This is a genomic window from Bradyrhizobium barranii subsp. barranii (assembly GCF_017565645.3).
Lineage (GTDB): Bacteria > Pseudomonadota > Alphaproteobacteria > Rhizobiales > Xanthobacteraceae > Bradyrhizobium > Bradyrhizobium barranii.
Genome location: NZ_CP086136.1, coordinates 5,707,960 through 5,763,477 on the forward strand (window position 1 = coordinate 5,707,960; position 55,518 = coordinate 5,763,477).

General features: G+C 65.1%; 54 protein-coding genes, 1 tRNA gene and 2 pseudogenes (2 of these 57 cut by a window edge). 31 read left to right on the forward strand and 26 right to left on the reverse strand.

Annotated elements, in window-relative coordinates:
- Positions 1-426 carry the 5' portion of a ribonuclease activity regulator RraA gene (locus J4G43_RS27385; RefSeq protein ID WP_071913810.1) on the reverse strand. It extends 273 nt beyond the left edge of the window, so 426 of the gene's 699 nt are visible here — the first part of the coding sequence; it begins with the start codon at positions 424-426; the stop codon falls past the left edge of the window.
- 269 nt (positions 427-695) lie between these two features.
- Between J4G43_RS27385 and pxpB the strand changes: the two genes are divergently transcribed.
- Genes pxpB through J4G43_RS27400 form a run of 3 tightly spaced genes read left to right on the forward strand, consistent with a single transcriptional unit; the run spans position 696 to position 3,264 of the window.
- Positions 696-1,427 (forward strand): 5-oxoprolinase subunit PxpB, encoded by a 732-nt coding sequence (gene pxpB, locus J4G43_RS27390; protein WP_063983234.1) that lies wholly within the window; start codon positions 696-698, stop codon positions 1,425-1,427.
- Complete coding sequence (locus tag J4G43_RS27395; RefSeq protein WP_208086877.1) at positions 1,424-2,461, forward strand: 5-oxoprolinase subunit C family protein; 1,038 nt, start codon at positions 1,424-1,426, stop codon at positions 2,459-2,461. Before pxpB ends, J4G43_RS27395 begins: the two co-directional genes overlap by 4 nt.
- A gap of 32 nt (positions 2,462-2,493) precedes the next feature.
- Positions 2,494-3,264: a LamB/YcsF family protein gene (locus tag J4G43_RS27400; RefSeq protein ID WP_135213662.1), complete on the forward strand. Its 771-nt coding sequence runs from the start codon at positions 2,494-2,496 to the stop codon at positions 3,262-3,264.
- Positions 3,265-3,422: 158 nt separating this feature from the next.
- On the opposite strand, the gene J4G43_RS27405 is transcribed toward J4G43_RS27400, so the two are convergent.
- From J4G43_RS27405 to J4G43_RS27425, 5 genes are all read right to left on the reverse strand, one after another.
- Positions 3,423-3,575 carry a hypothetical protein gene (locus tag J4G43_RS27405; RefSeq protein ID WP_014495196.1) on the reverse strand — a complete coding sequence of 51 codons (153 nt, stop codon included), beginning with the start codon at positions 3,573-3,575 and terminating at the stop codon, positions 3,423-3,425.
- Positions 3,576-3,906: 331 nt separating this feature from the next.
- Entirely contained in the window at positions 3,907-5,514 is a 1,608-nt protein-coding gene (locus J4G43_RS27410; protein WP_208086878.1) for a sulfite reductase subunit alpha, read from the reverse strand.
- Positions 5,511-7,292 (reverse strand): NirA family protein, encoded by a 1,782-nt coding sequence (locus tag J4G43_RS27415; protein WP_208086879.1) that lies wholly within the window; start codon positions 7,290-7,292, stop codon positions 5,511-5,513. Before J4G43_RS27415 ends, J4G43_RS27410 begins: the two co-directional genes overlap by 4 nt.
- Before the next feature lie 333 nt (positions 7,293-7,625).
- Entirely contained in the window at positions 7,626-8,789 is a 1,164-nt protein-coding gene (locus tag J4G43_RS27420; RefSeq protein WP_208086880.1) for a CmpA/NrtA family ABC transporter substrate-binding protein, read from the reverse strand.
- Positions 8,786-9,376: an ANTAR domain-containing response regulator gene (locus J4G43_RS27425; RefSeq protein WP_027559205.1), complete on the reverse strand. Its 591-nt coding sequence runs from the start codon at positions 9,374-9,376 to the stop codon at positions 8,786-8,788. The genes J4G43_RS27420 and J4G43_RS27425 overlap by 4 nt, the downstream gene beginning before the upstream one ends.
- A gap of 112 nt (positions 9,377-9,488) precedes the next feature.
- Here J4G43_RS27425 and rimO point away from each other — a divergent pair.
- Positions 9,489-10,815 (forward strand): annotated as a pseudogene (rimO, locus tag J4G43_RS27430) (30S ribosomal protein S12 methylthiotransferase RimO).
- 206 nt (positions 10,816-11,021) lie between these two features.
- Here the strand turns inward: rimO and J4G43_RS55370 are convergent.
- The 5 genes from J4G43_RS55370 to J4G43_RS27450 form a co-directional block, all read right to left on the reverse strand.
- Complete coding sequence (locus tag J4G43_RS55370) at positions 11,022-11,147, reverse strand: hypothetical protein (RefSeq protein ID WP_256461295.1); 126 nt, start codon at positions 11,145-11,147, stop codon at positions 11,022-11,024.
- Positions 11,144-11,563 carry a carboxymuconolactone decarboxylase family protein gene (locus J4G43_RS27435; protein ID WP_014495189.1) on the reverse strand — a complete coding sequence of 140 codons (420 nt, stop codon included), beginning with the start codon at positions 11,561-11,563 and terminating at the stop codon, positions 11,144-11,146. The genes J4G43_RS55370 and J4G43_RS27435 overlap by 4 nt, the downstream gene beginning before the upstream one ends.
- The gene (locus J4G43_RS27440; protein WP_208086881.1) at positions 11,496-11,927 is read right to left on the reverse strand and encodes a MerR family transcriptional regulator; all 432 of its coding nucleotides are present in this window, start codon (positions 11,925-11,927) and stop codon (positions 11,496-11,498) included. The genes J4G43_RS27435 and J4G43_RS27440 overlap by 68 nt, the downstream gene beginning before the upstream one ends.
- A gap of 141 nt (positions 11,928-12,068) precedes the next feature.
- A complete protein-coding gene (locus J4G43_RS27445) occupies positions 12,069-12,836 on the reverse strand; it encodes an SH3 domain-containing protein (RefSeq protein ID WP_208086882.1) in 768 nt (255 codons plus the stop codon).
- A 42-nt stretch (positions 12,837-12,878) separates the two neighbouring features.
- Positions 12,879-13,820, reverse strand: coding sequence for a hypothetical protein (locus tag J4G43_RS27450; RefSeq protein ID WP_063986364.1), 942 nt, complete (start codon positions 13,818-13,820; stop codon positions 12,879-12,881).
- A 124-nt stretch (positions 13,821-13,944) separates the two neighbouring features.
- On the opposite strand from J4G43_RS27450, the gene J4G43_RS27455 reads away from it, so the two are divergent.
- Both J4G43_RS27455 and J4G43_RS27460 read left to right on the forward strand, forming a co-directional pair.
- Positions 13,945-15,108 carry a tetratricopeptide repeat protein gene (locus J4G43_RS27455; protein ID WP_225005162.1) on the forward strand — a complete coding sequence of 388 codons (1,164 nt, stop codon included), beginning with the start codon at positions 13,945-13,947 and terminating at the stop codon, positions 15,106-15,108.
- Between the two features lie 286 nt (positions 15,109-15,394).
- Entirely contained in the window at positions 15,395-16,585 is a 1,191-nt protein-coding gene (locus J4G43_RS27460; protein WP_208086884.1) for an acetylornithine transaminase, read from the forward strand.
- A 149-nt stretch (positions 16,586-16,734) separates the two neighbouring features.
- On the opposite strand, the gene J4G43_RS27465 is transcribed toward J4G43_RS27460, so the two are convergent.
- From J4G43_RS27465 to pcsA, 3 genes are all read right to left on the reverse strand, one after another.
- Complete coding sequence (locus tag J4G43_RS27465; RefSeq protein ID WP_014495182.1) at positions 16,735-17,709, reverse strand: quinone oxidoreductase family protein; 975 nt, start codon at positions 17,707-17,709, stop codon at positions 16,735-16,737.
- Between the two features lie 81 nt (positions 17,710-17,790).
- On the reverse strand, positions 17,791-18,525 hold the full coding sequence (locus tag J4G43_RS27470; RefSeq protein ID WP_063983222.1) for a TerC family protein: 735 nt from the start codon (positions 18,523-18,525) through the stop codon (positions 17,791-17,793).
- Positions 18,522-19,289, reverse strand: coding sequence for a phosphatidylcholine synthase (pcsA, locus tag J4G43_RS27475; RefSeq protein ID WP_208089427.1), 768 nt, complete (start codon positions 19,287-19,289; stop codon positions 18,522-18,524). The genes J4G43_RS27470 and pcsA overlap by 4 nt, the downstream gene beginning before the upstream one ends.
- 87 nt (positions 19,290-19,376) lie before the next feature.
- On the opposite strand from pcsA, the gene J4G43_RS27480 reads away from it, so the two are divergent.
- The gene (locus J4G43_RS27480; protein ID WP_208086885.1) at positions 19,377-20,561 is read left to right on the forward strand and encodes a UbiH/UbiF family hydroxylase; all 1,185 of its coding nucleotides are present in this window, start codon (positions 19,377-19,379) and stop codon (positions 20,559-20,561) included.
- Positions 20,562-20,567: 6 nt separating this feature from the next.
- On the opposite strand, the gene J4G43_RS27485 is transcribed toward J4G43_RS27480, so the two are convergent.
- The gene (locus J4G43_RS27485) at positions 20,568-21,521 is read right to left on the reverse strand and encodes an AEC family transporter (protein ID WP_028147872.1); all 954 of its coding nucleotides are present in this window, start codon (positions 21,519-21,521) and stop codon (positions 20,568-20,570) included.
- A gap of 106 nt (positions 21,522-21,627) precedes the next feature.
- On the opposite strand from J4G43_RS27485, the gene hspQ reads away from it, so the two are divergent.
- On the forward strand, positions 21,628-21,960 hold the full coding sequence (gene hspQ, locus J4G43_RS27490) for a heat shock protein HspQ (protein WP_014495177.1): 333 nt from the start codon (positions 21,628-21,630) through the stop codon (positions 21,958-21,960).
- 97 nt (positions 21,961-22,057) lie between these two features.
- Here hspQ and J4G43_RS27495 read toward each other — a convergent pair whose 3' ends face one another.
- A complete protein-coding gene (locus J4G43_RS27495; RefSeq protein WP_063983219.1) occupies positions 22,058-22,882 on the reverse strand; it encodes an invasion associated locus B family protein in 825 nt (274 codons plus the stop codon).
- A gap of 270 nt (positions 22,883-23,152) precedes the next feature.
- Here J4G43_RS27495 and J4G43_RS27500 point away from each other — a divergent pair, with 270 nt between their 5' ends.
- The 3 genes and pseudogenes from J4G43_RS27500 to J4G43_RS27510 all read left to right on the forward strand — a co-directional run bounded on the left by J4G43_RS27500 (position 23,153) and on the right by J4G43_RS27510 (position 27,810).
- Positions 23,153-25,000, forward strand: coding sequence for an extracellular solute-binding protein (locus J4G43_RS27500; protein ID WP_208086886.1), 1,848 nt, complete (start codon positions 23,153-23,155; stop codon positions 24,998-25,000).
- Positions 25,001-25,004: 4 nt separating this feature from the next.
- Positions 25,005-26,507, forward strand: a complete 1,503-nt coding sequence (locus J4G43_RS27505; RefSeq protein WP_208086887.1) for a class I adenylate-forming enzyme family protein — start codon at positions 25,005-25,007, stop codon at positions 26,505-26,507.
- A gap of 84 nt (positions 26,508-26,591) precedes the next feature.
- Positions 26,592-27,810, forward strand: a pseudogene (locus J4G43_RS27510) (GGDEF domain-containing protein).
- Positions 27,811-27,865: 55 nt separating this feature from the next.
- On the opposite strand, the gene J4G43_RS27515 reads toward J4G43_RS27510, so the two are convergent.
- The 3 genes from J4G43_RS27515 to J4G43_RS27525 all read right to left on the reverse strand — a co-directional run bounded on the left by J4G43_RS27515 (position 27,866) and on the right by J4G43_RS27525 (position 33,098).
- A complete protein-coding gene (locus J4G43_RS27515) occupies positions 27,866-28,996 on the reverse strand; it encodes an acyl-CoA desaturase (RefSeq protein ID WP_208089428.1) in 1,131 nt (376 codons plus the stop codon).
- Between the two features lie 296 nt (positions 28,997-29,292).
- A complete protein-coding gene (gene mfd, locus J4G43_RS27520) occupies positions 29,293-32,811 on the reverse strand; it encodes a transcription-repair coupling factor (protein WP_208086888.1) in 3,519 nt (1,172 codons plus the stop codon).
- On the reverse strand, positions 32,808-33,098 hold the full coding sequence (locus tag J4G43_RS27525) for an FAD assembly factor SdhE (protein WP_028147879.1): 291 nt from the start codon (positions 33,096-33,098) through the stop codon (positions 32,808-32,810). Before J4G43_RS27525 ends, mfd begins: the two co-directional genes overlap by 4 nt.
- Before the next feature lie 186 nt (positions 33,099-33,284).
- Here J4G43_RS27525 and recG point away from each other — a divergent pair, with 186 nt between their 5' ends.
- The gene (gene recG / locus J4G43_RS27530) at positions 33,285-35,393 is read left to right on the forward strand and encodes an ATP-dependent DNA helicase RecG (protein WP_208086889.1); all 2,109 of its coding nucleotides are present in this window, start codon (positions 33,285-33,287) and stop codon (positions 35,391-35,393) included.
- On the opposite strand, the gene panE is transcribed toward recG, so the two are convergent.
- Positions 35,390-36,319 (reverse strand): 2-dehydropantoate 2-reductase, encoded by a 930-nt coding sequence (panE, locus tag J4G43_RS27535; protein ID WP_208089429.1) that lies wholly within the window; start codon positions 36,317-36,319, stop codon positions 35,390-35,392. The two genes, recG and panE, sit on opposite strands and share 4 nt — an antisense overlap.
- A gap of 216 nt (positions 36,320-36,535) precedes the next feature.
- On the opposite strand from panE, the gene J4G43_RS27540 reads away from it, so the two are divergent.
- Positions 36,536-37,057, forward strand: coding sequence for a P-loop NTPase family protein (locus tag J4G43_RS27540; protein WP_208086890.1), 522 nt, complete (start codon positions 36,536-36,538; stop codon positions 37,055-37,057).
- A 28-nt stretch (positions 37,058-37,085) separates the two neighbouring features.
- Here J4G43_RS27540 and J4G43_RS27545 read toward each other — a convergent pair whose 3' ends face one another.
- From J4G43_RS27545 to glmS, 3 genes are all read right to left on the reverse strand, one after another.
- Entirely contained in the window at positions 37,086-37,943 is an 858-nt protein-coding gene (locus tag J4G43_RS27545) for an NAD(P)-dependent oxidoreductase (RefSeq protein ID WP_038955477.1), read from the reverse strand.
- A gap of 105 nt (positions 37,944-38,048) precedes the next feature.
- Entirely contained in the window at positions 38,049-38,819 is a 771-nt protein-coding gene (locus J4G43_RS27550; protein ID WP_014495163.1) for a DUF502 domain-containing protein, read from the reverse strand.
- A gap of 89 nt (positions 38,820-38,908) precedes the next feature.
- Positions 38,909-40,735, reverse strand: coding sequence for a glutamine--fructose-6-phosphate transaminase (isomerizing) (gene glmS / locus J4G43_RS27555; RefSeq protein ID WP_063983209.1), 1,827 nt, complete (start codon positions 40,733-40,735; stop codon positions 38,909-38,911).
- Positions 40,736-40,955: 220 nt separating this feature from the next.
- On the opposite strand from glmS, the gene J4G43_RS27560 reads away from it, so the two are divergent.
- Positions 40,956-41,174 carry a hypothetical protein gene (locus J4G43_RS27560; RefSeq protein WP_071913760.1) on the forward strand — a complete coding sequence of 73 codons (219 nt, stop codon included), beginning with the start codon at positions 40,956-40,958 and terminating at the stop codon, positions 41,172-41,174.
- 8 nt (positions 41,175-41,182) lie between these two features.
- On the opposite strand, the gene J4G43_RS27565 is transcribed toward J4G43_RS27560, so the two are convergent.
- Both J4G43_RS27565 and glmU read right to left on the reverse strand, forming a co-directional pair.
- On the reverse strand, positions 41,183-41,368 hold the full coding sequence (locus J4G43_RS27565; RefSeq protein WP_208086891.1) for a hypothetical protein: 186 nt from the start codon (positions 41,366-41,368) through the stop codon (positions 41,183-41,185).
- Between the two features lie 12 nt (positions 41,369-41,380).
- Positions 41,381-42,748 carry a bifunctional UDP-N-acetylglucosamine diphosphorylase/glucosamine-1-phosphate N-acetyltransferase GlmU gene (glmU, locus tag J4G43_RS27570; RefSeq protein WP_208089430.1) on the reverse strand — a complete coding sequence of 456 codons (1,368 nt, stop codon included), beginning with the start codon at positions 42,746-42,748 and terminating at the stop codon, positions 41,381-41,383.
- A 171-nt stretch (positions 42,749-42,919) separates the two neighbouring features.
- On the opposite strand from glmU, the gene J4G43_RS27575 reads away from it, so the two are divergent.
- Both J4G43_RS27575 and J4G43_RS27580 read left to right on the forward strand, forming a co-directional pair.
- Positions 42,920-44,287, forward strand: coding sequence for a hypothetical protein (locus J4G43_RS27575; RefSeq protein WP_208086892.1), 1,368 nt, complete (start codon positions 42,920-42,922; stop codon positions 44,285-44,287).
- A gap of 146 nt (positions 44,288-44,433) precedes the next feature.
- The gene (locus tag J4G43_RS27580; RefSeq protein ID WP_028147889.1) at positions 44,434-44,814 is read left to right on the forward strand and encodes a hypothetical protein; all 381 of its coding nucleotides are present in this window, start codon (positions 44,434-44,436) and stop codon (positions 44,812-44,814) included.
- Here J4G43_RS27580 and J4G43_RS27585 read toward each other — a convergent pair.
- The gene (locus J4G43_RS27585) at positions 44,774-46,438 is read right to left on the reverse strand and encodes a glycoside hydrolase family 17 protein (protein WP_208086893.1); all 1,665 of its coding nucleotides are present in this window, start codon (positions 46,436-46,438) and stop codon (positions 44,774-44,776) included. The genes J4G43_RS27580 and J4G43_RS27585 overlap by 41 nt on opposite strands.
- 222 nt (positions 46,439-46,660) lie before the next feature.
- Between J4G43_RS27585 and J4G43_RS27590 the strand changes: the two genes are divergently transcribed.
- The 15 genes from J4G43_RS27590 to J4G43_RS27660 form a co-directional block, all read left to right on the forward strand.
- On the forward strand, positions 46,661-47,257 hold the full coding sequence (locus tag J4G43_RS27590) for a beta-1-3, beta-1-6-glucan biosynthesis protein (RefSeq protein ID WP_208086894.1): 597 nt from the start codon (positions 46,661-46,663) through the stop codon (positions 47,255-47,257).
- Positions 47,258-47,471: 214 nt separating this feature from the next.
- The gene (locus J4G43_RS27595) at positions 47,472-50,141 is read left to right on the forward strand and encodes a glycosyltransferase (protein WP_208086895.1); all 2,670 of its coding nucleotides are present in this window, start codon (positions 47,472-47,474) and stop codon (positions 50,139-50,141) included.
- Between the two features lie 327 nt (positions 50,142-50,468).
- Positions 50,469-50,544, forward strand: a tRNA-Lys gene (locus J4G43_RS27600).
- A gap of 128 nt (positions 50,545-50,672) precedes the next feature.
- Complete coding sequence (locus J4G43_RS27605) at positions 50,673-51,032, forward strand: hypothetical protein (protein WP_208086896.1); 360 nt, start codon at positions 50,673-50,675, stop codon at positions 51,030-51,032.
- Positions 51,029-51,337, forward strand: coding sequence for a hypothetical protein (locus J4G43_RS27610; protein WP_208086897.1), 309 nt, complete (start codon positions 51,029-51,031; stop codon positions 51,335-51,337). The genes J4G43_RS27605 and J4G43_RS27610 overlap by 4 nt, the downstream gene beginning before the upstream one ends.
- Positions 51,321-51,497 carry a hypothetical protein gene (locus tag J4G43_RS27615; RefSeq protein WP_208086898.1) on the forward strand — a complete coding sequence of 59 codons (177 nt, stop codon included), beginning with the start codon at positions 51,321-51,323 and terminating at the stop codon, positions 51,495-51,497. The genes J4G43_RS27610 and J4G43_RS27615 overlap by 17 nt, the downstream gene beginning before the upstream one ends.
- Positions 51,494-51,709, forward strand: coding sequence for a hypothetical protein (locus J4G43_RS27620; protein WP_208086899.1), 216 nt, complete (start codon positions 51,494-51,496; stop codon positions 51,707-51,709). Before J4G43_RS27615 ends, J4G43_RS27620 begins: the two co-directional genes overlap by 4 nt.
- Before the next feature lie 313 nt (positions 51,710-52,022).
- On the forward strand, positions 52,023-52,760 hold the full coding sequence (locus J4G43_RS27625; protein WP_208086900.1) for a hypothetical protein: 738 nt from the start codon (positions 52,023-52,025) through the stop codon (positions 52,758-52,760).
- Positions 52,757-53,155, forward strand: a complete 399-nt coding sequence (locus tag J4G43_RS27630; RefSeq protein WP_208086901.1) for a hypothetical protein — start codon at positions 52,757-52,759, stop codon at positions 53,153-53,155. The genes J4G43_RS27625 and J4G43_RS27630 overlap by 4 nt, the downstream gene beginning before the upstream one ends.
- Before the next feature lie 351 nt (positions 53,156-53,506).
- A complete protein-coding gene (locus J4G43_RS27635; RefSeq protein ID WP_208086902.1) occupies positions 53,507-53,722 on the forward strand; it encodes a hypothetical protein in 216 nt (71 codons plus the stop codon).
- Positions 53,719-53,967 (forward strand): HD domain-containing protein, encoded by a 249-nt coding sequence (locus J4G43_RS27640; protein ID WP_208086903.1) that lies wholly within the window; start codon positions 53,719-53,721, stop codon positions 53,965-53,967. Before J4G43_RS27635 ends, J4G43_RS27640 begins: the two co-directional genes overlap by 4 nt.
- Positions 53,952-54,596, forward strand: coding sequence for a hypothetical protein (locus tag J4G43_RS27645; protein ID WP_208086904.1), 645 nt, complete (start codon positions 53,952-53,954; stop codon positions 54,594-54,596). Before J4G43_RS27640 ends, J4G43_RS27645 begins: the two co-directional genes overlap by 16 nt.
- A 24-nt stretch (positions 54,597-54,620) precedes the next feature.
- A complete protein-coding gene (locus J4G43_RS27650; RefSeq protein ID WP_208086905.1) occupies positions 54,621-54,857 on the forward strand; it encodes a hypothetical protein in 237 nt (78 codons plus the stop codon).
- 10 nt (positions 54,858-54,867) lie between these two features.
- Positions 54,868-55,086 carry a hypothetical protein gene (locus J4G43_RS27655; protein ID WP_208086906.1) on the forward strand — a complete coding sequence of 73 codons (219 nt, stop codon included), beginning with the start codon at positions 54,868-54,870 and terminating at the stop codon, positions 55,084-55,086.
- A gap of 43 nt (positions 55,087-55,129) precedes the next feature.
- Positions 55,130-55,518, forward strand: partial view of a hypothetical protein gene (locus J4G43_RS27660; protein WP_208086907.1) — the 5' portion only. The gene runs 28 nt beyond the window's last position; the window shows 389 of its 417 coding nt (coding positions 1-389); the start codon lies at positions 55,130-55,132; its stop codon lies beyond the right edge, outside the window.

Consider the following 55,518-nt stretch of genomic DNA (forward strand, 5'->3'; position numbering starts at 1 on the left):
CGCGGCATAGCCGTCGCACCACACCGGAAGATTGGTGCCGAGCACGCCCTCGACGTCACGTACCACGCCGTCGGTGACGAGTGCGGTCACGCCGCGCTTCATCATGCGGGCGCAGAGGATGTCGCCGAAGATGCCGGCATCGGTGATGCCCATGGCATCGACCACGGCAATGCAGCCGTCCGGCATCGCCTCGATCGCGGTGCGGGTCGAGATCGGCGACGACCAGGATTCCGGCGTTGCCAGATCCTCGCGCGCCGGTACGAAGCGCAGCGTGAAGGCCGGCCCGACCAGGCGCGGCAGGCCCGGACGCAGCGGACGCGCGCCGCGCATCCAAACGTTGCGCAGGCCCTTCTTCAGCAGGACCGTGGTGATGGTGGCAGTGGTGATGCCGGCGAGGGTCTTGCGGGCTTCGGGGGACAGCGACATGGACGAGAACGAGCTCCGGATGGGCGGGAAAGAACGCGCGCATCTTGCGAGCCGCAGCCCTTGCGTCAAGGGCCAAAGAGCCGGCAAGAACGCAGGGCCGCTGGGCTGTTATGCGACGCGATAACAACGCTTTATCGTTTCCCCTTGCATTAATTTATTGGACTTGCGGGCGCATTTACGCGAAGCAAGGACAAGCGGAACTCAAGGCTGAGCCCGCATTTCCTGAGAAGCCCGATTTCGACAGCCCTTCGACAGCCCTTCGACAGCTCATGGCCGCGACGCTTCCCCCGCCCCGCCTTCTGCCCAGTGGCGACAGCGCCGTCACGGTCGAATTCAGCCGCACCATCGATGACGCCGCCAATGAGCGCGTGCTCGCGCTGGACAAGGCGCTCGCAGCAAGCCCCATCGACGGTATCACCGAGACCGTTCCCACCTATCGCTCGCTGCTGGTGCATTACGATCCCGGCAAGATCGGCTTCGACGCGCTCGGCGAAAAGCTGCTCGCGCTCGCCAGCCAACCGCTGCCGCCGGCCACGAAGGCGCGGCGCTGGCGCATTCCCGTCGCCTATGGCGGCGAACACGGTATCGACCTCGAGGATGTCGCCAAGGCGCTGAACACTACGCCCGACGACATCGTCGCCCGTCACATCGCCGGCGACTACCGCGTTGCCATGATCGGTTTCACCCCGGGCTGGTCCTATCTCAGCGGCCTCGACAAATCCCTGCACATGTCGCGGCGGCAGAGCCCGCGGCTGTTCACGCCCGCGGGCACGATCTCGATCGGCGGCATCCAGGCCGGAATCCAATGCCTAGCGGCCCCGAGCGGCTGGCACCTGCTCGGCCGCACGCCTGTCAGAACCTATCAACTCCACCGGAATCCGACCTTTCTCACCGAACCCGGTGATCGCGTGACGTTTTTTGCCATCGACCACAAGACCTTCGAGGAACAGGATCGCGCCGCCGAGGCCGGCGAGATCATCGCCGAGCAGGTGGTCGCATGAGCCGGCTCGTGATCGCCAGCATCGGTCCCGCAAGCTCCGTCCAGGACGGCGGCCGCCACGGCGCGCAGCGCTACGGCCTGACGGTCAGCGGGGCGATGGACCGTCTGTCGCTGGCGGCCGCGAACACGCTGGTCGGCAACGAGCCGTTCGCGGCCGTGGTCGAGATCGGCCCGTTCGGCGCCACGTTCACCGCCAAAGACGGCGCCGTGCGCGTCGCGATATCAGGCGCGCCGCGCAATGCGGACGTCGCCGGCAAGCCGGTGGCCATGGACGCGTCAGTGACGCTCAAGGACGGCGAGACGCTGACGCTGGGCTTTGCCCGCGGCGGCGCGTTCACTTATCTGGCGATCGAAGGCGGGATCAAAGGCGAACTGGTGTTCGGCAGCCTTGCGGTGAACGCCCGCGCGGGCCTCGGCAGCCCCTACCCGCGCCCGCTGCAGGCCGGCGATGAATTCACAGTTGATGCCGCAAGCGGCGCGCCCGAGCTGCGCATCGAGCTGCCGAAGGCTGCAACAGGCCCGATCCGCGTCCTGCTGGGCCCGCAGGACGACGAGTTCGACGACGCCAACAAGGCGCTGTTCCTTGATAGCGAGTGGAAGATCTCGGCGACCTCCGACCGCATGGGCTACCGGCTCGAGGGCCCGGCGATCAAGCATCTGCATGGCCACAACATCGTCTCCGACGGCACCGTCAACGGCAGCATTCAGGTGCCCGGCAACGGCTCGCCGATCGCGCTGATGATGGATCGCGGCACGTCCGGCGGTTATCCGAAGATCGCAACCGTGATCACGGCCGATGTCGGCCGCCTCGCGCAGACCTCGGCGGGAACCGCGTTCCGCTTCCTCGAGGTCACCATGGCCGAGGCGCAGGAGGAGGCGCGCAAGTTCGCGCAACTCATCCGCAACCTGCCCGATCGCCTGCGCTCTTCCGATACCGTCGAGCTGAACATCGAGGCGCTCAGCGATGCTAATGTCGCGGGCTATGCGGTGAGCGCCATGGATGCCGGGACCTGGCAGGTCACGGCGGAGCCGTAAGCGACAAGACGACCAGAGGCGGAGAGCCCCCCATGAAGACGATCGATCTCAATTGCGACCTCGGCGAAGGTTTTGGCGCGTGGGAGATGGGCAACGACGCCGCGATGATCGACCTTGCCAGCTCGGTCAACGTCGCCTGCGGCTTCCATGCCGGCGACCCCGACATCATGCGCCGGACGGTCGAGCTCGCCAAGGCGCGCGGCGTCTCGGTCGGCGCCCATCCCGGCTACCGCGATCTGCACGGTTTCGGCCGCCATCCGATCGCGGGCCTGAAGGCCTCCGAGATCGAGAACCTCGTCGCCTACCAGATCGGCGCCCTGCAGGCGATCGCGACCGCGGCCGGCCACAAGGTCACGCATGTGAAGGCGCACGGCGCGCTCTCCAACGTCGCCTGCGAGGACGACATGACGGCCAAGGCGATCGCCGCCGGCATTAGGGCGGTCGACCCGAGCCTGATCTTCGTCGTGCTCGCCAATTCGAAGCTGGTGAAGGCCGGCGAAGACGCCAATCTGCCGATGGTGCACGAGGTATTTGCTGACCGCGCCTATGAGGACGACGGCAACCTCGTCTCGCGCAAGAAGCCCGGCGCGGTGCTGCACGATGCCAAGGCAATCGCCGATCGTGTGGTGCGCATGGTGCAGGACGGCGCGGTGGTTTCGGTCACTGGTAAGGTGATCAAGATGCGCACGGACACGGTCTGCATTCACGGTGACACGCACGGCGCCGTCGAGATCGCGCGCACGCTGCGTCAGGCCTTGAAGGATGCGGGGATCGAGGTCGCGCCGTTCAAGCGCGGGGCGTGAGGCAGACTCAGTGCCGTAGGGTGGGCAAAGCGACTTGTCCGCCGTAGCTCGAAGGGCGAAGGCGGAAGCGTGCCCACCAATTGCAGATCACGAGATGGAAAGAACGTGGGCACGGCGCTATGCGCCTTTGCCCACCCTACGAGAGCGGTGCAACTTCGTTAGAACGGGTGCACGGAGAGCGTGCCGAACACGATGGCCGCGATGACCGCGAAGGCGCTGTAGAGCCCAACGTGGTGCATGCTCGCCCCGGTCCGACGCGAGAGCGAGCGCGCGTAGAAGTGCAGCCTGGCTTCCGCCGATAGTTCGCGCATGGTCGATCTCCAACGCCCCATTTGCGGGAGTATGAAGGATCAACCCTGGCGGGAGGCAAGATAGCGGCGAAAATAGCGATGGAGGTTCTCTGAAGGCGCCCCGTCGCAGGCGCAAATTCTCTGCACCCGAGGGTTCCGAGAATCTTATTCGTTAAGATCCGAGCCAGCTGGAACCGGCCCGGATGACGGTGAGATGACAGTCGGGCGAAGGCATTCAGACCCCCTCCAAACAAAATTGTCGAAAACAACCCCATGCACAGTAGAAGCGGCCCAGCGGCGCGACGTCCGGCGGTTGCGCCGCCGGGACGATTTGCGCTGATCGGCTCGCGCCTTAGTAGACGTCAGCCTGGAAACGGCCCGTCTTCTTGAGCTCGGCGACAAAACTGACGGCCTCATCCGTAGAACGTGCCCCGAACTGCGCGACGATGTCGACCAGTGCGCGCTCGACGTCCTTGGCCATGCGTTTGGCATCGCCGCAGATGTAGAGATGCGCGCCTTCGGCGAGCCAGGTCCACACCTCGCGGCCGACCTCGCGCATGCGGTCCTGAACGTAGAACTTCTTCTCGCCGTCGCGCGACCAGGCCAGCGACATGCGCGTCAGCAGCCCCGAGGTCTTCATCGCGTTGAGCTCTTCCTGGTAGAAGAAATCGCAATCGCTGCGCTGATGGCCGAAGAACAGCCAGTTCTTGCCGGGCGCGCCGGTCGCCTTGCGGTCGAGCAGGAAGGCGCGGAACGGGGCGATGCCGGTGCCGGGGCCGATCATGATGACGGGCGTCTTCGGATCCTGCGGCAGGCCGAAACCATGTGCCTTCTGCACATAGACCTTGAGCTTCTCGCCCTCGGCGATGCGTTCGCCGAGGAAGGTCGAGGCCACGCCGATCCGCTTGCGCTTGCCGATGACATAACGCACGGAGTCCACCGTCAGTGACAGTTTTCCCGGCGTCGCATTGTGCGAGGACGAGATCGAATAGAGCCGCGGCTGGAGCGGCTCCAGCGCCTCGACGAAGGCCTCCGGATGCGGCCGCGTGCCCGAAAACTTCTGGAGCGCCGCCATGACGTCGAGCGTGGCGGCGTCGCCATCGGGATCCTCGCCCTGTGCCAGCGCCCGCGCCTTCTCGCGCTGCGCGCCGCCGGTGACGAAGGAGATCAGCTCGAACAGCGTGTCGGGCGCCGGCGACAGCGAGACGTCGTCGATCAGCACCTCGCGCAGCGTCTTGCCGTTGACCTTGGTGGTGTGGGAAGCGCCGAGCAGCGCGATGATCTGATCGACGAGGCCGACCTCGTTGCGTGCGAACACGCCAAAACTATCGCCGACGACATAGTCGAGCTTGCTCTCGGCGAGATCGAACTCGACGTGATAGGTCTCTTTCTCAGACTTCCCCTTGTTGAGCAGGCTCCGCGACAGGAATGTCGCCGCGATCGGATTGTCGCGCGAGCGGCCGGGCTCGGCGATCGTCACCGTCACGGCCGGCGCCGCCACCGCATCCACCTTGTCGGCCGCCTTGGCCGCCGGCGCCTTGTCCAGCTCCTCGTACAGCGACTTCAGCATCCGCGCGGTTTCCTTGCCGCCGGGGACGCAGAGATTGAGCCGTGCTTCGCTACGGGTGGCGATCGCCTCCGAATAGTCGTGGCAATTGTAGCCGCACTGCCCGCAATCCTGCTGCGCCATCGCGGCCATCATCTTGCGGCGCACGGGACGGCCTTCGGCGAGCTTCATCCGGTCCGCAATCGGCATGGTCTGGTCGTGCCACGGCGCTTCACCGTCGTCGCCGTCGCCGGCTTGCATGACGGCTGCGCCTTGCTCCGCCGACAGCGGCGTGGCCACATCAGGCGACAACAGCCCGGCGAAGAAGCCGTTGAGCCAGGAGCGCTGCGCGTCGGAGAACGGGGCGCTGGCGGGAATGATGTCGAGTTTCGGCGGAGGCGTGATCTGGTTCATGCGGACACCTGTGCATCGGCAAGCTTGCGCAGCGTTTCGCCGTCATGGCGGCGCGCAAAGGACAGGAAGGTCTCGTCGGGCGACGAGCGGTGGGCGATATAGGCCTTGAGCAGTCCCTCGACCGTCTTCGGCGCGTCCTCGGCCTTGAGGTCGTGATAGACCTCCTGCCCGACATCCGCATCGGGACCGAACCCGCCGCCGGTGAAGAGGTGATAGCCGTCCACCGTGTCTTCGTCGTTGATCGGCACGCGCGCTCCGATCAGGCCGATGTCGCTGATGTAATGCTGCGCGCAGGAATGATGGCAGCCGGTGACGTGGATGTTGACCGGCTTGTCCATGGCGACGCGCGGCTCGCACCAGTCGCCGATCTCGGCGGCATTGCGCTTGGTATTGGAAGCCGCGAAGCGGCAGCCGGCACTGCCGGTGCAGGCGATCAGGCCGGCGCGGATGTGCGAGGCCTCGACCGCGAGCCCGATCTGCTTGATCGCTGCGATGGCGAGTTCGACATTCTCGTCGCGCACGCCCGATATCAGCAGGTTCTGCCAGACGGTCAGGCGGATCTCGCCGTCGCCGAGGTCCTGCGCCACTTTGGCCAAACCCCGCATCTGATCGCAGCTGATCTTGCCGAGCGTCAGCGAGACGCCGATCCAGTTCAAGCCGTCCTGCTTCTGCTTGTGCACGCCGATATGCGCCATGCGGTCCGCGGCTGGCCGCGGCGCAAACGCCTCTTCCGGCACGCGCGTGAACGGCGTCTTCAGCCGCTCCTCGACAAGTTTAAGGAAACCGTCATGGCCCATGGCATCGAGCACGTATTTCAAACGCGCCTTGTTGCGGTTGGTGCGGTCACCGTGATCGATGAACACGCGCACGATGGCGTCGGCGACGGCGGTGGCCTCCTCCGGCTTGACGATGATGTTGGAGTACTTTGCGAAATCCTTGTGTCCGGTGATGCCGCCGAGACCAAGGCGGAACCAGATTCCGGGCTCGACGCCAAAACCGTCCTTCACCTCGAACGCGGTGAAGGCGATGTCGTTGGTTTCCTCCAGCACCGCGATCCTGCCGGCGCCGTCGAAGGCGACGTTGAACTTGCGCGGCAGGCCGTAGAGCGAGCGGTCGTTGAGGATGTGGTAGTGCCACTCACGCGCATAGGGGCGCGTATCGATCAGCTCCTGCGGATCGATGCCGGCGGTCGGCGTTCCCGTCACGTTGCGGATGTTGTCGGCGCCGGAGCCGCGCGAGCACAGGCCGAGGTCCTGGATGCCCTCGATCAGCCTGATCGCATTCTTCGGCGGGATCTCGCGGAGCTGGAGATTGGCGCGCGTCGTGACGTGGCTGTACGGGCCGCAGAGATCGTCGGCGAGATCGGCAAGGCCGGACAGCTGCCAGTGCTTCATGATGCCGTTCGGGATGCGCAGCCGGCACATGTAGGAGTCCTGCGTCGGCGCGACGTAGAAGATGCCGTAATAGCGCCAGCGGAAATTGTCCGCAGGGCTCGGCGGCGTGTTGTCGAGCGCCTGCTGCCGCAGTCGCGGATAGGCATCGAACGGATGCTCGTCGCGCTTGAACTTCTCCTGGTCGGCGAGCTTCTTGCCGGCTGCGATGACCTTGTCCTGCGCCTTGATGTGGACGGCGTCGGGGCCCGTGGGCTCGGCATTGGCCTTGCCGGCGCTGCCGCCGAGACCGCGACCGACCCGGCTGATCTGCAAACCGGTCGTGAAGCCTTCGAGATAGCGTTTCTGCTCGTCGGAGAAGTCGACTGAGAGCGTATCGATTTTCATGGTCGGTAACGAAGCTCCTGCGGCCACCGGGTGGCATCGACGGAAAATTGCGCGACCCGCGAGGAACTCGGCTGGCTCAAGAAGCCGGCTGCGCACCCAACGGTCCGGTCAGCTTCGTTGCTGCGGGACTTGGCTCAGCAGGCGTCTGTGACAAGCTGGCCGCACTGCAACATACAAGTTGCGTGCCAGCTTCGATGAAATGGAAATTGCTTTGATTTCAGATGGATACAGACAAGCCCGGAAAATCGCGGTCCGGAACTCTCATGAAATTCGAGCAGGCGGCCCAAAATTTAGCCGATGATCTCTTCCGCCCAAAAACGATGCAGGACCGAATCAGGCCTTCCAGCGTCCGACCTCGAAGGCCTCCAGATGCCCCCGGATGTTGCCGGGATCGAAGGCCGGGCCCGCAAATGCCCCGAACGCCGCGGGGGCTTCAGCGGGCGATTGCTGACCGAGGGCTGCGTCGTAGAGGTCGGGCCTGAACACGGCCATCGCGGTCTTGACGCCGTCCGGCGTCAACGCCGTTTGCCCCCAGCGCACCATCTGCGCATAGAGCCAGGCCGCCTGGACAGGGTCCGGGCGCCCTGCCCCTTCGCGTCCGACCAGGAGATAGCGGCCGCTCTCGCGGAGGGTGCCGTCGGGAGAAATCTTCAGGCGCCCGGTGAGGGTTCGCCGGATGACTTCGGCATCGACGCCGATCCGTTCCGGCTGCGCCAGGATCCGCGCCGCCTCAGACAGGTTCGCGGGGTTCTCGATGAACGCGGCGCCCTTCACGGCCGCGCGCACCAGCGCTGCCACCACATCCGGATGCTTGTCGGCCCAGACCTGGCGAACCGCCAGCACCTTCTCAGCCGCGCGCACGAGAATGTCGGAGACGAAATGCAGGATGTGGCCGATGCCGAGATCGACCGCGACCGAATTCCAGGGCGCGCCGACGCAGAACGCATCGACATGGCCATTGGCGAGGCTATCGACCATGTAGGGCGGCGGCAGCACCACGAGACGCACATCCTCGTCCGGATCGACGCCGGCCGCCGCCATCCAGAACCGCAGCTGGTAATTGTGGGTCGAGAACGGGAAGGTCATGCCGAAGGTCAGCGGATCGGCACCTAGCTTGCGCCGATTGGCGACGACCTTCGCCAGCGCTTTCGCCGTGACAAGCGGATCAAAGCGGTCGCCGTCGATCTCCTCCATCAGCGCGGCATGGAGCGCCGGCGAGACCGTGATCGCGTTACCGTTGATGCCGAGATTGAAGGGCGCCGCGATCGGCACCTTGACGTGGCCGAGCCCGAGCGAGGACGCGATCGCGACCGGCGCCAGCAGATGCGCGGCGTCGAACAGGCCGATATTGAGCTTGTCGCGCACGTTGGACCAGGAGACCTCGCGCACCAGCTCGACCTCGAGTCCTTCGGCGGCGGCAAAGCCCTTGTCGACGGCGACGATCAGGGCGGCGGCGTCGACCAGCGGGATGAACCCGATGCGGAGGGGACCGGTCATTTCAGCATCTCCGACGCGGTGATGATCGACTGCGCGATCTCGCCGATTTTCTTCTTCTCGCGCATCGCCGTGGAGCGCAGCAGCACGTAGGCCTCGTCCTCGGTGAGGCCCTTGACCTTCATCAAAATTCCCTTGGCCTTCTCGATGATCTTGCGGTCCTCGAGCTGCGACTTGGTGCGCTCCAGCTCCTCCTGGAGTTTTGCGAAGGCGTTGAACCGGGACACGCAGAGGTCGAGGATCGGCTTGATGCGTTCCTTCTTCAGCCCGTCGACGATGTAGGCGGATACTCCCGCCTCCACGGACGCCTGGATCGAGGCTGAATCGCTCTGGTCCACGAACATCGCGATCGGCCGCTTCACGGCGCGGCTGACCTGGAACATCGCCTCCAGCACGTCGCGACTGGGGTTCTCCAGATCGATCAGGATGATATCAGGATCCACCGCATAAATACGGGCGAGCAGGCTCTGCATCTCGCGGATATGGACGACTTGCGTGAATCCGGCCTCCCGCAACCCTTCCTCGAGGATCGCAGCCCGGATCGGGCTTTCGTCGACAATCACGATTTTAGGCGACTGTTCGGCGCTCATAGCTCACTCACCACCCGGCGATTCATCCATAGCATGCCGGAGGGCGATGCAAAGGGTTGTAATTATGGGCAATTGGGACTAGCTCAGGCCTGTCAATCAGGCAGATTTGGATATGGATCAGACGGCTGCGCCCAAGGTCAGCTTCGTGTCACTCGGGTGTCCCAAGGCATTGGTGGATTCCGAGCGCATCATCACGCGCCTGCGCGCCGAGGGCTACGAGCTCGCCCGCAAGCATGACGGGGCGGACATCGTCATCGTCAATACGTGCGGCTTCCTCGACAGCGCCAAGCAGGAATCGCTCTCTGCGATCGGCGAGGCCATGGCCGAGAACGGCAAGGTGATCGTGACCGGTTGCATGGGCGCGGAACCCGAGCAGATCGAGCAAGCCTATCCCGGCGTGCTCTCCATCACCGGCCCGCAGCAATATGAGAGCGTACTGGACGCCGTGCAATCGCGCGCTGCCGCCCGCCCACAATCCGCATCTCGATCTGGTGCCGCCGCAGGGCATCAAGCTGACGCCGCGCCACTACGCTTACTTGAAGATCTCCGAGGGCTGCAACAACCGCTGCACCTTCTGCATCATCCCGAAGCTGCGCGGCGATCTCGTCTCGCGTCCGGCCAATGACGTGCTGCGCGAGGCCGAGCGCCTCGTCGGCGCCGGCGTCAAGGAGCTGCTGGTGATCTCGCAGGACACCTCGGCCTACGGCGTCGATCTCAAATACGCCGAGAGCCCGTGGAAGGATCGCCAGGTCCGCGCCAAATTCCTCGACCTCGCGCGCGAGCTCGGCGAACTCGGCGCATGGGTCCGGCTGCAATATGTCTACCCCTACCCGCATGTCGACGAGGTCATCGCGCTGATGAACGAGGGCAAGGTGCTGCCCTATCTCGACATCCCGTTCCAGCATGCAAGCCCCGAGGTGCTGAAGGCGATGAAGCGCCCCGCAGCGCAGGACAAGACGCTGGCGCGGATCAAGCGCTGGCGCGAGGAATGTCCCGATCTCGCTTTGCGCTCGACCTTCATCGTCGGCTTCCCCGGCGAGACCGATGCCGATTTCGCCTATCTGCTCGACTGGCTGGATGAGGCCGAGATCGATCGCCTCGGCTGCTTCAAATACGAGCCGGTTGCCGGTGCGACGTCGAATGCGATCGAGAACCCCGTGCCCGAAGAGATCAAGCAGGAGCGCTACAACGCGCTGATGGCCCGCCAGCAGAAGATCTCCGCGCGCCGGCTGAAGCGCAAGGTCGGCACGCGCCAGCAGATCATCATCGACGAGGTCGGCCCGACGGTTTCAAAAGGCCGCTCCAAGGCCGACGCGCCGGAGATTGACGGCGCGGTCTATCTCTCCAGCCGCCGCCCGTTACGCGTCGGCGAGATCGTCACCGCGAAGATCGAGCGCGCCGACCAATACGACCTGCACGGCAGCGTCGCGGGGTTCTGACGGCGCCAACGATCGCGTCACCTCTCTTGCGGGTCGCTGCAACCGGATATGAAGAAGGTCGTCATGCCCGGGCTTGTCCCGGGCATCCACGTTCTTCGTGCCACTGGGCAATGCATGGATGGCCGGGACAAGCCCGGCCATGACGCTGTGGAAGCCTCTGTGCCTCAAGCTTGCAGGGAGCAGACCGTCGCTGGGCTACAGCTCCGTCAAACCAGCCATTTCGGCACCCAGCGCTCCGGGCGTCGGGAGCGGGCGAGATCGGCCTGGGCTTCGGTCAGCTTGGCGGGCTCGCCGTCGATGGTCGGGCGCACATCGTATTCGAAGTTCGTCACGTCGCTTCTCCCGACGCCTGCCGTCCGTCATGCGCGGAAAACACCTCCTTGGCTGCGAACAGCCCGTTCACCGCCGCCGGGAAGCCCGCATAGACGGCCATCTGCATGATGATCTCCACGATCTCGTCGCGAGACAGCCCGACGTTCAGACCCGCCTCGATATGCACTTTGAGCTGAGGCGCGGCATTTCCGAGCGCCGTCAGCGCGGCGATCGTCGCGATCTCTCGATCGCGCAGGCCGAGGTCCGGGCGGCTGTAAATGTCGCCGAAGGGAAACTCGATCACGTATCGTGCGAAATCCGGAGCGATGTCGGCGAGTGAGGCCACGACCTTTTCGCCGGCTCTGCCGTCAATGCGTGACAGGGCCCGCTGGCCGCGATCGAAGCGGCTTTCGGCTTGAGTTTGGGCGTGCGTCATTTTCCTTCGTCCTCTGTTCATCGCCGGCATAACCGGAGATCTTGGTATCAAGGACGAGCAGGCATTCCTGGAGTTCGGCAATCTGCGTGCGAACCTGTTCCCGGTGGATTTCCAGCATCTGCCGCCGGGCTGGCCCGGTGGCATCGCCTTCATCACAAAGCGCCGCATAACGCAACATGTCCCGGATCGGCATTCCCGTGGTCTTGAGCCGACCGAGGAATGCGATCCATGTGAGGATCGATGCGTCAAAGTCACGCTGGCCGGAACGATCCCGGTCTGCGTATGGCAGCAGCCCGACGCGCTCATAATAACGCAACGTGTGCGTCGACAAGCCGGTTCGTTTTGCGAGGTCGCCGATCTTCATGTGTGCCCGTTCTCGTACTGACGCACGTACAGATACCCCTTCGAGCGCACTCTAAGTCAAGGGGGATCGCAAGGGGATCGAAGGTGCCGTTCCCGCGAGGTCAAGTTGGCACGACAGCAGAAGAATACCGGTTCGACGCGACTAGTCGCCGGCAAAAAAGATTCCCTCGATGTCTTCCGCTTGCTGACCTCCGGCCAGACTGACCCAACCAGTCAGTCCGTTCTTGTCCCGAATGAGGAAATGGTAGCGCTCGGACGAGTCTTCCTCACGTCGATCGCTTGCGACGAGCACCTCAACGAACTCACCTTTCGGAATGGTGCCGACCGCATTCGTCGCAGCCTTATCGAAATAGAACGTCAGGTCATGCAGCGTCTTTGACTTGAGGCCGACGTAGTGAAACGGCTGGCTGACTTCCTTCAACCGATCGCCGTCAAGGCAGTACTTGCGTCGATGGTTGAACATCGTATTGACGTGACCGGAAGCGTAGACGCACCCGTCGCCGGGTATCTCGAATCGGAGGCCTTCGATCTGGTCTCGATAAAGATCGGCCGCACCTCCAACCAGGTTGAACACACAATTGTAGTCGGCACTACCGCCGGAGCTGCAGACAACCAGGAAGTACCTCTCCGACCGAAGGCGAAGCTTCGTTTCAAAAACGTAGGTGAGAATAACGCCGCCAGCATCGGCCTCATCGCTGTTTTTCTTTTCGTCCGGTGTGATCACGTGAGGCCGCGTGAGCGCGGGATCGGTAGCCAGCACAATCGGAAGGTCGGCAACGGCGCTTTCCACGAGCTCGGTTTGCGCGTCTGCGGCCGAGGCCGCTGACATCAGCAGGATCGCGACAATCAACCGGTGACAAAGGCCGCGCATCAGCGAACTACCCCGACGAGAAGCTAATTCAATCAGCAACCTGATTGCACGGCTCCGTGACGGGATTCTGACGGTGTTCCGTCACGCCAGCCATTTCGGCACCCACCGCTCCGGGCGCGGGGCGCGCGCGAGATCGGCCTTTGCTTCGGAGAGCTGCGCCGGCTCGCCGCCGATGATCGGACGCACATCGTATTCGAAGTTCGGCATGACGCGGCCGTCGACATAGAGGCCGAATTTCATCGCGTGCCACAGCCCGAGCTCGGGTTGTGCCTTGCGCATCTCCTCGCGCAGATCGCGCAGCAGCGATTCGATCGAGGCGGCCTCCTCGAACGGCTGCGGGCCGAGGGTCAGGACGCGGGCCTCGTACTGCTTGCCGACGATCGCGACCTCGAAGCGGGTCTTGTCCCAGGGCTTCTTGCCCTTGGGCAGATGCGCGGCGAGCCGCCAGCCGAGCTCGGCCATCAAGCGATGATTGGCCCAATAGTCTTCGCGATCCCGGCTCCATTTTTCCACGAAGCCGCGAAAGTCGGGAAGTTCCGCGGCGCCGTCGTCACATGCCGCCTTGTCGCCGATCGGCTGCCCGGCAAGCCATTTCGCGAGCTCGTCGGTCTGGCACTCGACCTCGTCATGCGGCTTGAGATCGCTCCAGGCCTTGTCAAATTGCTGCGACGTCAGCTTCGCCAGCAAGCCGTCGAGGCTCGGCGCGAGCAGTTCGTAGTCGCCCTCGGAGCCCAGCCCCACGATCGGCGGATTGTCGCGATCAAGACCCGCGCCATACCAGCCGCCGACGGCCGAGCCATCCGGCAGCCGCATGAACAGTGAAAACCTGTCGCGCAAGGGACTGCCGTCGAAGATCGGCGCCTGATCGGAGAACTGGCCTTGCAGGGAGAAACGGCCGACGCTGCCCCACGGGCGCCCGTTCAGCCAATCGGCAAAGTCGACCAGCAGGGACGGCGCCTCGATGCCCGGCGGAAACGCGCCGCGAATGCTGTCTAGGTCGATCGGGTAAGGCGTATCGGACAAGGTCTTCAAACTATCTGGTTGGTCCCGCCTTCTTGGTCTGCCCCGTGATGCATTCGGTTCGAACCAAGTCGCGTCCTTCGATCACAAACGCGCTAGAGGCGCAATGGTTTCGATGTGGAAAACAATGAAACACACTGAAACGTCAAGGATTCTCTTCAAGCTGTCTGCGATCGGCATCGCAATGGCCGTGTTCGCCCTGTCCGCCCCCGCCACCGCCACCGCGCGATCGCCGTCAGCCGCGCAGGCACGCCAATGGTGCTATAGCGACGACGACGGGGACCGCGAGGACCAGCGCATCGCCGGCTGCTCGGCCGTGCTCAAGGCCGATCCCTCGAATGTGCGGGCGCTGGCCAATCGCGGCGAGATGTTTCGGCGAAAAGGCGACACGGAGCGTGCCCTGGCGGACTTCAACCGTGCCATCGATCTCGATCCGAAAGACGCCGACCTCTGGTACAATCGCGGCATCGCCCATGACGATCTCGGCGACACCGACCACGCCATTGCCGACTACACGCGCGCGATTCGGCTGAATTCCCGCGACGCGCTCTACTACAACAACCGCGGCAATTCCCACATCCACAAGAACGACTACGAGCATGCGATGGCCGACTACGATCAGGCCATCAAGCTCGACCCTAAATTTGCGCTGGCCTATTTCAATCGCGGCACTGCCTATCGCAACCATGGCGACGACGCTCGCGCACTGGCGGATTTCGATCTCTCGATCAAGCTCGACCCGAATTACGGCCCGGCCTACGGCAACCGCGCACGAGTCTTCCGCGACCGCGGCGACCGTGCGCGTGCGCTGGCCGACTTCGCAAAATCGCTTCAGCTCAGTCCGAACAACGATCGCGATTTCTTTGCGCGCGCGAACATGTATTTCGACACCCACGACTATGCGCAGGCGCTGGAGGATTACGATCGCTCGATCAAGGCCAATGCGAGCTATCCGGGCGTGTTCAATTCGCGTTGCATGACGCGTGCGATCCTTGGCCGCCTGCAGGAGGCGCTGGCCGATTGCGAGCAGTCGCTGCGGATGGCTCCCAACGACCCCTATACGCTGGACAGCCGCGCCCTCACGTATCTGAAGCTCGGCAATCTCGACGCGGCGATTGCGGATTACGACGCGGCGCTGAGCGCAAAGCCTGAGCTCGACGGCTCCCTCTACGGCCGCGGACTGGCGAAGCGAAAGAAGGGCGACAGCGAAGGCGCTGAGCAAGACATCGCGGCCGCCAAGGCAATCAACGCCGGCATCGCGGACAGTTTTGCGCGCTACTGCGTTCAGTGACGTGCTCCCATCTCGCCGATGCACGCCGGACGGGTGTTCTTCAAAACGCCCGCTTGACAAGCCCTGCCCTTCGGCTGTAGGGACCCGCCCCATGATCAACGCTCGGACCCATCAGCGCACCGAAATGCTCCGCCGTCGCTTCCGCGACGACGAGAGGGTGCGCCATGTCCGACGACGCCGCTGAACCACTGAATTCAGCCGAGTTTTCGCAAAGGCCGCACCCGCAAGGTGCGGCCTTTCTGCTTTTTGCGCCCCTTTTTCCACCCCGTCCCCACAGGAGTTCGACATGACCACGCATCCGTTTGACGCGCTGATGGACATCACCGCACGGCCCAAGGCCGTGTTCGTCCGCGGCGCGGGCTCCTACCTCTGGGACGACAGCCGCAAGCGCTATCTCGATTTCGTGCAGGGCTGGGCCGTCAACTGCCTCGGTCACTCCCCGCCCGCGATCGCCGATGCGCTTGCCGCGCAGGCCAAGCGGCTGCTGACGCCGAGCCCGGCGTTCTACAACGAGCCGAGCCTGAAGCTTGCCGAGCGGCTTGTCGCAAGCAGCGCGTTCGACCAGGTGTTCTTTGCCAACTCCGGCGCCGAAGCCAACGAGGGCGCGATCAAGCTCGCGCGCAAATACGGCAGCCTGCACAGGAACGGCGCGTTCGAGATCATCAGCTTCGCAGGCGGCTTCCACGGCCGGACGCTGGCGACGATGTCAGCCTCGGGCAAGAAGGCGTTCGAGCCGCTGTTCGAGCCGAAGGTCGCCGGCTTCAAGAAGGCGAAGCTGAACGACATCGCCTCGGTCGAGGAGCTGATCAACGACAACACCGTCGCGGTGATGCTGGAGCCGATCCAGGGTGAATCCGGCGTATGGCCCGCGACCGATCAGTTCCTGAAGGAGCTGCGCGCGCTCACCGACGCGCACGGCCTGCTGCTCATTTTTGACGAGATCCAGACCGGCATGGGCCGGACCGGAAAACTCTTCCACTACGAGCACACAGGCATCGCGCCCGACATCATGACGCTCGGCAAAGGCATCGGCGGTGGCGTGCCGCTCGCAGCCCTACTCGCAACCGAACGTGCCTCCTGCTTCGAGCACGGCGATCAGGGCGGGACCTTCAACGCCAACCCGATCATGTGCGCGGCGGGGCTCGCGGTGCTGGAAGAGATCAGCAAGCCCGACTTCCTGAAGACGGTCACCGAGACCGGCCTGCTGCTCGAAAGCGAGTTGCAGAAGGTCTCGGCCCGGCACGGCCTCGGCGGCGTGCGGGGACGTGGCCTCCTGCTCGCGCTCGACCTCAAGCTGCCGATCGCGCCAGGCATCGTCGCGCAGGCGTTCGAGGCCGGCGTGCTCCTGAACGCGCCGCAGCTCGACACGCTGCGCTTCATGCCGGCGCTGAACGTCACGCGGGCCGAGATCGTCGAGATGATCGATTGTCTCGACGGGATTTTGACCAGGGCCGGCGCGGCAAGGCGCGTCGCGTGAGGCCAGTCTCGTGCCCCGGACGCAGCGCAGCGCCCCTTCGGCGGTGCGCTGCAGAGCCGGGGCCCAGCCGGGGAGATGGTCCCGGCCCTGCGCAGCAGCGTTTCACGCTGCGGCGCGTCCGGGACACGGGAGCCGAGGATGACGAGAGACTACGGCTTCAGGATCGACGCGCCGGTGGTCTTGCGGCTTTCGAGATCGATATGCGCCTTGGCGGCGTCCTTCAGCGCGTAGGCGTGGTTGATCGGCACGTGCAGCTTGCCGTTGATGACGGCGGCGAACAGCGTATCGGCGCCTTCCAGCAGCTCCTTGCGCGTGCCGACGTAGTCGTTCAGTTTCGGCCGCGTCGCAAACAGCGAGCCGTGATTGTTGAGCTCGGCGATCGAGAACGGCGGCACGGGCCCCGAGGCATTGCCGAACGAGACGAACATGCCGCGCGGCTTCAGGCAGGACAGCGAGCCCGGGAAGGTCGCCTTGCCGACGCCGTCATAGACGACGTCGCAGCCCTCGTTGCGGCTGATCTGCTTCACGCGCGCGACGAAATCCTCTTCGTTGTAGAGGATGACGTGGTCGCAGCCATTGGCCTCCGCAAGCTCCGCCTTCTCGCGCGAGCCGACCGTGCCGATGACATGGGCCCCGAGCGCCCTCGCCCATTGGCAGGCGAGCAAGCCGATGCCGCCGGCCGCGGCATGGATCAGCACGCGATGATGCGGCTCGACCTTGAAGGTCTTGTGCAGGAGATACCAGACCGTCAGCCCCTTCAGCATCAGCACGGCGCCCTGCTCGTGTGTGATGTGGTCGGGCAGCTTGACCAGCTTCTCCCAGGGGATGTTGCGCTCGCCGGTATAGGCACCGAGATTGTGGTAGTAGGCCACGCGGTCGCCGGGATGGAAATGCGTCACGCCGGGCCCGACGGCGATGACCTCGCCCGACGCTTCGTTGCCGGCGATGAAGGGCAGCCCCGGCGCCTTGTAGAGGCCGGTGCGATAATAGACGTCGATGAAGTTCAGCCCGACCGCATGCTGGCGGATGCGCACCTCGCCGGAAGCCGGCGCCGGGACATCGACGCTCTCATAGACCAGGGCTTCGGGGCCTCCGACCTTGTGCACACGGACGGCTTTGGTCATCACCTGACCTCCTCTCGGTCTTCTCGCCGCTGAGCGAAAGACATCGCGCCCGCCTTGTCAACTCGACCCAGATTGGAACGGCTAAACGGACGACTTGCGGACTTTCCTGCGGTTGCGCTTCGCCAGCACGTTGAAGAATTCCACCGCCGCCGAGAACGCAATTGCGAAGTAGATGTAGCCGCGCGGAATGTGGAATTGGAATCCGTCCGCGACCAGCGCGACGCCGATCAGCACCAGGAACGCCAGCGCCAGCATCTTGGTGGTCGGATGCTCCGCAACGAAGCGCGACACCGGCCCCGACGAAATGTACATGATCAGGCAGGCGATCACGACCGCCGCGATCATGATCTCGATGTCCTGCGCCATGCCGATCGCGGTGATGATCGAGTCCAGCGAGAACACGATGTCGATGACGATGATCTGGACGATCACCCAGAAGAACGCGCTGCCGCCGGACTCCCGGTCGCCCTCGCCGTCATCGGCTTCGACCTCGGCGTGGATCTCGTGCGTCGCCTTGGCGATCAGGAACAGGCCGCCGCCGATCAGGATGAGATCGCGCCAGGAGAAGCCGTAACCTGAAAATGAAAACACCGGCGCGGTCAGGCCGATCAGCCAGACCAGCAGGCTGAGCAGGATGATGCGGAAGATCAGCGCCAGCGCGAGCCCGATCTGGCGGGCGCGGTGGGCCTGCTTCTCGGGGATGCGCGAGACGATCACCGACAGGAAGATGACGTTGTCGATGCCGAGCACGATCTCGAGCGCGGTCAAGGTGAGCAGCGCGGCCCAGGCTTCAGGACTAGTGAGGAGGTGCATCATGCGAAGGATCTTGCCAGGCGGATCAAGGCGTCGCTGAAGCTGATCCAGAGTGCGATGGCGCAGAGCACGATCGTCACGCCGGTGCCGACGCGAAAATCCATCTCCAGCACATAGAGGCCGAGCACGGCCCAGATCGCGATCAGCGACATCGTCAGCCAGCGCAGCCGAACCACCCGCACCGGATGCAGCACGTGGAACGGCACGAAGGTCAGCACGACAAGCGCCGCGACCAGCAGCGTCGATACCAGCGGCGGCCAGTGCAGCAGGAACAGGTAGAACGCCGCCGCATTCCACAGCGCCGGAAAGCCGCGAAAATGATTGTCGTCCGCCTTCATGCGCAGATCGGCGAAATATAGTGCGCTGGTGACGATGATGGCGATGCCGAGCAGCGGCGCGGCCACCGGCAGCAACAGCCCGCTCGCCACGATCGCATAGGCCGGCACGAACACATAGGTGACGAAGTCGACCACGAGATCGAGCACGTCTCCCGACCAGTTCGGCTGCACATCCTTGACCTTCAGCAGGCGTGCGATCGGCCCGTCGATCGCATCGATGATCAGGGCGACGCCCAGCCACTGAAACATCGCCGCCCAATGCTCGCGCACGGCCTCCAGCATCGCCAGCAGCGCGATGGCCGCGCCGAATGCGGTGAAGATGTGCACCGAGAAGGCCACGGCGCGGATCGCCGGTCTCGGCTTCAGGGAATCCTCTTGGGTATCCATGGCTTCTGCTATCAGAATGAGACCGGTTTGCACATCCGCCATTGCGGCGCGCGGTCGCACAATTCGCCACAAAATCAAGGAAATATAGCCGGGCTTGAATTTGCCGCGCAGCATGTCAATTGTCGTTCCATGACAGATGCATCGACACTCCATGACGCGGCCGTGATCGGCGGCGGACCGGCGGGGCTGGCGGCCGCCATCGCACTGGCGCAGGCCGGCGCGCGGACCGCGCTGGTGGCGCGGCGCATGCCCTACGCCGACAACCGCACCACCGCCCTGCTCGGCGCCTCCGTCGATCTCCTGGAGAGCCTCGACGTCTGGCCGCGCTGCAAGGGCAAGGCGGCCGCGCTCGAAATCATGCGCCTCGTCGACGACACCGGCCGGCTGTTCCGGGCGCCGGAGGTCCGGTTCTCCTGCCACGAAATCGCGCTCGACGCCTTCGGCTACAACATCGACAACCGCTCGCTGATGCTGGCGATGGAAGAACGCGCGGCTGAGTTGCCCAACCTCGTCCGTTGCGATGACGAGGCCGAAAGCGTCGTCATCGAAGCCGACGACGTCGCGGTCCGCACGACGTCCGCTCAATTCCTCTCGGCCCGGCTCGTGGTCGGCGCCGACGGCCGGCACTCGCTGTGCCGGGAAGCCGCCGGCATCGCGGTGACGCGGCGCGACCTGACGCAGACCGCGCTGACCTTCAACGTCGGCCATGCGCGCCCGCATCGCAACGTCTCGACCGAGTTCCACACGCCGCATGGCCCTTGCGTGTTCGTGCCCCTGCCCGGCGACCGCTCCAGCATCGTCTGGGTCTCGGCCCCCGCCGAGGCCGAGCGGCTCCGCGGCTTGAGCGACGCGGAGCTGTCCGCCGCGATCGAGAAGCAGTCGCATTCCATTTTGGGACGCATGACGGTCGAGCCGGGCCGCAATCTGTTTCCGCTGGCGATCGAACGTCCAACATCCTTCGGGCGCGACCGCATCGCGCTGGTCGGCGAAGCCGCCCATGTGGTCCCGCCGATCGGCGCCCAGGGCCTCAACCTTGGTCTGCGCGATGCCGCTGACATCGCCAGGCTCGCGGGCGAAGCCATCGCTGCGGGCCAGGATCCCGGCGCGCCCGACGTGCTCAAGCGCTACGACCGGACGCGGCGTCCGGACATTTTGAGCCGCACGTTTGCGATCGACATCGCCAACCGCTCCCTGCTCAACGATTTCCTGCCGCTCCAGCCGGTTCGCGCGGTCGGCATGCACCTGCTCGGCGCCATCGGCCCGCTGCGGCGCTTCGCCATGCGCGAGGGCTTGACCCCGACGTGGCGGCGATAGGCTCGCTTACGGAAACGCCAGCCGGCCGGTCTGGATCGCCCACATCACGCTGGTCAGCGTGACCACCGACGCGAAGGTCCCGAGCAGCACCGCGACAGAGGCGGATTCGATCCAGGCGTCGTTCTGCCGGGCGATCACGAACACGTTGAGCGCCGGCGGCAGCGAGGCCATCAGCACGGCGGTCGCGGCCCAGGGCTGCGCGAACGGTCCGAACGCCAGCATCAGACCGAACGCGGCGAGCGGGTGGATCAACAGCTTCACCGCGATCACGCCCGGCACCTCCCACGGCACCCGGTTGAACGGGCGGAGCGCCACGGTCACGCCGAGCACGAACAGCGCGGTCGGTGCGGCTGCGTTCTGAAGGAACGTGATGGTGCGATCGAGTGCGACCGGCAGCTCGATATGAAGCGCCGCCACGGCCGCGCCGAAGCAGGCCGACATGATCAGCGGGTTGAGCACGATCTGCTTCAGCACGACGCCGAAGGCATGGACCAGCGAGGGATGGTCGCGGTCGGAGAGCTCGATCAGCAGCGGCACGATCGTGAACAGGAAGATGCTGTCGCAGCAGAAGATCAGCGCGGTCGGCGCCGAGGCCTTCGGTCCAAGCACGGCGAGCGCCAGCCCCGGCCCCATGTAGCCGATATTGCCATAGCCGCCGGAGAGGCCCGCAAGCGTCGCCTCGCGCAGCGTCAGCCGTCCCAAAACCTTGCCGACGACCAGCGCCAGGGTGAACGCCGCAACCGTGGACAGCGTGGTCGCGACCAGGAACGGCGGGTTGTTCAATTCCGCAAACGGCGTCTTCGACATGATCGCGAACAGCAGCGCCGGCAGCGACACGTAGAGCAGGAAGAAGTTCATCCAGGCGAGGCCTGATTCCGGCAGCGACTTGGCCTTGCCGCAAGCGAATCCAACAAAGATCAAGCCGAAATAAGGTAGCGCCAGATTGAGGATATCGATCATTGATGAAGTGTTTTCTGAAGATTTGGGGGCTATCCACCCCTTAGTCGAAGGTCAATTCCAGGTCAGGGCACTAGCATCGGCCACAATCCTGGTCTATCGACTGGGAATGATTAAAGCGAGGACCGCCAAATTCCAGATCGGACAGGTCGTTCGCCACCGGATCTTCTCGTTCCGGGGGGTGATTTTCGACATCGATCCGGAATTCAACAACACTGAGGAGTGGTGGCTGTCGATTCCCGAAGAGGTGCGGCCTCACAAGGACCAGCCGTTCTACCACCTGCTCGCGGAGAACGCGGAGTCGGAATACGTCGCCTATGTCTCCGAGCAGAATCTGGTGCCTGACGATTCCGGCGAGCCGATCCGCCATTCCCAGGTCGCCGAGATCTTCATCAAGGACAAAACCGGCGGCTATCGCCCGCGCAATCCGTCGCTGAACTGAGCCGACCGCGCTTGAAGTGAGTTTTGCCGCCATCAAGCGGCCAGCAAAAAAGGCGCTCGAACCGAGCGCCTTTTTCATGTCCGGGATTTTAGCCCGCTTACTTCTGACCGGTCGGAGCCGCGCCGGGCGCGCCACCGTTCTGCTCGAGCTTCTTGCGCTGCTCGTCGGCCTTCTTCTGAAGCTCTTCCTGAAGCTTCTTCTGGGTTTCCTCGAACACCTTCGGATCGGTCGGCGGACCGTCATAGGCCTTCTGGAATTCGCCAGCGAGCGGCAGCGGCAGCGTCAAGGGCGCACCGTTGGCATTGATCGCCTGGACAACGAGGTTCTGGCCCTTCTTCATGTTGCCGATGAGCTCGGGCGTAGCCTCGTAGTCGGACATGCAGCCATTCTGGAAGCAGATCACGTAGGGGCTCTGCAACGGCGCATTGTTGTCCACGATGATGCGGGTGCCGTGCACGAGCTGCATGCCCAGCGGCAGCGTCACGCGCAGGATCTTCTTGGGCTCACCTTCGGGCTCGATGATCACGGCCGCGATGACCGGCTGGCCCGACTCGATACGGCCGTCCTTGCCGGTGAAGCAGACCTGCTTGGCGTTGGCGTCCTGGCCCTTGAGGCAGAACTTGGTCCAGGGGGCGTAGATCAGCTGGATCTGCTGATCGGCCGGCTGGGCCGCGGCGCCCTGCTGCGCCGGAGCGCCCTGCGCGGGAGCCGGCTGGGCGGGAGCCTGGGCAGCCGGTGCCGGAGCCTTCGGGGCAGCCTTCGGGGCAGCTTTCGGCGCCGCCTTGGGCGCGGCAGGCGCGCCGGGGGCCGGCGCCGGGGTCTGGGCCTCAGCGGCAAACGGAACGGCCAATGCCGTCGCCGTCAACAAGGCGAGAAGTCGCCCGCGCGGCCGGACGGACGCGGCCAAGTAACGGAAATTCATTGCGGAAAACCCTTTCTGAACGGGAAGTGCCCGGACCGCTCCGAAGCGACGAACCTGGCCGCGTTGGGCGCGGCTCTCTCCCCGTCAATTGAGGCGGATAAGTGACGGGCTCGACGCTCTTGCGCGATTGCGTGCCTTCTTAACGTGGCCGACGAAAAGATCAATGCCGACAAGCGTCTTTGGCCACGCCTTGAACCGCTCTGGCCTGCGATCCGTGAAATTCCTTGTGATAGGATTCAGGCCCGCAGGTCCTCGAATCAACGTGTGCCGATGTCCATGTTCCAGCGCCTTCTCGAGGGCCTTCGTGAGGGCCTTGGCACCCGCCTCTGTCTTCTCGCCTTCGTCTTGGCCTCCGTGCTCTCCGCAAGCGGCGCGGGCGCTGGGGAAGCCCATGCCATCGCGATGCACGGCAAGCCGGCGATGCCGGCCGATTTCACCCACATGCCCTACGCCAACCCTGATGCCCCCAAGGGCGGCCGGCTGACCTGGGGCATTCTCGGCACCTTCGACAGCCTCAATCCCTTCATCGTCAGGGGATTGGCCGTGCAGCCGGTGCGGAACTACGTGGTCGAGAGCCTGCTCGCACGCGGCAATGACGAGCCGTTCACGCTCTACGGCCTGCTCGCCAGATCGGTCGAGACCGATGACGCGCGGAGCTTTGTCACGTTCCGCCTCGATCCCCGCGCCCGCTTCTCCGACGGCAAGCCGGTCCTGGCGGAGGATGTGCTGTTCTCCTGGCAGCTGCTGCGCGATCACGGCCGCCCCAACCATCGGCAATATTACGCCAAGGTCGCCAAGGCCGAGGCGCCCGACCCTCTCACCGTCCGCTTCGACCTGGCTGGCGCCAACGACCGGGAATTGCCGCTGATCCTCGGTCTGATGCCGATCCTGGCGAAGCATGCAGTGGATGTCGCGACCTTTGAGGAGACGACGCTGACCGGCCCGATCGGCTCGGGCCCGTATCGGATCATGGCGGTGAAGCCCGGCGCCAGCGTGACCTTGACCCGCAATCCCGACTATTGGGGTCGCGACCTGCCCATCAATCGCGGGCTCTACAATTTCGACGAGATCAGGCTCGACTATTTTCGCGAGGCCAACGGCCAGTTCGAAGCCTTCAAGCGCGGCCTCTATGATTTCCGCGTCGAGCACGAGCCGCTGCGCTGGCACGACGGTTACGACTTTCCAGCCGCCAAAAGCGGCGAAGTGATCCGCGACACCATCAAGCCCGGCGTGCCGCAGCCTTCCGAATTCCTGGTGTTCAACATGCGCCGTCCGATCTTCGCCGACATCCGCGTGCGCCGGGCACTGACGCTGCTGTTCGATTTCGAGCTGGTCAACCGCAACTACTTCTTCGGACTCTATTCGCGCGTCGCCGGCTATTTCGCCGGCTCCGACCTGTCGGCCTATGGCCGGCCCGCGGATGCGCGCGAACGCGAGCTGCTGAAGCCCTTCGCCGCGCAGATCCCGCCCGACGTCATGGACGGCAGCTACCGCCTGCCCGTCACCGACGGCTCGGGGCGCGACCGGACGACGCTGCGCGCCGCACTCAAGCTCCTGTCAGACGCCGGCTACGATCTCGACGGCACCGTGCTGCGCAACCGCGCGACAAAGGCCCCCTTCACCTTCGAGATGCTGGTGACGACCCGCGACCAGGAGCGCATCGCGCTCGCGTTCCAGCGCGACCTCAAGCGCGCCGGCATCGAGCCGAGCGTTCGCGCAGTCGATCCCGTGCAGTTCGACCAGCGCCGGCTCGGCTACGAGTTCGACATGATCCAGAACCGCTGGGACCAGTCGCTGTCGCCCGGCAACGAGCAGTATTTCTATTGGGGGAGCGCGGCCGCCGACAATCCGGGCACCCGCAACTACATGGGCGCCAAAGATCCCGCCGTCGATGCCATGATCGACGCTCTCCTCGAGGCCCGTGATCACACGGCCTTCGTCTCGGCGGTGCGGGCGCTCGACCGCGCCCTGATCTCCGGTTTCTATACAATCCCCCTGTTTAACGTATCCGAGCAATGGATCGCGCGCTGGAATCGGATAGAACGGCCAAAGGCCACCGCGCTGTCCGGATACCTGCCGGAGACCTGGTGGTCGAAGGGGCAGCCGCAAGCGAAGTGACGCCGTGAATCAGCCAGCCGTATCGCCGACGCTCGACACGCTGTTTCAGCGCACGCTGATGCGGCAACCGCACGCGCCCGCTCTGCTCGATCCCCTCAACAAGGCTCGCGTGACCGGCCATCAGCCGCGGCGGATGACCTACGCCGAGGCCGACACCGCCATCGAGGCCCTGTCGGCGCATTTCGTCGAATCGGGCCTGCCGGCCAATTCCGTCATCGCGATCCAGCTGCCTGCTACGGTCGAGTTCGTGCTGACAGTGCTCGCCGCGCATCGCGCCGGGCTCGTCGTCGCGGTGCTGCCGCTGCTCTGGCGCCATGCGGAACTGACCGCCGCGCTGAACCGCACCGCGGCGCGCGCCATCGTCACCATGAGCAAGGTCGACGGCGTCAGCTATTCCGACCTCGCGATGCATGCCGCCGCGGAGGCCTTCTCGATCCGTTACGTCTGCGGTTTCGGCGCCGACCTGCCCGAGGGTATGGCCTCGCTCGACGACGTGCTGGCCCGCCCGCCCGGCACCACGCGCGCCGTGATCCAGGACGGCCGCAAGGCGGCGATGATCTCCTTCGACGTCACCGCGGAAGGCTTTCGCCCGGTGCCGCGGCCGCATTTCAGCCTGATCGCCGGCGGGCTCGCGATGTCGCTGGAAGCCGACATCAAGCAGGGCGCGACCGTGATGGCGGCGTTCACGCCGATGTCGTTCGCAGGCCTCGCCTCCTCGCTCGCGGTGTGGCTGCTCTGCGGCGGCACGCTGGCACTGCATCATCCCTTCGAGAACGACGTGCTGGAACAGCAAATCAACGAGCACGAATGCGAGGTGCTGATCGCCCCGGCGCAGCTCGCGCTACGGCTCGGCGATGCCGATCTCGCGGCGCGGATGCCGAGCTTGCGCAACGTCATCGGCCTCTGGCGCGCGCCCGAGCAGGTGGCGGCGAGCGATGCCTGGATCGCGCCGCATGCACCGCTGACCGACGTCTATCTGTTCGGCGAGGCCGGGCTGTTCGGCGCCCGCCGCGGCGAGGACGGCATGCCTGTTGCGGTGATGCCCGGGCTGCACGGCGCCCCGCGCGAGCAGTCCGGTTCCTCCATCGCCGGCGAGATCCTGCTGACGCCCAGGGGCACGCTCGGCCTGCGCGGAGCGATGGTGCCGATCGCGGCCTACGCACCGCCGCAGCCGGTCGGCGACACCCTGACGGCGCAGCCGCCGCGCGACTATGTCGACACCGGCTATGCCGCGCGGCTCGACCGTCCGAGCGGCGCGATCTGCATCACCGCGCCGCCCTCCGGCATCATGGCCGTCGGCGGCTACCGCTTCCTGTCCAACGATCTCCAGGAATGGGCGCGCCGGCTCGGCCAGGGCGCCCTGCTCACCGCGCTGCCCGACCGGCTCTCGGGTCACCGGCTCGCAGGACGGGCGCAAGACAATGGCCGCGCCCGCGAAGCGCTCAATGAACTCGGGCTTAACCCCCTGATGGTCGAGGCTTTTCGCGACCGCTCCGGGCCGGTTTAAGCGCAGTTTCGACCCATCCATTGACGCTGCATTAAGGCAACCGGACTAGATTGCGCAGCATCTGTTGCGTGATCAGAGTTTGCGATGTCCCAGGCGGGCCCGATCCTGTTTGTGTCCAACGCCCAGCGGCCGCCTTTCATTGCGGCACTGGACGAGGCCCGTCTGTTTCCCGTCGTCGACGCCGACTGGGCCAGCGCGGCGCGCGCGGTCGAGCAGGTGCAGCCGGCCGCAGTTCTCGCCGCGATGCATGCCGGGCACGAGCCCTACCTTGCGCCGCTCGCCAGGAAGATCGCGGACCAATCGCCCTACCTGCCGTTCGTGGCACTCGATGCTGCGGGCACGCTGCCGCAGAACGCCCTGCCGTTCTCCTCGCGCGGCGGCAATTCCGATCGTCTCGTCGCGCGGCTCCGCGCCGCGCTACGCGTACGGACTCTCCATGCGACGGTTCTGCGCCGGCTGCCGGACGCGAAAGTCGGGTTGCCGGAGGGGGATCCGGTACGCGATGCAACGGTGCTCCTGATCGGCCGCGGCGCAGCCTATCCTGCGCTCTCCGTCGCGTTCGGCGAACGCGTCGGGGTCGTCGGCGCGCTCTCGATCGAGGCCGCGGCCAAGCATCTCAACACCCGCGATATCGATGGCGTCGTGCTCGCCGAAGGTTTTACCGCGCGCGTCACCGACGCCTTCCTCACGGTGCTCGCGGAAGACACCCGATTCCGCAGCCTGCCCGTGGCCGTCACCGCGCACCAGCTCGCGCAGACTTACGACCTGCCCAATCTCGAGCTGATCCCGGGCGAGCCGGCGAAGGTCGCCGCCAACGCGCTGCCGCTGATCCGCCAGCACGCGATGGAAGCGCAACTGAGCCGCACGCTGCGCTCGATCGATGCCGGCGGCTGGCTCGATCCGCGCAGCGGCCTGCTCACGGTGGAAGCTTTTGCCCGCGATTTCGCCGGCGGTCGAGCAGGCTCTTGCCCGCGGCGGCGGCCTCTCCGTGGCGCGCTTCGCCTTCGAGCCCGGCAATTCCCGCGCCCAGCTCGACGCCGCGCGGATCCTGAGCCGCCTGATGCGGCAGATGGATTTTGGCGTGGCGCAGAAAGACGGTTCCGTCGTCGTGTTCGCGGAGACCGACTTCCGCACCGCCCACATGATCGCCCGCCGCCTGTCGGCGGTGATGCGGCACACCTCCAATAGCAAGTACGAGATGCGCAGCGATCCCGTTGTCAGCGTGGACTCGCTGTCGCCGTCGGATACGGCGCGGTCACTGCTCGGGCGTCTCTCAGCCGACGCGTCGCGCGCGGCGTCGTAGTCGCGCGTCAGCAATCCCTGATCTCGTGCGCGCCCCTTGTACGGGCAACGTGGCGCTAAGCGCCACCATTCGCGCCCGATTTCGGGGCGGCTGCCAGAGCGGGAGTGGCCAGGAGAAAGCCGACAGTCTCGTTCAGGAGCTCGTGGGCCCGGTCGACGATGTCGTCCAGCGACATCGTCTTTGCGAACATGCGCTGCGCTTCGGCCAGCAACTGGTCGCGAGTCGGCATGCTGGACAGACGCAAATCGGCACGCTGCTGCAACAGAATGATCGCGTCCCGGACCGACAATTCGGTCTCATGGATCGACGTCTTGATCGCCTGTGCGATGTGTTCAGGATTGAAGCGAGCAGCGAGCTGCTCGGCCGCCTGCTTGATCGCGCGTGATCCCAACCGATGCTCATTGCGCAGGACCTGCTTGGGCGGCATCTTCAGATCCCCGACAATCCCGAGCCAGGACAAGGCCACCAGGATATAATAGGTGAGATCAATCTCGTACCAGTGGAAGCCCTGTCGCGCGCTGGCCTGATAGGCGTGGTGATTGTTGTGCCACCCCTCACCCATCGTGACGAGAGCGAGCAGCCAGTTGTTGCGGGAATCGTCGCCGGTCACGTACCGCCTGCGGCCGTGAACATGTGCGAGGGAGTTGATGCAGAACGTGCCGTGATACACGAGCACCGTGCTCCAGAGAAAGCCGACCACGAGTCCTGACCACCCGGCAATGAGGAAGCAGAGGCCCGCGAGCACGAATGCCGGCAGAAGCTCCAGTTTGTGCAGCCACATCAGCTCGGGATACGACGCCAGATCCGATACTTTCACCAGATCGGTTGCATCGTGCTGCCGGTAGAAGATCCAGCCGAGATGACTGTAGAGGAAGCCCTTGTGCCGGGGCGAATGCACATCCTGCGCCGTATCCGAGTGAAGATGGTGATGGCGATGTTTGGCAGCCCACCAGAGGACGCTTTTCTGAGCGCTGCTCTGGGCCAGGAAGGCCAGGATGAACTGAAACACCCGGCTGGTCGCGTAGGCCCGGTGCGAGAAATACCGGTGATAGCCGGCGGTGATCGCAAACATGCGCAACCAGTACAGAACCGCGCAAATGACTACGGCTTGCCACGAGACGCCCGACCAGATCGCCGCGAAGCATCCCGCGTGGACCAATATGAACGGCAGGACCTGCGGATACATGACGTCGTCGTGTTCGTCACCGTGTTCCTGGCCTGAATCGATATTGATAGACACGCTCGCGACCTCAGAAGTTTCAATGGGCGGGGCAGCCCCGCTTTGCGGTACAAAAAACCCGCGGCCGGTAAACCAGTCGCGGGTCACACGAATCAGGTCATTAGTCAGGCACGCTATCAGCGGCGAGGCCAAATCGTCGGCCGAACTCGACGAATCGAACATGGCTGTCGTTCGATCATTCCGCAAGTGGCCATATGCCGCTGTTTTGTATCCAAGTACCGCTCCGGTGGCGCTCGGAACAATTACGCCGCCTTCTTGCTCTGCGCCAGCTGTGCCAGCTGCCGCATGATCTCCGTGGTGCCGGCGAGACGCTCTTCCGGCGTCTCCCAGTCCTGCAGGAACACCACCTTCATGTCGGGCCGCACCTTGGCGGCCTGGCCGTAGCTGCGGATGAACGACACCAGGCGGTCGGGGTGGGCGAACGAATTATCGCGGAAGGCGATGACCGCGCCCTTCGGACCGGCGTCGATCTTCCCGACATTGGCCGTGCGGCAGAACGCCTTGATCGCGGCGACCTTGAACAGATAGCGCACCTCGTCGGGCAGCACGCCGAAACGGTCGCGCATCTCCGAGCCAAAGTTCTCGATCTCCTCCTCGGTGTCGAGATCGGCCAGCCGCCGGTACAGCGACAGCCGCACCGAGAGGTCGCCGACATAGTCTTCCGGAATGAGCACGGGCATGCCGATGGTGATCGAGGGCGACCAGCGGTCGGCGGCGGGCTCGGACACGCCGGCCTTGAGGTTGACGATCGCCTCCTCCAGCATCGACTGGTAGAGCTCGAAGCCGACTTCCTTGATGTGGCCGGACTGCTCCTCGCCGAGCAGGTTGCCGGCGCCGCGGATGTCGAGGTCGTGCGAGGCGAGCTGGAAGCCCGCGCCCAGCGTCTCCAGCGATTGCAACACGGTGAGCCGGCGCTCGGCCTGCGCGGTGATCTTCTGCTGCGCCGGCAGCGTGAACAGCGCATAGGCTCGCAGCTTGGAGCGGCCGACGCGGCCGCGGAGCTGATACAGCTGCGCCAGGCCGAACATGTCGGCACGGTGCACGATCAGCGTGTTGGCGTTGGGAATGTCGAGGCCGGACTCCACGATGGTGGTCGACAGCAGGATGTCGAACTTGCCGTCGTAGAAGGCGGTCATGATGTCTTCGATCACCGCGGGCGGCATCTGGCCGTGCGCGACCGCGACCTTCATCTCCGGCACGTTCTTGTCGAGGAAGTCCTTGACCTCGGCGAGGTCGTCGATGCGCGGCACCACGTAGAACGCCTGGCCGCCGCGATAGCGCTCGCGCAGCAGCGCCTCGCGGATCATCAGCGGATCATGCGGAGCGACGAAGGTGCGCACCGCGAGCCGGTCGACCGGGGGCGATGCAATGATCGAGAGCTCGCGGACGCCGGTCAACGCCAGTTGCAGCGTGCGCGGGATCGGCGTCGCCGACAGCGTCAGCACGTGCACCTCGGAGCGAAGCGCCTTTAGCCGTTCCTTGTGGGTGACGCCAAAATGCTGCTCCTCGTCGACGATAACGAGGCCGAGATCGCGGAACTTGATCGCCTTGCCGAGCAGCGCGTGGGTGCCGACGACGATGTCGACCGAGCCGTCGGCAATGCCCTTCTTGACCAGGTTCAGCTCTTTGGTCGGGACCAGGCGCGAGGCCTGCGCCACATTCACTGGAAAGCCCTTGAAGCGGTCGGTGAAGGTCTTGTGGTGCTGGCGGGCGAGCAGCGTGGTCGGCACCACGACCGCGACCTGCTTGCCTTCGAGCGCAACGGCAAAGGCCGCGCGCAAGGCCACCTCGGTCTTGCCGAAGCCGACGTCGCCGCAGATCAGCCGGTCCATCGGACGGCCGAGCTCAAGGTCCTTCAGCGTGGATTCGATGGCCCCTAACTGGTCCTCGGTCTCGTCATAGGGGAAGCGCGCGCAGAACTCGTCGTAAAGTCCCGGCTGCACCGGCAGCTTTGGCGCCTCGTGCAAATGGCGCGCGGCGGCGATCTTGATCAGCTCGCCCGCAATCTCGCGGATGCGGTTCTTGAGTTTGGCCTTGCGGGTCTGCCAGCCGCTTCCGCCCAGACGATCCAGCTCGACTGTGGTCTGGTCGGAGCCGTAGCGCGACAACAGCTCGATGTTCTCGACCGGCAGAAACAGTTTTGCGTCGGCGGCGTAATGCAGCTCAAGACAGTCATGCGGCGCGCCGGCGACGTCGAGCGTCTGCAAGCCGATGAAGCGGCCGATGCCGTGGTCGGCATGGACGACGATGTCGCCCGCGGCAAGGCTCGTCACCTCCGAGATGAAATTGTCGAGCTTGCGGCTGGCCTTGCGGGGCCGGACCAGGCGGTCGCCAAGGATGTCCTGCTCGCTGATCAGCGCGATCTCGTCGGTCTCGAAACCGCTTTCGAGGCCGAGCACGGCGAGCATGGTCTCGTTGCGCGGGGTCGCCTGCACCGTCCGCCAGGCGTTGACGCTGGTGGTGTGGGTCAGCTTGTGGTCGCGCAGCATCGAGGTCATGCGGTCGCGCGATCCCTCGCTCCAGAGTGCGATCACGACCTTCTTGCGCTGGGCATGCAGCGCCATCACGTGGCTGACGACGGACTCGAACACGTTGACGGTGGCGTCGTTGCGTTCGGGTGCGAAGTCGCGGCCCTTGCGCGCGCCGGCGTCGACGATCGTCGCACCATCGGCCGGAACCGAAAACTGCGTCAGCCGCACCAGCGACATCTCGCTTTCGCGCCTGGTCCATTCCTCGTCGGTGAGATAGAGCCTGTCGGGCGGCAGCGGCTTGTAGATCGCACCGCCGCCGGGATGCTCCATCGCATCGCGGCGGGCTTCGTAGTAATCTTGGATCTGCTTGAAGCGCTCGCGAACCGCGTCCTCGGCCTGCGGCTCGATCGCGATGGCCGCGCCTTGCAGATAGTCGAACAGCGTGTCCATCCGGTCCTGGAACAGCGGCAGCCAGTGCTCCATGCCGGGATGGCGGCGGCCCTCGCTGACGGCCTCGTACAGCGCATCGTCGCGCTCGGGCGCGCCGAACTCGGCGACATAGCCCATGCGGAAGCGGCGGATGGTGTCGGTGACGAGCTGGAATTCCGAGATCGGCACGAGGTCGAGCGAGCGCATGTCGAGCATCGTGCGCTGGGTCTCGGCGTCGAAGGAGCGGATCGATTCCAGGCTGTCGCCGAAGAAGTCGAAGCGGACCGGCTGGTCGAGGCCGGCCGGAAACAGATCCAGGATGCCGCCGCGCACGGCATATTCGCCGGGCTCGCGCACGGTCGAGGAGCGGTTGTAGCCGTTGTGCTCGAGCCAGGCGATGATGGTGTCCATCGGCACCACGTTGCCCGGCGCAACCGACAGCGCCTGCGCGGCGACGAGTTCGCGCGCAGGCACGCGCTGCACGATTGCGTTCACCGTGGTGAGCACGATCAGCGGCTTGTCGCTGCCGGTCAGCGGCGCAAGCCGCGCCAGCGTGGTCAGGCGCTGCGCCAGGATGCCGCCATGGGGCGAGACGCGGTCATAGGGCTGGCAGTCCCAGGCCGGAAAGGTCAGCACCGGCAAATCGGGCGCGAAGAATTGCAGCGCGCGTTCGAGCTGCTGCATTCGCCCGCCGTCGCGGCAGACCACGGCAAGGCTGACGGCCGGTTTCTTCGGCCGCGCCGCGATGGCGCGGGCGAGATCGGAGATGACGAGGCCCTCGGCGCCCTCGGCTACATTGGCAAGCGTCAGCGCGCGGCCGGGCGTAAGCAGCTCGGCCGGCGACTTCATCCCCTGTTTCATAAATCGCCGTCCGTAATCGGGAACGCCTTGATGCGGGCAAACAGCGCGCCGGTGACATCAGCTGGCAGCACCTTGTCACCGGTGATGGCGGCATAGAGATCGGGATCGGACTCTTCGAGCAGGGTCTCGAGCTCGGTCAGCTCGTCGTCGGACAGATTGCCGATCTCGGCATCCGCGAAGCGGCCCAGGATCAGGTCCATCTCGCGCGTGCCGCGGTGCCAGCAGCGGAACAGAAGCCGCTTGCGGCGATCGTCCAGCCCGTTGCTCGATCGTGTCGTTCCCGTCATGTCTCAGATCCAGTCAAACGCAGAAAGCCCGGACGTGCCGGGCCGGGGTGATATAGCCACTCGGACCGCCCCTGTCAGCCCTCGATTTGGCATGGCCCGCTGCCCGCGTGAGGAGCGCGAAAAAAGACGTGGATGCCCGGCATAAAGCCGGGCATGACGGGCCGAAACGATCCTAGATTCGCTCTCATGCGCCCCAGCCTGCTCAATCCGCTGTTTGCTCCCGTGACCAGCCTGCCCGGCGTCGGTCCGAAGCAGGACAAGCTGCTGCAGTACCTGCTCAGCCGCAATGAGACGCCGCGCCTGGTTGACCTGCTGCTGCATTTGCCGAGCCAGGTCATCGACCGCCGTGCGCGGCCAAAGATCCGCGACGCCGTCCAGGGAACCATGGTGACGCTGGAGGTCACCGTCGATCGCCATCGCCCGCCTCCGCCGCGCAACGCCCGGGCGCCCTATCTCGTCTACGCCAGCGACGACACCGGCGATGTCGTGCTGACCTTCTTCCGCGCCAAGCCCGGCTATGTCGAAAAGCTGCTGCCGATGGGCGAGAAGCGCTACGTCTCGGGCACGCTCCAGATGTATGACGGCATCCCGCAGATTGTGCATCCCGACCGCGTGCTCGACGAAGAGGCGATCTCGAAGCTCTCGGGCATCGACCCGGTCTATCCGCTGACCACGGGTCTGGCGCTCGGCTCGCTGCGACGCGCGGTCGCGCAAGCGCTGCAGAAGCTGCCGGCCCTGCCGGAATGGATCAGCCCGGAGGTGATGCGCCGCTGCAGTTTTCCGTCGGTCACCGAGGCGCTCAGCCGCGTGCACCAGCCGGTCGAGCTGACAGACATCCTGCCCGAAAAACCCTACTGGTCGCGCCTCGCCTTCGACGAGCTTTTGGCCGGCCAGCTCGCGCTGGCCCTGATCCGCGCGCAATTGCGCCGCCCGGCCGGCGTCCGCAACGCCGGCGACGGTCACTTGCGCAACAAGATCATCGACGCCCTGCCCTATGCATTGACGTCGTCGCAGCGAGAAGCGACCGCCGCGATCGCGAACGATCTGCAACAACCCGTGCGCATGCTGCGCCTGCTTCAGGGCGATGTCGGCTCGGGCAAGACCGTGGTGGCGCTGCTGGCGGCCGCCGCCGTCGCCGAAGTCGGCAAGCAGGCCGCGCTGATGGCGCCGACGGAAATTTTGGCGCGGCAGCACATCAAGACCATCGCCCCGCTCGCGGAGCGCGCAGGGCTGCGCGTGGCCATCCTCACCGGCCGCGAGAAAGGCAAGGAGCGGCGCGAGCTGTTGGCACAACTCGAAGCCGGCGAGATCAATCTCCTCGTCGGCACCCATGCGCTGATCCAGGACGACGTGATCTTTAGCGATCTCGCCCTGGCCGTCGTCGACGAGCAGCATCGTTTCGGGGTGCGCGAACGCCTCGCGCTGACCTCGAAGGGCGCCGCCGTCGACGTGCTGGTGCTGAGTGCGACGCCGATCCCGCGCACGCTGGTGCTGACCTATTTCGGCGACATGGACATCTCCGAGTTGCGCGAGAAGCCCGCCGGCCGCCAGCCGATCGAGACCCGCACCATATCGATGAGCCGCCTCAATGAGGTCACGGACAGCATCGGCCGGGCCTTGGAGGCGGGCAAGCTGGTCTACTGGATCTGCCCGCTGGTCGAGGAATCCGAGGCCGAGGGCACCGAGCATCTGACCAATGCGACCAAACGCTTCGAGAGCTTGCAAAAGCGTTTCGGCGACCGCGTCGGCCTCGTCCACGGCCAGATGAAGGGCACCGAGAAGGACCGCGTGATGGGCGAGTTCGCCGCCCATGAGATCGGCCTTCTGGTTGCGACCACCGTGGTCGAGGTCGGCGTCGACGTGCCGGCCGCGACCATCATGGTGATCGAGAACGCCGAACGTTTTGGACTGGCCCAGTTGCACCAGCTGCGCGGCCGCATCGGGCGCGGCTCGGAAGCCTCGACCTGCCTCTTGCTGTACAGCGAGCCGCTCGGCGAGATGTCGAAGGCACGGCTGAAGGTCATCCGCGAGACCACCGACGGCTTTCGCATCGCCGAGGAAGATTTGAAGCTGCGCGGCGAAGGCGACGTGCTCGGCGTGCGCCAGAGCGGCCTGCCCGGCTACCGCATCGCGCGGTCGGAGGTGCACGGCCAGCTCATCACCCAGGCTAGAGACGAGGCGCTGCGGATCCTGAAGGACGATCCGAAGCTGAAGGGCGAGCGTGGCGAGGCGCTGCGGTTCCTGCTGTATCTCTACGAGCGGGACGAGGCGATCCCGCTGATCGGAGCGGGTTAGCCTGCTGTTCTTCGACGCCCGACTTCGTAAGCCGCCACATGCGCGCGGGCCAGATCCAAGAGCGGCGTGTCGATACCGAGCGTGCGGGCGCGGTTGGCCATATCGCCCAGGATATGCTCCGCTTCGGTGACCGAACCACGCTCGATATCGCGCAGCATCGAAGCCTTGAGCGGCGAGTCCCGCGTGGTGAACAGTTTCCGGTCGAACTCGATGAACGGGGCGCGCGGCTCAAAACCCGACGCCGTTGCAACGGCACAGCATTCCGCGAACAGCCGGAAAATGGACTGCTCGCCGTTCGGCACCGCCAGGATCTCGCCGATACTTGCGCGCATCAGGCAAGTGATGCCGGCGAGCGTGCTGAGCTGGATGAATTTCTCCCACATGTCCTGCATGATCGCTTCGCTGGCGCGCACGTCGATACCGGGGACATGGAGCAGTGTTTCCAGCGCGAGCGCACGCTCGCTCAGCGCCCCGTTGGTCTCGCCGAAGACGATGGTCTGATTGGCCATGAACTGAACGACACGACCATCCGCGTCGAGCCCGGCACTGACGTTCGCCAATCCGCCGAGGACGCGGGCGGCGCCGAACGTCGCGGTCAGAGCGTCAATATGTTTCAATCCGTTGAGTATCGGCAGAATCATCGTGTTGGCGCCAACGGCCGGGGCAAACTGGGCCATCGCATCGTCGAGCGAGTAGGATTTCACCCCGACCAGCACGACGTCGAACGTCTCCTTGAGATCGTTAGCCAGGACGATCTTCGGCTGCACGGCAAAGTCGCCATGCGGGCTCACGACCTGCAATCCATTCCGCCGCAATTGCTCGGCACGCTTCGCTCGCACCAGAAAGGTCACGTCGCCGCCCGCTCGGACCAGGCGAGCTCCGTAATAGCCTCCAAGCGCGCCTGCGCCGATCACCAGCACTCTCATTCGAACTCCGATTGCATCCATCTGTCTCCGCAGAAACAATAGCAGACGGGGCGTGCGGCGTCTCCTCCCCGTCATTGCGAGCGCAGCGAAGCAATCCAGAATCTTCCCACGGAGACAGGCTGGATTGCTTCGCTGCGCTCGCAATGACGAAGTGGATAGAGCCGCTTCAGAAGACTCACCCTTTCGCCGCGGTCGACTTTATGAAACCTTGCGCTCATGCGCCGGATCATCGTCGTTGGCTCCCAGGGAAGCGGAAAGACGAGCCTCTCCCGAAATCTCGGGCGGAAGCTTGGACTGCCCGTGGTGCATCTCGACGTGCTCTATTGGCGGCCGGGGTGGAAGCCATCCGACAAGGCCAGCTTCCGTCTACGCGTCGCGGAGGAGATCGCTGGCGACGCATGGGTCATCGACGGCAGCTTCTCGGGGCTCGCCTTCGATCTCACGCTTGCGCGTGCCGACACCCTGGTCGTCATCGACCGCCCACGCTGGCTCTGCCAGTGGCGCATTCTCTGGCGCTCCGCGTTCGATCGCGACACGACGCGACCCGATCTGCCCGAGGGATGTCCGGAACAGTTCGACTGGAAACTGATGAAGGAGGCGTGGCGCTACGACACGGAGCGCGTGCCTGTCATCGAGGCCGAGCGCCTTCAATATGGCCCCGATGTCCCGGTCGTGCGCCTGAGACGCGACCGGGACATCCAGGGTTTTCTGGAATCGGTTTCAGTGCACGGCGAGTGATCCGTTGCCGTGACTTCGGACTGGACGGTCAGGCCTTCTTCTGCGCGACACGCGCTGCGAACGCCTTCAGCAGTGCCGCATCCACCGCTTCGCCATTCGCGTCCGCGGCGAGGTGCTCGAACCAGCGTGCAAAGCCTTCGTAGATCTGGCTTGCTGGATGGTCGGGCCCGAGGAAACCCGAGATCTCCCGCATCTCCGCGACCCAGCGATAGGCCTTCGGGATCATGTCCGGCAGCGCAACTTCGAGCCGGGCCAGGACCGCGGGCTGGCTCAGCGCGAGCTCGTCGCGCAGCGCATCGGCCGCGCCCGCTTTCGTGGCCGCGACCACCATGGCCGAGCCGATGCCGGCCAGGCCCTTGACGATACCGGCATAAGACATCTTCAGCGCGGAGGCCGCGCCGACGGGTCCCTCGACAATCCGCACGTCGAGCCCGAGATCCTTCAGCACCGCGAGATCCCCAGCGTACTCGCCGGACAGGTAGAAAGCCGGGCTCTTGCCGCCGGGCTGCGGCGGGAAGCCGATGATGCCGCCATCGACGAACGGCGCCTGCGCCGAGCCGATGATCTCCTCGATTCTTTGCACGGTATCGACATTGACCGCGTTGCAGTCAACGACGATCGGCTTCTTCTCGCGCCGGACGATCAGCGCCGCCAGGCGTTCGGCCAAAGCCACGGCTTCGCCCGGCGGCACGATCGAAAGGATGATGTCGGCCTCCGCGATTGCGTCGTCCTCGGCGCCGATCATGCCGGCATCCGCGGCGCGCTTTTGCGTCGCCTCGCTGCGCCCCTTCAACGACGTCAGCACGCGCGCACCGTTTTCGCCGAGGCGGCGGGCCACGGCGCTGCCCATGGCGCCGGGCGCGAGAATCGCAATGGTCTTCGTCATCATGCACTCCAGGTCGAATTCCGAGCGAGGCGCTCAATTCAACCGGAAGACTAGCAGAGGACGAAAGTGCTTGCGTGAATGCGGCCATCCGAAACGGGAATGGCCCTACTCCACCTTCGCGGGCTGGGGCTGGAGCGCGGACGCGTTGGCAATGCGCGCGGCGTTCGCCATGCCCGCGAGCGCGGCGGCCTTCTTCGGATCGGGCGCCGAGCCCGGCTGCACCACGCCGGCCGACATGATCAGGGTCGCGGCATCTTCGGTGCTCATGTCGACCTCGACGATCTTGCTCTTGGGCACGTAGAAGAAGAAGCCCGTGGTCGGGTTCGGCGAGCACGGCAGGAATACGGAGACGTGCTCCTCCTGCCCCGGCAGGCTGCGCGCGACCTCTTCGTTCGGCGACTGCGAGATCAGCACGATCGACCACATTCCCGGCGACGGAAACTCGACCAGGCCGACCTTCCGGAAGCTCGAGCCCTTGCCCGAGAACAGCGTCTCGAACACCTGCTTCAGGCCGCGATAGATGGCACGCACCGCCGGAATCCGGCCGAGGAAGGTCTCGCCGATATCGACCAGCGTCCGGCCGATCAGATTGGCGGCGAGGAAGCCGACCAGCGTCAGCGTGAAGAATGCGACAATCAGTCCCCAACCTGGAATGACATACGGCAGATAGGTTTCGGGCCGATAGGCCAACGGCACGAACGGCCGCACCACGCCGTCAACCCAGGTGACGAACCACCAGACCAGATACAGCGTGATGGCAATTGGCCCCGTCACGACGAGGCCGGTGAGGAAATAATTGCGGAAGCGGCCCATCAGGCCGGTATGCGGTTCCGGGATGGGATCAAGCGGCGCAGGCGCGTCGTCGCGGGGGGTCATTCGGGTTCCAGGTCGGTCGCTGCACTCAAGCTAGGGTCTTCTAGCAGGTTTTGGAAGACTACCTAGCGTTCCGGCCTGATCCCTTCTGCCTATTCCACGGTCACCGATTTCGCGAGGTTGCGCGGCTGGTCGACGTCGGTGCCCATGATGACCGCCGTATGATATGCGAGCAGCTGCACGGGGACGGCATAGACCATCGGCGTGAACGCGGCCGCCATGTCGGGCATGACGATGGTGACGAGGGACTCGACGGTCGCCTCCTCCGCGCCCTTGGCGTCCGTCATCAGGATGATCCTGCCGCCGCGGGCGGCAACCTCCTGCATGTTGGAGACGGTCTTCTCGAACACGCGGTCATAGGGCGCGATGACGACGACCGGCATGGTCTCGTCGATCAGCGCGATCGGCCCGTGCTTCAGCTCGCCGGCGGCATAGCCCTCGGCATGGATATAGGAGATCTCCTTCAGCTTCAGCGCGCCTTCGAGCGCGAGCGGGAAGCTGGTGCCGCGGCCGAGATAGAGCACGTCGCGCGATTTGGCGATCTCACGCGCGAGCTTCTCGATCTGGAGCTCGGTGGTGAGCGCGTCCGACATCAGGCGCGGGATCTCGACGAGGCCATGAACGAGCTTGGTCTCGTCCTCGTCGGACAATTCGCCGCGGGCCTTGCCGGCCGCGATCGCAAGATTTGCCAGCACCATGAGCTGGCAGGTGAAGGCCTTGGTCGAGGCGACGCCGATCTCGGGACCGGCGAGTGTCTGCAGCACGGTCTCGCTCTCGCGCGCGATCGTCGAGGTCGGCACGTTGACGACGGCCACCGTGTGCACGCCCTCGGCCTTGGCATAACGCAGCGCGGCCAGCGTGTCGGCGGTCTCGCCCGATTGCGAGATGAAGATGGCGAGATCGCCCTTGCGCAACGGCGCCTCGCGGTAGCGGAATTCGGAGGCGACATCGACCTCGACCGGCACGCGCGCAAAGCGTTCGAACCAGTATTTGGCGACGAAGCCGGCATAGCTCGCGGTGCCGCAGGCGGTGATGTTGATGCGCTGGATGCTCTTGAAGTCGAACGGCAGCTTGACCGGCAGCGAGACGCGCTCGGTCGCCATGTCGACATAGCGCGCCAGCGTGTGGCCGACCACTTCCGGCTGCTCGTGAATTTCCTTCGCCATGAAGTGGCGGTAATTGGCCTTGTCGACCAGCGAGGTCGAGGCGGCGTGCTTGATCTTCTCGCGCTGGACGGCGTGGCCGTCCTTGTCGAAGACCGTGGCGCCCTTGCGCGTCAGCACGACCCAGTCGCCGTCTTCGAGATAGCTGATCGTGTCGGTGAACGGGCCGAGCGCAATGGCGTCGGAGCCGAGATACATCTCGCCGTCGCCATATCCGATCGCGAGCGGCGGGCCGTTGCGGGCGCCGATCATGAGGTCGTCGTCACCGGCGAAGATGAAGCCGAGCGCGAAGGCGCCGCGCAGCCGCGCCAGCGTCAGCTTCACCGCTTCCACGGGCTTGTTGCCGCGCGTGAGCAGATCGTCCACGAGATGCAGCACGATCTCGGTGTCGGTCTCGGTGTGGAACACCGTGCCCTTCTTCTCGAGCTCCTCGCGCAGCTCGCGGAAATTCTCAATGATGCCGTTGTGGACCACGGCAACGCGTTCGGTCGCGTGCGGATGGGCATTGTTGACGGTCGGCTTGCCGTGGGTGGCCCAGCGGGTGTGGCCGATGCCGGTTGTGCCTTTGAGCGGCTCGGCCTCGAGGCGCTTCTCCAGGTTCTTCAGCTTGCCCTCGGCGCGGCGGCGCGCGAGATGCTTGCCTTCGAGCGTGGCGACGCCCGCGGAGTCGTAGCCGCGATATTCAAGACGTTTGAGCGAATCCACCAATTGCTCTGCAACCGGCGTGCGCCCTAGAATGCCGACAATCCCGCACATGCGGATCAATATCCCCCAAATCGTCGAAAAATCGCCTAAACGATCCGCTCGGTCTTTAGCGAAGTTCCTAAGGAACCAGATACTCAATAATTATTGCTGATTGAGACAGCACCGTTTCGCATCCGGCTTCGACTGCGTCGAATTGGCCGGCCTTAAACCGCGCGAATTAACTCCTTGTCAACAAGTTTGGCCAACGATTCCGGGACAGGAGAATAAGGCCATGAAAGGCTCATCCGACCGCAAAGGTCTGTCATCGACGTTCCTGCGCGCCAGCGAAACCACGGGCACGCATCTAGCGCATTGGCCCCCGCCCCAGCGCGGCAAGGAAAGCAAACCCGTCTTCGTCAAGCACGCTGCCGGTGAGCCGGCCAAGCGCGCCAAGCCGCGCGGCTGGCGCCTGACGCGCGCGATCTTCTCGGAATTCTCCGACGACGAGTAGCGGAAGCCTCACCACCCCAGCACCGCAGCATACACGAGGAAAACGACGAGCGCCCAGAACGCCAGCCCGATGACGAGGGCCAAAATCTCGGGCGGATCGTACTCGTTCATCTCCCGTAGCAGCAGTCGCCCCATGCCCGTGACGAATGTGTCGATCAGAAAACTGAAGAGATCGCGCACAAAGCGAGACGACACCGCAGTTGGCGCTCAGTTCTCCGGCTTCTTTTCCGGCTTCTTGCCGCCGGTCTTCATCTCGCGATAGCGCGCCGCGCCGCCTTCCCGGATCGTCTGCTGATTGCGCTCCAGCGCCATGGCGTCGTCGGGCACGTCGCGGGTGATCACCGAGCCGGAGCCAATATAGGCGCCGTTGCCGATCTTCACGGGCGCGACGAGAGAGGAGTTGGTACCCACGAAGGCACCCTGCCCGATGATCGTCTTGTGCTTCTTGAAGCCGTCGTAGTTGCAGGTGATGGTGCCGGCGCCGATGTTGGAATTGGCACCGATGGTGGCGTCGCCGATGTAGGAGAGATGGTTGACCTTGACGCCAGCCTCCAGCGTCGCGGCCTTGGTCTCGACGAAATTGCCGATGCGCGCGCCGTCGCCGAGCGAGGTGCCAGGTCGCAGCCGCGCATAGGGGCCGATCGAGACGTTCTTGCCGAGCGTGGTCTGCACGATATGCGAGAAGGAATGGATCACCGTGCCGTCGGCGATCGATACGCCCGGACCGATCACCACGAACGGCTCGATGGTGACGTCATTGCCGAACACGGTGTCGGCGGACAGATAAACGGTCTCGGGCGCGATCAGCGTGACGCCTGCTTCCATCGCCGCTTTGCGCAAGCGCGCCTGCATCACGCTTTCGGCCTCCGCGAGCTGCGCCTTGGTGTTGATGCCGCGCACCTCGTCCTCGCTGGTCTCGATCACGACGGCCTCCCATCCCTGTTGACGAACGACGCCGACCGCGTCGGTCAGATAATATTCGCCCTTCGAATTCGCATTGCCGATCTTGTCGAGGATCGCGAGCGCACGGCGCCCGTCGATCGCCATCAGGCCGGCATTGCACAGATCGATGTTGCGCTCTTCCGCGCTGGCATCGGCATGCTCGCGGATCGCGACCAGACGGTCGCCCTCGACGATGAAGCGGCCATAGCCGGTGGGATCGGCGGCGCGAAAGCCGAGCGCGGCGATTGCTGCGCCCTTCGCGAGCGGCGCGCGCAGCCGCGCAAAGGTCTCGGCCGAGATCAGCGGCGTGTCGCCGAAGGCAATCAGCAGATCGTCGGCGCCCCGCGCAATCGCCTCGCGCGCCGCCAGCACCGCATGCGCGGTGCCGAGCCGTTCTGCCTGCACGAAGGTGAGCGCATCGGGACGGATACGTTTCGCCTCGTCCCCGACCGCCTGATGGTCGGGGCCGATCACGACGGCGAGCGAGGTGCCGGTTCCCTTCGGTGTGGCCGCGAGCAGGTGCGCGAGCAGGCTCTGGTGGGCGACCGGATGCAGCACTTTCGGCAGGTTCGATCGCATGCGCGTGCCTTCGCCGGCGGCGAGTACGATCGTGAGGCTGGAACGGGCGGTCATCGAAATCCTGTCAAACATGGCCGAATCAACGGGCGGCGGCAGGCCGATGCCGTCATGAGCTGTCGCCTTGCTACCCCCGCAAACGCCCGGAATTCAAGTGCGACGGGGTTTTCCTGTTAATGTTCCCTGATTGATTCGGGGAAGCAGTTCGGGGCTGGGCACTTAACGTTCATGGCAAAGGATTCCGACCCACTGGCGGACGCCTTCGGGGCCAAGGAGACCGGCGGGCTGTTCTCCGGACTTCTGGCCGAGGAAAGCGCGGTCGACCGCAGCATGATGTGGCGGCTGGGCGCGTGGGGCGTGGTTGCCGTCGGCGCTGTCGTGATGGCCGTGATGGCCAATCAGGCCCAGCTCGGCTGGCGCCGTGACCAGGTTGCGTCGGCCGATCTGTCGCGCCAGGCCGACCGGCTCCAGATGCTGACCAAGGAGAGCCAGAACGAGGCCCGCCGCCTCGCCTCCGCCATCGAGACGCTGAACACCGATCGTGACCGGCTCTATTCGCGCGTCACCGTGCTCGAGCAAGGGATGGATTCCGTCACCGGCGCCATCGCCAAGCAGAGCGCGAAGCCGCAGGACGCGCCGGCGCCTGACACCCAGCCCGCGGCGCCGACCGTCGCGCCGGTCGCCTCGACGCCGGCTCCCTCGAGTGACAAGCCGCGCGCGGCAGCCGCGAAGGACCAGGCGAAGGAGCCGACAAAAGACGCTCTGAAGGAGGCCGCAAAGGATCAGTTGATCCCGCCGCCGCAGAACGCCGCCATGGCCTCGCTGGTGTCGCAGTCCCCGCTGACAACGTCGGCACTGCCCATGCTTCCGCTGGTGCCATCCAAGTCGATCATGGCGCCACCCGATCCCGCCGCATCGAAGCTGACGCAGCCCGAGACGACGGAGAAGGCCGCCGAGAAGAAGCCCGAACAGGCGCCCGCCCCGACCGAGGTCGCCGCGGCGCCAGCCAAGCCGCCGGAGACGGCCGAGAGCGAGGCCCCTGCAATCGCGGTCCAGCAGACGCGCTTCGCCATCGACCTTGGCGGCGCCAACTCGCTGGACGGCCTGCGCACGCTCTGGCGCGGCCTGATCAAGTCCAATCCGGAGATCGCGACGCTGCGGCCGATCATCATGATCAAGGAAGGCAATGCCGGCCTCGGCATGCAGCTCCGCTTGGGGGCCGGCCCGCTGATCAATGCCGCCGCTGCCGCAAAGCTCTGCGCGGGCCTCGCCGAGAACGACCGCCATTGCGAGACCACCGTGTTCGACGGCCAGCGGCTGTCGATGCGCGGTGGATCGGAGAAGGGACAAGAGAAGACTCAGGACCGGGTTCAGGAGAAGAACGAGAAGAACCAGGACGCGGTGCCGCGGGCCGAGACCGCGCCGGCGCCCGCTCCTGCCGCCAAACCGGAGAAGCGCCGCCGCAGCTACTCCTCGAAACGCTCGTCGAAGCGCGAGGAGCCCGCGCCTGCCCCCGCACCTCAGCCGCCGGCCGCACCGGCGAAGCCGGAGACGGCCTCGGCGGGATCGACGCTGTCGTCGTTCTTCAGGCGGTAGGAACGCGGACGAGTTAGATCACTGCGGCCTCTCATCAAATTGGGGCGTCAATGGCCGTCGACCAATGACTCGTCGAACAGCGCAAGCGATCAGAAATATCCACCTCGCCTGTTGCCCCCTCCCGTCATCCCGACCATATTGCGCCCATGACAAAAAAGCCCTTCCGCCTCACGCCCTACCAGGTGCAGTTCCTGATCGTCGTCGGTTTCGTGTCCGTCGGCTATGCGATCTATCTGCGCTATCTCGGCATCGAGAACTCGACCGTCGGCCTCGCCTGTGACGCCGGCCTGCAGACGCTGATCTGCAAGGCGCGCACGGTCTCGACGGTGCTGTTCAAGAATTCGGTGTTCGGCATCGTCGCGCTGGTGGTTGCGACGCTGAACCTGATGCGGCCGTCGATCGTGCTGCTGACCGTCGGCATCGTCGCCGCCGGCCTCGGCATCGTGCTCTACAATGTCGTGCTGTCGGGCCTTGCGATCGGCCTGTTCATTCTTGGATTTGCTCGGCCCGCGCCCGCCACAGCGTGAACGCGAACAGCAAGTAGATCGCGCAGGTCCACAGCGACTGCCAGTTCTCGCGGCCCTCGTTGAACAGCACAAAGGCGGCCGCCAGCGTGAGCAGGCCCGCGAATACCGATTCCGCCATCGGACGCTGGCCGATCTGCGGCCGGTTCAGCATCAGCACCGCGAACGGCACCACCGCCATCGTCAGCGAGGCGTAGGGGAAGTCGTGGTAGCGCGAGTCGAACACGAAGGCGAGCGCGGTCTGCGTCGCGATCACCGCGGTCACCGCCAGCGTCAGGCCGAGCACGGCGGTGAGCTTCGACCATTTGCGGCCCTCGCGCGGACCGAGCAGATCGAGGAAGGTCGGAAGGCTGCGGCCGATCACCATCGCCTGCGCGCAGAAGATCGGCGACAGGATGCCGGCCAGAAGCAGCGCGCCCCAGTGCAGCCAGCCGCCGATGCCGTAACTCTCATAGTACATCTTGTCGGCGCCGATCCCGAGCAGGGTGCCCGCTGACGTCGCCGAGATCGCGACGCCGAGCCAGGCCGAGAAGCGCGGCGTCCACGGCCGCCTGCGCAGCGTGAGGCCGGCGACCGCGAACACCAGCACGCAGAGGCCCATGCCGGCGCCCATGTACCATTTCCAGTACGGGAAATTGCTGATCGGCTGGCCCGGCGGATATTTCAGGTTCCGGCGCACCGAGTCGTACAGGCCCCAATAGCCGCCGACGGTGCCTTCCAGCTTGCGCTTCCAGGGCTGGTCATAGGACTCGATCAGATTGACGCGAAACTTGTTGGCTTTCGCCAGGCCCAGGATTTCCGAGACGACGCGCGCCTGGTTGGTGCGCGACGGCAGCGCGCCCTCGCGCATGCGCCCTTCGCTGGGCCAGCCGGTTTCGCCGATCAGGATCTCCTTGCCGGGGAACGCGACCGCCATGCGCTCGCGGATCGCCTCGACATGGCTCGCTGCGAACTTCGCCTTCACCGGAACATCCTCCCAATAAGGCAGGATGTGGATCGTGACGAAGTCGACGGCGTCATAGACCTCGCGATTCCTGAGCCAGAACTCCCAGACGTCGGCATAGGTGACGGGCACGCTGACCTGCGCCTTCACCGAGCGGATGATGGAGACGAGGTCCGCGGTCGTCATCTCGCCGCGCAACAGCACCTCGTTGCCGACGATGACGCTGGTGATGATGCCGGGAAATTCCTTGGAGAGGCGGACGGCGAGCGCGGCCTGCTCAAAATTCTTGGCGCGATTGCTGGAGAGCCAGATGCCCTGGAGCACCTTCAGCCCGCCGACCTTGGCGGCGATCGCCGGCACCTGGTCGAGCCCGTTCTCCATCGAATAGGTGCGGACGCAGTCGGTGATCTCCTTAAGCTGGCGCAAATCCTGCTCGATCTGGTCGGCCTCGATATGGGTCCACGCGTTCAGCGGCGACTGTTCCCCGCGGAACGGCGCATAGGAGACGCATTGGACCTTGTCGGCCGGGTCGATCGGGGCGCGCGCCAGCGTGATTGGCGTGGCCAGCCACCACCACACGGCAGCAATCGCACCCAGTGAAACGAGCAGAAGCGCCAGTGGCGTACGAAGAGAAATCGGTTCCGTCCTCCGCGAGGTGCCGTCGATTACCTGCTCACGCGCCATCTGCCAAGGGGTGTGTCCGGGATGGATCCTTCCCTCCCCCGAGGAATTTACCTGCGGCCGTTCGACAGAGGCCTAGGATCGTGACTTTGCTGGACAAAATTTCAAATTCAGGTCATGGACTCGGCAGGACTTTGCCGCCGCACTGGGGACCCATTTGGACGCCATCACCGGCGAGTCCGCGAGGTCCTGGCGCGGGCGGTCAGCTGATATATTGGGGAATTCATGCGGCAACGGGTGTTCGAGTTACGAAATGCGGTCCTGCGGCAGTTCGCCGCCACCTTGGCCGTCTCCTCCCTGGTCGTGATGGTCGGTCTCGGTGGCGCCTCCGCCCAGAGCGGCACGCCCGCCCCGGACCAGGGCAAGGCAGCCGCCCAGCCCGCCGATGCCGCCGCCAAGGACGCCGCTCAGAACCAGCGCCGCACCGACGAGTTCGCCGAAGCAGCCCAGGTCATCAACGGCCCGGCCGGCAACCCCGAATGCGTCTGGCTCGGCCGGCGCGTGGTGCGGCTGATGTGGCGCGACGACCTCGATACCGCGTTCCGCCATCTCGACCTCTACGACCGCTTCGGCTGCCCCGGCGGCCACATCCAGGCCGCCTTCCGCTGCCTGACCCGCTTTGGCGGCCAGATCGATCCCAAGGTCGCCGAGACCCTGGACAGCCGCGTGCACGCCTGCTGGATCAACCCGGCATCCCAGCCGCAGCAGGCGTCAGCCAGCGCCTCCCAGCCGGCGGCGCCAACCACGGGCAATTCGCCGGCCCCGCAGCCGGCCGCGAGCCCTGCGCCTGCGGCAAGCCCGACACCGGCGCCCTCGAAATAGCCGCGATCGTTTCAGCCGCCGTTCAGGAACGATCGGCGATAGAAGCGGTTGGCACTGCCGCACATTCCGAAACTGTCATGCCCTCATACGGTCATGAGGCCATGACAGTTGTGAAACCGCGCGGCAGAGGTATGCTCCATTTGCCGCGGACTCGGTCGGATCTCGGGGTCGGATCCGCTTCCCTGCCACTTCAGCCCCTTTTGGTTTAGCCGCGATGCGCGTTGTCGCCGCCGTTCTGTTGCTTGTGTCCGTGCTTCACGCCGGCATCTGGGGAGTCCTGCGCGACAAGGAACCCGCGCCCGACTTCAAGGGCCTGCTGCCCAGCGTCTCCTACGCCCCGTTCGAAGGCGCGGCGCACCCCGACATCGACAACATCCCCACCGTCGAGAAAATCCGCGCCGACCTGAAGACGCTGTCGACGATGACGCGCGCGATCCGTCTCTATTCGTCCACCGGCGGCGTCGAGCTGGTGCCGCCGATCGCGGCAGAGTTCGGCCTTAAGGTCACCGTCGGCGCCTGGATCGACAAGGACAAGGATCGCAACGAGCGCGAGATCAAGGCCGCCATCGAACTCGCCCGCAAGAACAGCAACGTCGTCGGCGTCGTGGTCGGCAACGAGGTGATCTACCGCGGCGAGCAGAAGGTCGAAGACCTCATCGACATGATCAAGAAGGTGAAGGGCTCGGTCCGCGTGCCCGTCACGACCGGCGAGATCTGGAACATCTGGCGCGACAATCCCGACCTTGCCTCCAACGTCGACTTCATCGCCGCCCACGTGCTGCCCTATTGGGAAAACTTCCGCTCGGACCAGGCCGTCGACCAGGCCGTCGATCGCTACAACCTGTTGCGCAACCTGTTCCCGGGCAAGCGCATCGTGATCGCCGAATTCGGCTGGCCGAGCCAGGGCTACAACCTTCGCAACGCCGACCCCGGTCCGTTCCAGCAGGCGCTGACCCTGCGCAACTTCGTCAGCCGCGCCGAAGCCATCGGCATGGAATACAACATCGTCGAAGCCATCGATCAGCCCTGGAAATATTTCGAGGGTGGCGTCGGCCCGTACTGGGGCATCCTCAACGCCAGCCGCGAGCCGAAATTCGCCTGGACCGGCCCGGTCGAGAATCCCGACTACTGGAAGCTGATGGGAATTGCGCTGCTGGTCGGCATCCTCCTGTCGCTGCCAATCCTGCGGCTGGAACAGCCGACCGCCAGGCAGGCGTTCCTGCTGTCGGCGACCGCCAACGGCGTCGGTGCCTGGGCCGCGACCGTGTTCGCATTCTGGAACGACCACTATTTCATCTTCGGCTCGGCCTTCGCGCTCACGCTCGGCATGATCCTGCTTGTTCCCCTTGTCCTCATCGCGATGGCGCGCGTCGACGAGATCGCGGCGGTGGCCTTGGGCCGGCCGCCGGAGCGGCTGCTCTCCAAGAGCAAGCCGGTCGAGAACGTTCCCGAAAATTACTATCCGAAGGTCTCGATCCACATCCCCGCCTATTTCGAGCCGGTCGAGATGCTGAAGCAGACGCTCGATGCGCTGTCGCGGCTGAACTATCCGAACTACGAATGCGTCGTCATCATCAACAACACGCCCGATCCCGCCTTCTGGCAGCCGATCCAGGACCATTGCCGCGCGCTCGGTGAACGCTTCAAGTTCATCAACGCCGAGAAGGTGCAGGGCTTCAAGGCCGGCGCGCTGCGGATCGCGATGGACCGCACCGCCGTCGATGCCGAGATCATCGGCATCCTCGATGCCGACTATGTCGTCGATCCCGACTGGCTGAAGGACCTCGTGCCGGCTTTCGCCGACCTGCGCGTCGGCCTCGTGCAGGCGCCGCAGGAGCATCGCGACGGCGACCTGTCGATCATGCACTACATCATGAACGGCGAATATGCCGGCTTCTTCGACATCGGCATGGTCCAGCGCAACGAGGCCAACGCCATCATCGTGCACGGCACGATGTGCCTGATCCGCCGCGCCGCGATGGACATGGCCGGCGGCTGGTCGTCCGACACGATCTGCGAGGACAGCGATCTCGGCCTCGCGATCCAGCAACTCGGCTGGACCACCCACTACACCAATCATCGCTACGGCCAGGGCCTGCTGCCCGACACCTACGAGGCCTTCAAGAAGCAGCGTCACCGCTGGGCCTATGGCGGCCTCCAGATCGTGAAGAAGCACTGGCGGAACTTCCTGCCCGGCCGCAGTCGGCTGACGCCCGATCAGAAGCGCGAATATGGCTTGGGCTGGCTGAACTGGCTCGGCGCCGAAAGCCTCGGCGTGGTGGTGGCGCTGCTCAACCTCATCTGGGTGCCGATCGTCGCCTTCGCCGACATCGCCATCCCGGACAAGATCCTGACGCTGCCGATCATCGGCGCCTTCATCGTCTCGCTCGCGCACTTCCTGTCGATGTACCGCGCGCGCGTCGCGATCAAACCCGGCCAGATGATGGGCGCGATGATCGCCGCGATGAGCGTGCAATGGACGGTGTCGCGCGCGGTCGCACAAGGTCTCATCACCGAGCACATCGCGTTCGCGCGCACCTCCAAGGGCGGCCTGTCCAGGATGTCGATCGAGTTCCAGGCGTTCTGGGAGGCCGTGATCGGCACCCTGCTGGTGATCGGCGCCGGCGTGCTGATCGCCTCCAACAGCTATCGCCAGATCACCGAGATCTACATCTTCGCCGGCGTCCTGGTGCTGCAAAGCCTGCCGTTCCTGGCCGCGGTCGCGATCGCGATCCTCGAGCTCAGCCGCATCAACTCGTTCCAGTTCTGGCGCGACAGCGCGATCCGCACCGCCGAGCTGATCGGCCTGCGCCCCGTGGCCCTGCCGACCCCCGCCGGCACGCCGCAGCCGGTGCCGAGCGAGGTCCGGCGGGAAGCGAATTGACGAACGAACGGCCTCTCGGCGCGGGTGAAACCTCCGCGCCGGCAAGCCACCGGCGCTGTTCGGCGTGGATAGCGGGCCGCCAATCGAGTTGAAAATTCTGGCCTAAGCGGCGGAAAGCGCGAGCGAATCCCCGCCTCCGCCAAGAGTTTGGGCCGCCACTCGCACTATTGACCTCAGCGCCCCGTCCCCCTACACAGCGCGGGCCGAAAGCATGATCCGGAAACAGCCGGTTTTTCCCCGCGACGCCAGTTGAGGCAGCGGCAAGACATGCTTCTCGAATGTCCGAAGACGATGGCGATCGATCTTGAAAGCCATCAGCGGCCATGGGAGCGCGTAGCTCAGCCGGTAGAGCACGTGACTTTTAATCACGGGGTCCTGGGTTCGAGCCCCAGCGCGCTCACCACTAAGAGCCTCAAATTACTCGATAATTGACGCAGCGGCGGCTTGTAGACAGGGGCCCTGTCTACAAGATTTCGGTTCTGTCTACAAACTCGGTTCGCTGACTGTTCCGCTCGCGCGCGGAGCGACCGCATGATCGCGACGCTCCCCCGCCTCATCTCGGCGTTCGATCGACGCTTCCCGAAGCTGCGCGATCCGGAACGGGCCCACGGCGCCTGCTGCCTCATCTCGGGCCTGTTCGCGGCGGAGGTGCCCGGCGCGCGCGTCGTCTACCTGCTCGGCAGCCGGCGCTACTTCCCGGACCGCGTCGATGACTACCCCGCCAAGGACCCGTTCTACTTCCACGCCGTCGCGGTGGTCCGCGGCCAGGCCTTCGACTGGACGCGCCGGCAACTCGACCCGCGCGCGGCACACCCGTTCGTCCAGCCGGCCGCCGAACTCCGGCGCGACTGGATCCGGCTCGGCCGATCGCCGGAGGTGCTTGGCCTATGAGCAAGCCGGTCTACCTCGAGCCACGCTCGGCCGCGGTCCTGGCGCACATGGTCGCCTACGACCGGCCGGTGACCGCCGCCGAGATCGGCCGCGACTCCAGCCTGCACCCGCGCGGCACGCCCCAGACATGGGCCGAGCTCGGCCGCTCCCTCGCCCGCCCTCTGCTCGAGCACCGCCTCGTCCTCAGGGCCGGCCGGGCCCCGATCCATTTCGTCATCACCGAACGCGGCCGCATCGCGATCGCGCTGTTCCGCGTCATCACCACCCGAAAACTGAAAGGAGATGCCAATGGCCAACCTGGTTGACACCTTGGGCTCATGGTCGAGCGCGCGAGCCCAGCGCCGGCGAGTCGCCAGCGATCTCGCGGGACGCGCCGTGCGGGCAGCTGAGCGCGAGGCCGCGGCCAAAGAGCGCATCGCCGCCGCGCTCGAGCAAGCCAACAGCATGACGCAGGTGCAGGCATGACCGCCGGCTCAACCATGATCGTCCTTATTTCCCTTGGCGCGTACGCGCTCATCGCGGCCCTGATCTACCTCCTGGATCGCCGCATCATCCGGGCTGAAGGCGGCTACGACCTTCGAAGCCTGTACCGCTATCCGTCGACGTCGGTTTGCATGTGCCTGGCTGGAGTGGTGGTGCCGGCAATTCCTGTCGCTGTTCTTTGGTGGCTGGCATGACCAAAGACACAACCGCCTATCTCAAGCGATCCAGAATGAAACGCCCGCTCCTCGTTTACGCCGCAGGGTTCTTGACGTGCGCCCTGTTCTTCGCGGGCCCTGGTCTCGTCGAAATGGCCCGTGTCGCCGCGTGGGTGGCATGCCGCGTCCTAACTTCCGGAGCCTGTCTATGACACACTCACATTCTTCCGCGGGAACCTCTTCTGCCACGGCAAGCTTGGCAGAAGCGACGACAGCCCCGGTCCTTATCGCCACTCACGCGAGTGAGGGTCTGCCAAGCAGTGATGCCGCAGGTGCCGGGGCTGTCGAGCGCTTGTCTGCCGACACCGCAAAACTCGGCGACCCGCACCCGCATTGGTCGACCGACGCCAAGAACGAAAGCTATCCCAAGACGGTCGAGGAATGGGACCCTCGCAAAGACCCGGTCGGGCAGCATTTGGACTTGGCCGAGAAGCGCCTGCGCGTGTCGATAGACCGTGACGACCCCCGAGCACCGGCAGAGATGGCGCTGGTGTCGCGCTGGGACCTGATGACGCTAATTCATGACTGGTGGCACAAGTCCGCCGTCTTTGACATTTGGCGCGCTGAGCGCGCCGCCAAGGTCGCCGATGTGTCCAGCGATGTACCGCAGGAATCGCAACTGACCGACGTGCTCGCGTCCTGCAAGGGCGAGCACCTGAAGTTCGAAGAGTGGGCTGCGGGCGAAAAATACGACATGCACGAGCACCCGCTCCACTATCTGTTCATCGATGCCAAGACCAACGCCGCGCGACAGGGATGGAAGGCCGCGTTGCGCTATGTCGCTTCCACGCTCACGCGCTCGCAGAGCGAGACGCCAACCATCGGCAGCGTCCCATCGTGCGGCAAGGAGAACGACTACCGCCGCGCCGCCAAGGACGAGGGTCGCACCGATCGTGAAGCGCTCGACAGGCTAGTCCCAGCTATCGGCTCCAGCAAAAACGAGTCTTTGGCGTTCGGCCACTTTTACTCGATGCGAGGATGGAACGTCACGTGGTCCGATAAGACCACACAAAAGAGAGACGAGGCATGAGCCGCTTCCATTTCCCGCTTTTTGTCGGCGCGGGCACGACGGCTAATATCCGGCCTGAGGAGTCCGGACTCACAGTCAGCAAGCTGCTCGACGCCGCCAAGCTGATCAAGACGGTGCCGGCGATCCCGCGGATCGTTGTGACGCCGCTCGCCCTCAAGGATACCGAGGAACGCCTGTTCCCAGTCTCGCGTAATCGATCGCGCCGGATCCACAAAAAGCTGGTGAAGAGATTCGGAGGTGAGTTTCGGAAGGTGCCCTGCGTCATCCAGATCGGCGACAAGATGTACGTGCATCCCGCGATCGAGGCTGAGCTCAAGCAGCGCATGACGACACGGATCGAGAGCGAGATGGAACGCACGATCATGGGCGGCGCCGGATACCGCGCGCTGTTCTGACGACTTCGGCCCCCGGGACGCTCGGGGTTGGACTTCCGTTACAGGCGCTTCCGACAAGCTGGCCGGTCGTAGATTCTCGGAGCGTACGGGAGCCAGCCCGAGGGCAGACGAAACGGGTGAGTATCCAGGAGGTCGCGGGTTCGAAGTCCCGCCCGGCGAAAGCCGGTAGCTCAGGAGACGGATGCACGGGACGCTGCGGGGCTCCGCGGGACCGCCGTCGAGGGAGAGCGCCAGGGGAAAGCCCGGTCCACCCGGGAAGAGTAACGCAGATCGATTTGGGGGAGTTGCCTGGGGACGATGCGTCCAGGGCTTTGGCCCGCGAATATGTTGCGAGGCAGAGGGAGATGAAAAATGGAAGTTGAGAAATTGGCAATCGCGAAACTGGAGTTGAAGGCCGGCGACGTCTTGGTGGTCCAGCTAAATAGGCGGCAGCCAACAGAGGTCATGAACCGCGTGCGGGACTCGATTTACCCGCATCTCCCGACGGACGTGAAGATCATGGTGATTGATCCGTCCATCAATCTGGCGGTCTTGACCGCGGCCGATGTCGCGGGCCGGACCTCATGAACGGGCTGATCTTCCGAGCTCGCGAGTTCGCCCGCGAGCGGCATTCCGCTCAGGCGCGGCGCTATACGGGCGAGCCATACTTCGTGCACCTCGAGGAAGTCGCCCGCATGATCGAGCTCGCGGGCCGGCCGGAAGAGTCTATCGCAGCCGCCTGGCTGCATGACGTGATCGAGGATCAGGGGGGGCCGCCGAGACCCTCGCCCGCCATTTCGGGCCAGAGGTTGCCCGGATGGTCATCGCTCTGACCGACACGCCGCCGCGCCCCGGCATCAACCGCGATGGGCGGAAGGCGATTGATCGCAAGCGGCTATCCGAAGCGTCTCCAGAGGTCCAGGGCATCAAGTGCGCGGACCTCATCAGCAACACCTCGACGATCGTCAAGCACGATCCCGACTTTGCCAAACGGTACCTGCCGGAGAAGCGCGCCATCCTCGAGGTGCTGACGCGCGCGCCGGCGCCGCTGCGCGACCAGGCTTGGGCGTCCCTGCCTGGGGGCGGAGCGCGAGTTGGAGGCGGCCAATGCACGATGACTCTTGGCGCGACGGCTACGACGACTGGAAACTGGCGAGCCCGGACGATGATTACGAGGAGCCATGCGAGCACCGGGATACGGAGGTCGACCATCATCGAGGGTGACGTCACATGTGTCGGCTGTGGCGAAACCTGGAGCGCGACGCCGGCCGAGCTCGCTGCTGAGCTCGAGCACCAGGCCGCCTACTTCGAGCAGGAGGAACGCGAGCTCCGCCGACGATGGTGGCCCGAGCTCTTCGCCGAGGTCAGCTTCCCGATCCGCTGGCCGATCTTCCGGCTGCTGGAGCGGGTCTGGCCGCGCAAGTCGCTGGTGGTGCTCACGGACGACGAGATCCCGTTCTGACATCGAGGACAACGGATGAGTCTGATGGACATGGACACGCTGGCGGCGGCATTCGAAGCCCACAAGGCAGGCCAGACCAAATTCACCCGGCGCATGGCGATCGCGCTGGCCGACATGGATGGAAGCACTCCCAGGCAGCTTGTCCTGCGCTGTGAGCGCCTCGGCCTGCTGAAGCAAGGTTCGTGGGATTGGTTCGCGGCGAATGGAGGCATCACCGCCGAACACATCAAGGAAGTCCGCGCCGCCGCGCCCGCAGCATAGAGAGGCCCAAATGGACGCTACGTCACGCGGTGACTTAGAGGCGGATCTGGTTCGCCACTGGTACGAAAAGAACCGGGAGAGTTGGTGGGCTCGCAACAAGCCGGGGATAATCGGCGCCGGCCCCGATCGCGACGGCTCGCACGCCGACGAGTTGATGCTCAGATTCATCGGTGAGGTCCGCCGCATCGGCAGGTTGTCCGACCGCGAGCTTTTGCACGAGTCTCAATGAATGGCCGCGCTGACGGCCGCCGGGACGGATTGGAGAAGTTTTCATGAAGACGATGGAGATCAAGTGCGACGGCTGCGGCGCCGACGTAACAGCCACCAGCAACTGCGTCGGATACCGGTTGGCGCTCAACATAGAGCACCAAGAAGTGCGCGGCCCCTACGTGACAGCGATGGGCGTATATCCGCCCATCGACCTTGACCGGCACTTCTGCGGGCTCCTTTGTCTCGATCACTGGCGTGCCCGCGAGCGTCATAGCGACGAGAAGGAGAAATCCTTCCGAGATGCTTGGATCGACACGCACGGCACCCGCTTCGACAACGGCGGCTGCAGCTATCCGTCGCCTTTGCAAGAAACTCAGCGGGAATGGAGAAAGACGGCGCGCGAGTCGGCCCTTGCTGCGTTCCCGCGTGATCGCGGGCATCTTCAGACCAG

Bases quoted from the DNA above. Each gene is read 5' to 3' on its own strand.
- pxpB (WP_063983234.1), top strand. From the start codon at position 696: ATGGCCGCGACGCTTCCCCCGCCCCGCCTTCTGCCCAGTGGCGACAGC.
- J4G43_RS27395 (WP_208086877.1), top strand. From the start codon at position 1,424: ATGAGCCGGCTCGTGATCGCCAGCATCGGTCCCGCAAGCTCCGTCCAG.
- J4G43_RS27400 (WP_135213662.1), top strand. From the start codon at position 2,494: ATGAAGACGATCGATCTCAATTGCGACCTCGGCGAAGGTTTTGGCGCG.
- J4G43_RS27405 (WP_014495196.1), bottom strand. From the start codon at position 3,575: ATGCGCGAACTATCGGCGGAAGCCAGGCTGCACTTCTACGCGCGCTCG.
- J4G43_RS27410 (WP_208086878.1), bottom strand. From the start codon at position 5,514: ATGAACCAGATCACGCCTCCGCCGAAACTCGACATCATTCCCGCCAGC.
- J4G43_RS27415 (WP_208086879.1), bottom strand. From the start codon at position 7,292: ATGAAAATCGATACGCTCTCAGTCGACTTCTCCGACGAGCAGAAACGC.
- J4G43_RS27420 (WP_208086880.1), bottom strand. From the start codon at position 8,789: ATGACCGGTCCCCTCCGCATCGGGTTCATCCCGCTGGTCGACGCCGCC.
- J4G43_RS27425 (WP_027559205.1), bottom strand. From the start codon at position 9,376: ATGAGCGCCGAACAGTCGCCTAAAATCGTGATTGTCGACGAAAGCCCG.
- J4G43_RS27435 (WP_014495189.1), bottom strand. From the start codon at position 11,563: ATGACGCACGCCCAAACTCAAGCCGAAAGCCGCTTCGATCGCGGCCAG.
- J4G43_RS27440 (WP_208086881.1), bottom strand. From the start codon at position 11,927: ATGAAGATCGGCGACCTCGCAAAACGAACCGGCTTGTCGACGCACACG.
- J4G43_RS27455 (WP_225005162.1), top strand. From the start codon at position 13,945: ATGAAACACACTGAAACGTCAAGGATTCTCTTCAAGCTGTCTGCGATC.
- J4G43_RS27460 (WP_208086884.1), top strand. From the start codon at position 15,395: ATGACCACGCATCCGTTTGACGCGCTGATGGACATCACCGCACGGCCC.
- J4G43_RS27465 (WP_014495182.1), bottom strand. From the start codon at position 17,709: ATGACCAAAGCCGTCCGTGTGCACAAGGTCGGAGGCCCCGAAGCCCTG.
- J4G43_RS27470 (WP_063983222.1), bottom strand. From the start codon at position 18,525: ATGATGCACCTCCTCACTAGTCCTGAAGCCTGGGCCGCGCTGCTCACC.
- pcsA (WP_208089427.1), bottom strand. From the start codon at position 19,289: ATGGCGGATGTGCAAACCGGTCTCATTCTGATAGCAGAAGCCATGGAT.
- J4G43_RS27480 (WP_208086885.1), top strand. From the start codon at position 19,377: ATGACAGATGCATCGACACTCCATGACGCGGCCGTGATCGGCGGCGGA.
- J4G43_RS27485 (WP_028147872.1), bottom strand. From the start codon at position 21,521: ATGATCGATATCCTCAATCTGGCGCTACCTTATTTCGGCTTGATCTTT.
- hspQ (WP_014495177.1), top strand. From the start codon at position 21,628: ATGATTAAAGCGAGGACCGCCAAATTCCAGATCGGACAGGTCGTTCGC.
- J4G43_RS27495 (WP_063983219.1), bottom strand. From the start codon at position 22,882: ATGAATTTCCGTTACTTGGCCGCGTCCGTCCGGCCGCGCGGGCGACTT.
- J4G43_RS27500 (WP_208086886.1), top strand. From the start codon at position 23,153: ATGTCCATGTTCCAGCGCCTTCTCGAGGGCCTTCGTGAGGGCCTTGGC.
- J4G43_RS27515 (WP_208089428.1), bottom strand. From the start codon at position 28,996: ATGTATCCGCAGGTCCTGCCGTTCATATTGGTCCACGCGGGATGCTTC.
- mfd (WP_208086888.1), bottom strand. From the start codon at position 32,811: ATGAAACAGGGGATGAAGTCGCCGGCCGAGCTGCTTACGCCCGGCCGC.
- J4G43_RS27525 (WP_028147879.1), bottom strand. From the start codon at position 33,098: ATGACGGGAACGACACGATCGAGCAACGGGCTGGACGATCGCCGCAAG.
- recG (WP_208086889.1), top strand. From the start codon at position 33,285: ATGCGCCCCAGCCTGCTCAATCCGCTGTTTGCTCCCGTGACCAGCCTG.
- panE (WP_208089429.1), bottom strand. From the start codon at position 36,319: ATGAGAGTGCTGGTGATCGGCGCAGGCGCGCTTGGAGGCTATTACGGA.
- J4G43_RS27540 (WP_208086890.1), top strand. From the start codon at position 36,536: ATGCGCCGGATCATCGTCGTTGGCTCCCAGGGAAGCGGAAAGACGAGC.
- J4G43_RS27545 (WP_038955477.1), bottom strand. From the start codon at position 37,943: ATGACGAAGACCATTGCGATTCTCGCGCCCGGCGCCATGGGCAGCGCC.
- J4G43_RS27550 (WP_014495163.1), bottom strand. From the start codon at position 38,819: ATGACCCCCCGCGACGACGCGCCTGCGCCGCTTGATCCCATCCCGGAA.
- glmS (WP_063983209.1), bottom strand. From the start codon at position 40,735: ATGTGCGGGATTGTCGGCATTCTAGGGCGCACGCCGGTTGCAGAGCAA.
- J4G43_RS27560 (WP_071913760.1), top strand. From the start codon at position 40,956: ATGAAAGGCTCATCCGACCGCAAAGGTCTGTCATCGACGTTCCTGCGC.
- glmU (WP_208089430.1), bottom strand. From the start codon at position 42,748: ATGACCGCCCGTTCCAGCCTCACGATCGTACTCGCCGCCGGCGAAGGC.
- J4G43_RS27575 (WP_208086892.1), top strand. From the start codon at position 42,920: ATGGCAAAGGATTCCGACCCACTGGCGGACGCCTTCGGGGCCAAGGAG.
- J4G43_RS27580 (WP_028147889.1), top strand. From the start codon at position 44,434: ATGACAAAAAAGCCCTTCCGCCTCACGCCCTACCAGGTGCAGTTCCTG.
- J4G43_RS27585 (WP_208086893.1), bottom strand. From the start codon at position 46,438: ATGGCGCGTGAGCAGGTAATCGACGGCACCTCGCGGAGGACGGAACCG.
- J4G43_RS27590 (WP_208086894.1), top strand. From the start codon at position 46,661: ATGCGGCAACGGGTGTTCGAGTTACGAAATGCGGTCCTGCGGCAGTTC.
- J4G43_RS27595 (WP_208086895.1), top strand. From the start codon at position 47,472: ATGCGCGTTGTCGCCGCCGTTCTGTTGCTTGTGTCCGTGCTTCACGCC.
- J4G43_RS27605 (WP_208086896.1), top strand. From the start codon at position 50,673: ATGATCGCGACGCTCCCCCGCCTCATCTCGGCGTTCGATCGACGCTTC.
- J4G43_RS27610 (WP_208086897.1), top strand. From the start codon at position 51,029: ATGAGCAAGCCGGTCTACCTCGAGCCACGCTCGGCCGCGGTCCTGGCG.
- J4G43_RS27615 (WP_208086898.1), top strand. From the start codon at position 51,321: ATGGCCAACCTGGTTGACACCTTGGGCTCATGGTCGAGCGCGCGAGCC.
- J4G43_RS27620 (WP_208086899.1), top strand. From the start codon at position 51,494: ATGACCGCCGGCTCAACCATGATCGTCCTTATTTCCCTTGGCGCGTAC.
- J4G43_RS27630 (WP_208086901.1), top strand. From the start codon at position 52,757: ATGAGCCGCTTCCATTTCCCGCTTTTTGTCGGCGCGGGCACGACGGCT.
- J4G43_RS27635 (WP_208086902.1), top strand. From the start codon at position 53,507: ATGGAAGTTGAGAAATTGGCAATCGCGAAACTGGAGTTGAAGGCCGGC.
- J4G43_RS27640 (WP_208086903.1), top strand. From the start codon at position 53,719: ATGAACGGGCTGATCTTCCGAGCTCGCGAGTTCGCCCGCGAGCGGCAT.
- J4G43_RS27645 (WP_208086904.1), top strand. From the start codon at position 53,952: ATGGTCATCGCTCTGACCGACACGCCGCCGCGCCCCGGCATCAACCGC.
- J4G43_RS27650 (WP_208086905.1), top strand. From the start codon at position 54,621: ATGGACATGGACACGCTGGCGGCGGCATTCGAAGCCCACAAGGCAGGC.
- J4G43_RS27655 (WP_208086906.1), top strand. From the start codon at position 54,868: ATGGACGCTACGTCACGCGGTGACTTAGAGGCGGATCTGGTTCGCCAC.